The sequence below is a fragment of the Flavobacterium sp. WC2509 genome (genome assembly GCF_052683105.1).
This window is the reverse complement of the sequence record NZ_JBQZFG010000001.1, coordinates 1,845,486-1,903,156: the sequence shown is the minus strand read 5'-3', so window position 1 is coordinate 1,903,156 and position 57,671 is coordinate 1,845,486. Positions and strand designations below refer to the sequence as shown.

The window sequence follows — 57,671 nt, the reverse complement described above, 5'->3', positions numbered from 1 at the left end:
GATGCTTTAAAAACAAGACTCGAAAAACTTTGGAACTACGAAAAAATAAGTGCACCATTCAAGGAAGGAAATTTCATTTATTATTACAAAAATAACGGACTGCAAAATCAGGCAGTTTTGTACCGAAAAGACGCTAAAGGAAAAGAAGAAGTTTTTTTAGACCCCAATACTTTTTCAAAATTAGGAACCACATCATTGGGAGGTGTTCATTTTTCCGAAGACGGTTCTAAAGTAGCGTATTCCATTTCCGAAGGAGGTAGTGACTGGCGAAAAGTAATTTTGATGGACGTCAATAATTTTAAAATTCTCGAAGATACATTGGTCGATATTAAGTTTAGTGGTGTGTCTTGGAAAGCAAACGAAGGATTCTATTACTCCAGTTATGACAAGCCAAAAGGAAGCGAACTATCAGCCAAAACCGATCAGCATAAATTGTATTACCATAAATTAGGAACAGCCCAAAAAGACGATCAGGTTATTTTTGGCGCAGATACAAAACGCCGTTACGTTGGCGGACATGTAACCGAAGACAACCGTTATCTAGTGATTACTGCGGCCAATTCTACTTACGGAAACGAATTGTACATTCAGGATTTGACCAAGCCGAACAGTCCCATTGTAACGATCGTTGATAATTTTAACAGCGACAATAACATCATAGACAACGAAGGCGAAAAATTATTTATAGAAACCGACTTAAATGCGCCCAACAAACGCATTGTAAGTGTTGATTTCAGCAACCCAAAACCTCACCCGAGCGATAGCGAACAGGCGGAGCAAAATTGGAAAGACCTCATTCCCGAAACCGAAAATGTTTTAACACCAACAACAGGAGCCGGATACATCTTCGCCAATTATATGAAAGATGCCGTGTCTATTGTAAAACAATACGATTACTCAGGTAAATTAGTACGTGAAATTAAATTACCTGGCTTGGGAACAGCCACCGGATTTGGAAGCAAGAGAGACGAAAAAACGCTTTATTATTCGTTTACCAATTACATCACACCTGGAACTATTTATTCTTTCGAGCCAAAATCGGGACAATCGGCGGTGTATGACAAGCCAAAAGTTGATTTCAAAAGCGAGGATTACGTTTCTTCCCAAGTGTTTTATACTTCCAAAGACGGAACCAAAATCCCAATGATTATCACCCACAAAAAAGGATTGAAACTCGACGGAAACAACCCGACCATTCTTTATGGATACGGCGGATTCAACATTAGCCTTACGCCAAATTTCAGCATATCCAACGCAGTTTGGATGGAAAATGGCGGAATCTACGCAGTGGCCAACCTTCGCGGAGGAGGAGAATATGGCAAAAAATGGCACGATGCAGGAACCAAAATGCAAAAACAAAACGTCTTTGATGATTTCATCGCCGCAGCCGAATATCTAATAGCCAAAAAATATACATCCTCCCGTTTCCTTGCCATTCGCGGGGGGTCTAATGGAGGATTGTTGGTAGGAGCAGTTATGACGCAACGTCCCGATTTAATGAAAGTCGCTTTGCCCGCTGTGGGCGTGATGGACATGTTGAGGTACCACACTTTTACCTCGGGTGCAGGTTGGGCTTTCGACTACGGAACCTCGGCAGACAGCAAAGAAATGTTCGAATACCTCAAAGGCTATTCACCCGTTGCTAATGTGAAATCAGCAGTTAAATATCCCGCCACGCTAGTAACCACAGGCGATCACGACGACAGAGTAGTTCCGGCGCATAGTTTTAAATTCGCAGCTGAGTTGCAGGAAAAACAAACAGGCAGCAATCCCGTTTTAATCCGAATCGATATCAATGCAGGTCACGGAGCAGGAAAATCAGTCGCAGCAACCATACAGGAAAGTTGCGACATACAAGCCTTTACGCTCTATAACATGGGATTTTCAGCATTGCCAAAACAATAATAAGGAGCTTAATCCTGCTGTACGCTACAAGTTTTTTCATAAAATTGTTTTTTTCTAAGGACAAAAAGGAGCTTCCGCTGGTCGCTCTTTTTGTCCAAGAAAAATAACATTTTATTTCAAAAGGCTTTTCGCTTCCATCAGGGCTAGGGTATCCGTTTTCATAAGAAGTATTTTCAGTTGTAAAGTATTCGATTAATTTGACCCGAAGATTTCTCTCAGAATCTCTCCAAAATCTTTTCCTTCAGACTGAAAAGGATATGAACAATACCGAATTGGCGGAGCAATCTCCAAAAGCAGTTCGACAATCTTGCGAAATCTTTATTCTATATCATAGGATTATACTTTAAATAGTAGCAGTACGTTTACTAAATGTACCATTTGTTCAAGCTCAAATGAAAGCCACTACAGGAGTCAAAAAAAGCTTCCTAAAACCATTAATTGTTAGTTTTATATTGATAATGAATTCATGCATTATTCATACACTATCCATACCTTTGACTAGGCTTTGATTAGGCTCTGTCCCGGCCTAAAATATTTCATGCTTTTTAAATGAACTTATCTGACAAATTTGTATTTTTGTTCGGATCATGGAAAGTTTTGGGATGCCCAAACATTTAAACCAATTACGATTGTATCTGACCATGGGCATTGGTATTTTACCAATTAAAATTTCACACCGACTTAATATCTTTGAAACATGAATACAACTGCTAAACCAAAACACATAGGAAGAAACATTAGCCGAATTAGAGAATTACGCGAAATGAAACAGGAAGCATTGGCGATAGCTTTAGGTGTGAGCCAACAAACTGTTTCTAATATGGAAAATAGTGAAAGTATTGAAGATGAAAAATTAGCTGAAGTTGCAAAAGCATTGGGAGTAAATGAAGCGGTTCTAAAAAACTTTTCGGAAGAAGCTGTTTTTAATATTATTGGCAATACAGTTAATAATCATGATAATGGTGCTTTATTTAATTATCAACCAAACTTTAATCCTATCGAAAAGTTAGTTGAAGTTTTTGAAGAAAATAAAAAACTTTACGAGCGTTTAGTTCAGGCTGAAAAAGAGAAAAACAGCTATTTGGAAAAATTACTCAATATGAAATAATAAAAAATTTGTTTTTATAACGCAAAGCCTCGCAATTATTGTGAGGCTTTTACGTATTTATAAGTCAAAAAAAAACTAAAAAGCAGCAACAAAAACTGCAAAAACGATCCATTTTTAGAAAAGCAATACGAAAATTTAGAAGAAGAAATTGAAATAAACCTTTTGTAAACTCAAAGCGCCAGTCGAAAGATTGGCGTTTTTTTTGTTTTAAATAAGTTGAAAACTAATCTCGAATGAGGACAATTGTCAACCGGACAATTGTCCTCATAGGATTATATTTATCGGTTATGAATCTGAAAGAAAAATTTGGACATAAAATAAAACTAATTAGAGAGCAAAAAGGATACTCCATTGAGTATCTCGCGAATATTGCTAACATCGACAGAACCTACATTTCTGACATTGAGAAAGGAAAAAGAAATGTTTCACTACTTATTATCGAGAAACTCTCAAAAGCACTCGAAGTAAAAATCCAAGAATTATTTAATTATGGCGAATGAATTAACGCACATTGAACTTTTTGCAGGATGTGGCGGAATGAGTTTAGGTATGGAATCGGCTGGTTTTGATTTGTATTTTGCTAATGAATTATCTCCTATGGCAGGAGAAACTTTTGCATATAATATTTTAAATGAAGATTTGGAATCTCTTTCACAGAAGAAAGCAAGCGCAACTAAATCACTTTGGATTAAAAGCAATTTTCCACAAAATGACTTAGAAAATAGATTACGTGAAAATCCCTTTTCTACATCAATTGGAAAATTTTCTGATTTAAGTAATGACGTTAGCCTAAAAGAAAAACTATTAATTGGGAATATCGATCATTTACTAGATTTTCTTAATAAAAATCCTAAGATAGTTAGAAAACTAAAATTAGAAAATATTGATTTAATTTCTGGAGGACCACCTTGCCAAAGTTTTAGTTTAGCAGGAAAAAGAGAAAAAAATAATGATAAAAACCAATTACCGCTTTCTTTTGCACGATTTGCAGGATTAGTAAAACCTAAAACTGTTTTGTTAGAAAATGTTAAAGGAATAACAGCTCCTTTTACAGAAGGAGATGGGGAAGACAAACGAAAACATTACGCTTGGCTAGAAGTTTCAAAAGCATTTGTTTTAGAAGGTTTTGTTCCTGTTTGTATGATGTTAAACTCAAAATATTTTGGTGTCCCTCAAAATAGACCGCGTTTCATTTTACAAGCATATAGAAAAGACGTATTTAACAAATTGAAAAGATTACAAGTAAATAATAATATTCTTTTAACGTCTGAAAGATTTTATAACTTAGTGATTGCTAACAAGGATAATTTAGAGAATATTTCAGAAAGGGATTTTATATATTATGATATTGAAAGTAACCCTGAAATATTTGATGGAATAATTCTGCCAAAAGTATCTCATTTATATAATGACTTTATTACCACGAATGATGCTATTGAAGACATAAAGAATGCATCAATTAAATATAAATTAAATAAAACTAAAGGTCAATATCCAAATTTCCTTAATAGCGTATTTGCTAATAACGTAAACCATCCAATCCAAATTAAAAATCATGAAGTCAGGAATCACAACTTTGTGGTTAAATCTAGATTTAGATTTTATCAAGTGATAGAACAATTTAAAAATGGATTAAAAAAAGGAGCTACGGATTTATTTACAGGTAAAGAGATTTCTAAAGAGTTACTTGATAAATTAAAAATTGAATTTTCAAAACACGAGCTGTTATTTCTTGATAATAATGGAGAAGAAGTTTCTAAAGTTGCTACAAATATTGAAATTGAAACTCTAATAAAATCTATACCAACTCGTAAACATTCGCAAAGAGCTTTAAGAAAACTTGAACCAGCTCCTGCTCAATTAACAATTCCTGATGATTTATGTCATTATGATCCAAATGAACCTCGCACCTTAACTGTTCGAGAAATGGCAAGATTTCAATCATTTCCAGATTGGTATGAGTTTCGATCTAAAGTTACAACTGGAGGTGATATGAGAAAATTTGAAGTACCTCAATATACACAAGTGGGTAATGCAGTTCCTCCTCTTTTAGCACTTGCTTTAGGTGTATTGATTAAGAGTCAATTACAGTCTTTAAACGTGAATAATTAATAATATTTCAATAAATGCTCGGATTTAAATAGTATAATTAATGATAGTAGATGATTTTAAAAACCATTGTATAAATAATAATTCTGATATTGTTGTTCAAAAATGTCTGATCGAGGATACATCATATTTTTTTAATGAAATTAAGGTGGGAGAAGAATTTGATTTCAAAAAAGATATTGCTAATATACTGAATGTTCATATTCGTGATATTGTAATTGTTGGATCAGGAAAGTTAGGATTCAGCATAAAACCTGATAATTCTGATACCGGACTGTATTTGTTTAAAGAATTTGATCATAACTTTAAAAAATCACCAAATGAAAAAAAATCAGATTTAGATATTGCAATTATTTCTTCTTATTTATTCGATACAGAAATCAAAAATCTATATAATCATACGAATTATTATAATAGGGATAATATTTGGGCTCAAAGAAATGATTTTGCAAAATATGTATTAAAAGGAAAATTAGCTATTAGATTTTTACCGAATGAGTTTCCATTAACCAAAGGGGTATTACAAGTTCAAGAAAAATATAAAATGAGCTATGGACGAGAAATAAATTTAGAAATCTATAAATCATGGCACTTTTTCGAAACATATCATCAGGAAAATATAAAAAAAATACAAGTTAATTTAATAAGCTAAATAATAGCAATATGAAACTAAAAACAAGTATAACATCAAATAGTATGAAATTAATTGATGTTTATAATAAAATAACTTCAGGTGCTTTAAGAACAAGTCCTGATTTTCAAAGGAAATTAGTTTGGAAGAAGCAACATAAATATGCATTTATCAAAACTATTTTACTAAATTTTCCATTTCCAGAAGTTTATATTGCAAGCTCTGAAGTTGATGTTGAAAATTTACAAGCTCGTGAAATTGTGGTAGACGGTCAGCAGAGATTAACAACTATTGTCGATTATATTAAAGGTTCGGGTGATTTTATAAATCAAAAACACGTACCTTCTTTTGAAAGCTTAAGTGTAGAAGACAAAAGAGAATTTTTAAATTATTCTGTAACCGTAAAAGATTTGAAAGATATTGGTATAGATAATATTAAGGAAGTTTTTAAAAGGATAAACAGCACTGACTATTCACTTAATTCAAATGAAGTGATAAATGCTCAATATGGTGATGGTGAATTTTCAATATTTTGCAAACAAATAGTTTATAAGGATTTTGAGCCGTCTGAAGAGATCACGGATGTAGTGTTAAATAAAGATGCAAAGGAAATACTTACTACTTTCTTTGAAAACAAAAAAATATTTAGTGATAATGATGTAAAAAGGATGTTTGATATTCAATATATCATGTTAATAACATCAACAATTTTAGAAGGTAAATATTTTGGAAGAAGTACAAAAATAAATTATTATCTCGAAAGGTACAATGGTAATTTCGACGTTCATGACTCTATTGTTGCGGATCTAATTAATTCGATCTCTATAATTGAAAGTTTTAAATTTTCAACAAATAGCTATTGGTTTAATAAAGCTAATTTGTTTACTCTAATAATAGAATTTAATAAATTGAACATAAGTCTTATTGATTTAGAAACTTTAGAATCTAAACTATTGGAATTAGAAAAGAAGGTTGATGTCTATTTTACTGATGAAGATATAAGCATGATCTCTGACGACGAAAGAAAGTACTTTGAATTCGCAAGACAAGGAAGCCATGAATTAGCCGCAAGAGAACATCGAGCAAAAGTGATAAGAGAATTGATAAAAGAAGCTGAATTTGAAGTTGAAATTGAAGCTGAAGCCGAAATTGAAAATAAAAATCTGAAAATGTTAGTCAATCAAGATATTGACTTTTCTATTCTTATTCCAACAGAAACAGGCTTAAAAAAAAGCATAATGGATGCTGTATCTGGAGTTAGAGAATTTTTAAAAAATAATGACCTTCATGATTATGAAATTCAAGAATACGGACCTGATCACAAAAAAAAAATAGAGGGTTATTTTATTACTGATACAGATAAAATTAAAACCGAAATTTCATTATATCGCTCAAATGGAAGAGGTGATTTTAGAATATGGTTTAGTGATTTAAAATCTTTTGTAAGCGAAAATGAGGAATTAGCTTTATTAAACATTGAAAAAACTATCTATATATTAAATGTATCGAGGTATAATTATGAAGGTAATAATTTAATTACGAAAGCAAAATAATCATAAATTCAACTTTAAATTTAAATGAAAATATTGAAGTTTAAAATTGATAACTTATAAAATTATAATGTCTATAATTTGTAAATTAATTTTTTAATTACGAATTATGGACTTTCTTACTCCTGAACAACGTTCCAAACGCATGAGTGCTATTCGTAGTACTAACACCAAAGATGAAGTCCGTTTGGCAAAAGCATTATGGGCATTAGGCTATCGTTATCGCAAAAATAACAAAACTGTTTTTGGAACTCCAGATATCACTTTTAAAAAACTCAAAATAGCCATATTTGTGGATGGTGAATTCTTTCACGGTAAAGATTGGCATATAGACAGAAATCGTATTAAAACAAATAGCGAATTCTGGATTAAAAAAATAGAAAGAAACATTCAAAGAGATATTGAAGTCAATACTTATCTGGAATCACAAAACTGGAAAGTAATTCGTTTCTGGAGTAATGATATTAAAAAAAATCTGGAGAATTGTACTGCTGTTATTGACCAGGAAATCGCTTTGGCGAAAAAACAATGATAATTGTAAAGATGGTAATTCTATTGCTTCATTAAATATTTTCCTTTAAAAAATCACTTTAAAACGGCTATATTTTTAGTTTCCAGATATTTATATCTTCAAACTGAAAAATAGAAGTTTTCTTTCATAATGTTTTACTAAAACGGCACAGTTTTAGGGATTAATTTTTAACTTTGAGAATAAGCATTAAAAATCAATAAAAAAAATACCTATGAAAGTACAGATCAACACAGACAAGAATATCGAAGGAAGTGAAAGATTAGAATCTTATTTTTCTAGTGAAATCACAAGAGTATTATCACGCTTTGATGATAAAGTGACTCGTATCGAAGTGCATTTTGGAGATGAGAACAGTGCTAAATCTGGTTTTGGCGATAAGCGTTGTCTTATCGAAGCGCGTCCAGCTAATATGCAGCCGATAGCCGTTACAGAACACGCTGATTCGATCGAAAAAGCTTTCAATGGAGCTTTGGACAAAATCAAAAAAGTACTCAACACTACATTCGATAAACAAAAGGTACACTAAGTAATAATTTAAATAGCATAGCAAAAAAAGAGGCTGTTCAAAATTTTTTGAACAGCCTCTTTTTCATTATTATAGTTTTGTTTTCTTAGAATTGAAAAGCAGCACCTATTTGAAAAACTTGATTTTTCCCTGAAAGTTTATCAAAAGTGTCATCTAAACCAGAAATATATCTAGCGTTTATTGATAGGCCAAGAGGTAAGTTCAATGATGTTCCAAAAGCCCATGAAGGTACAAAGCTGTTTACATCTGTATAGTCAACATTGTCGCTAACTTTAAATCCAAATTGAGGTCCTGTTTCAAAACTCAATAGTTTAACTACATAAATTTTTGCTAAAATAGGCACAGTAAGGTAATCTATTTTTGTGTCCTCTAAATTATCAACAGCAAATCCTTCCTGAGAGTATTGTAGCTCAGGTTGTATAAATAACAAGCTTTTGATCAATGGGATTTCTCTGTAAGCACCCACAAAAAGTCCAGTTTTGCTAGATGTGTCAAAGCCATTTCCATTGACATCTGAGATATTTACACCCGCTCTAACTCCCCATTTCTGTGCTGAAACAGAATTTGAAGCTAACATTATAAAAGCGCCTACTAATAAGATTTTTAATGATTTCATATTTTTTAGTTTTAGATTAAAATCCCGTTAGGATTGTTTTGTTCAAAAGTACTATTAATTTTTAATTCTTAAAATAGTTATACTGCAAAAAACAAGAAACAACTATTTTGATTTAGATGAAAAAGACTATTTATTGTTTACTTGCAATTCCAATAAAACTGTTAAATATTTTAAAGTATAACGTCAGTTTTTGTAAATATATTATGTTAACTTTGAGAAGAAAGGAAGCTTTTGTTAATTAACAATTCTTTTTTAAGTAGATTGTGCAATAGTTATTGTGCTGAAAATAATAATATTAAATCATTTAAGTATGAGTGAATTTCTTCAAAAAGCGAAAGTGTTTTTTAAAACTAAAATATTTAGAATAATTAAAATTTCCCTTCTTTCCTTATTGGGATTATTGCTGGCTCTTTTTATTGGTTTTCGAATTTATTTTGAACAGAATAAAGACAGCATAATGGTTGATATTAATAAAAAAATCAATGAAAACATTTCGGGTCATGCCAGCATCGGGAATGTTGGTTATAAATTTTTGATAGGTTTTCCCAATTTTACTTTGGTTTTAAATAAAGTCGAACTACAGGATAGTTTATATGCTATTCATAAACGAAGTGTCTTGACAGCTGGCGAAATTGAGGTTCGATTAAATGTACTGAGTTTATTGAAGAAAAAAATAAATATTGAGAAAGTAGTATTAATCGATACTAAAATTGATTTGTATATAGACAAAAACGGCGTTTCGAATTCCAATATTTTTAAACCTAAGCCCAAAACCAATAAACCGAAAAGCAATACAGAAACCGAGATTGGTGAAGTGGATTTTAAGAACGTAGTTTTTATTTCTCAAAATGTGCAGAGAAATAAGTCATTCCATTTTGAGGTAGCTTCTTTAAAGAGCAAGATTGACTATACCGATGACGGTTTTCAAACGGATTTATTTCTTGATGTTTTTGCCAAAAGTATGGCGTTTAATACCAAACATGGTAGTTTTATAAAAGACAAAAGAGTAAAAGGAAAACTCGCCGTACAATTCTCTAAAGTAAAAAATAGAATTGATGTTGTTACCGAAGACCTTGGAATTGGCGAAGATGATTTTGATATCAAAGCGAGTTTTGGTTTAGAAAAGGAACACCCAATAATGAATATCAACATAAAAACAACTATTTTATGGTTGAATGCTGCTCATTTGTTGGATCCGCATTTGTTTAAAATCCTGAATCATTTCAACATCACAAAACCACTTGATGCGCAATGTAGCATCATAGGGGATATGAATGCCGAAGGAGATCCAGAAATCATAGTCGATGCCCAAATAAAAGACAACTTATTAGTTACTCCAGATGGCACAGTTACCGATTGTAATTTTTCGGGAAGATATATCAATAATTTTAAAAATGGTTTAGGAAACAACGATGCCAACTCTGCGGTAATCGTTAAAAACTTTACAGGAAACTACAATGGAATTCCAATATCTATTCCAGCTGCAGCAATCAATAATTTAGAGAAGCCTATAGCAACAGGAAATCTTCATTCTAAATTTGAAGTGGAGAAATTAGGAAATGTATTAGGAGATGATGTTTTTAAATTTAATAGCGGAACAGCCACTGTCGATTTTAAATTTAATGTCAATATCGTTGCATTGCGTATTTCCAAACCACATTTTACGGGGAAAGTGGATATAAGAAATGCGAATATGCTTTACAAATCCAAAAACCTGACTTTTCAAACCAATATCCTCCTTGATTTTACGGACGAAGCCTTATTTATTAGAAATATAAAATACCAAAGGGACAAAAATATTGTTTTCCTGGATGGTAAAATAGGTAATTTTCTAAATCTGTATTATGATGATCCAGAAAACATGGTGGCTGTACTCAATCTTAAAAGCCCATTTATGGATGTCAAAAAAATGTTGGCTACATTGGCTTATAAAGAAAAAGGTGCAGCAGTAAAAGAACCTAAAAAAGTGACAACTAAGGCAGATGCTAAAAAAAGAATAGCTCTCGTTCAGAAATGTCAAGTGGTTTTAAATTTGAATTTGGATAAGATGGTATATTCTAATTTGGCTGCAAAAAATGCTAAAATTGTTATTGTGGCCAAGAATAGACATTTTTTTATCAAACAAGGAGCAATTGAGAGTTGTGGGGGTAAAATTACTTTTGCATCTCAGTTAATTCCTCAAGGTAATTTGTTTGATGTGAAAACAAATGTAAATATTACAACGGTTAATATTCCTCAATTTTTGACCTCTTTTAAAAATTTTGGGATCAAATCATTTGAACCTAAAAATATAAATGGAAATCTTTCGGCAAAAGCTAATCTATCGATAAAAATGACTCCAAATGGTGATTTGGTAGATGATTCTGCTAAAGGGAATCTAAATTATGATATTAAAAATGGATCATTAAATAATTTTAAACCAATAATGAAAGTAGGTAAGTTTGCTTTCCCTAATCGAGATGTGAAGCATATTGTATTCAATGATTTGTCAGGCCGATTGAATATGAATGGCAGTTTGGTAAATATTGATTATTTTAAAGTGAGTTCGAATGTATTGAATTTTGATGTAGAAGGTATTTACTCGTTTAAGAAAGGGACAAAATTGGGATTGATAATTCCGCTTAGAAATCCTGAAGAAGATTTAAAAATTAAAAATTTAAAAGAGAGAGAAGCCAAACGTTACAAAGGAATTGTAGTGCGTTTACTGATAGTAGACGGTAAAGACGGCGAAATGAAAATAAAATTGGGAAGCCTTGCAAATGATAATAAGAAAAGTAAAACATGAGAGCCTTATTTTTAAGTTTAATGGTATTGACATTAGTACCTTTTGATTCGTTGCATTATAAAGAATTAGATGAAAAAGAGCAGGTAAGCAGAACGCTGAACGCTTGGCACAAAGCAGCGGCTGACGCTAATTTTAATAGTTATTTTGGAATGATGACCGAAGATGCTGTTTTTATAGGAACAGATCCAACCGAAAACTGGAATAAAAAGGCTTTCCAAGCGTATGCGAAACCACATTTTGACAGAGGAAAGGCTTGGGATTTTAAAGCAATTGAGCGTCATATTTATTTTGATAGTTCAGGAAAGTTGGCTTGGTTTGATGAACTTCTGAATACTCAAATAAAAATCTGCAGAGGCTCTGGTGTTCTTGTAAAAATAGGAAAGGAATGGAAAATAAAACAGTATGTTTTGTCTATGACTATTCCAAATGAAAACACCAATGAAGTGATTAAGATCATTGCACCTATAGAAGATGTTTTGATTAAAAAGTTGCAATCTAAATGATAATTGTTGATTTTTTAGCTACTTATCCTTTCGGTCTTATATAATTCCTTAATTTTGCCGAAATAGTAATTATCATCGTGGGAAGTAAAAATAAATTAAAAAGGTTCAAAGAAAACGAAACATTCAATAATGTTTTTCAACCAACAAGAGAAGAAGTAGTCGGAGATTTATTTCCGTTAAGAGGAAAATGGAATTCAGATTTCTTTAAAAATGAAAATCCGTTAGTACTCGAATTGGGTTGTGGTAAAGGAGAATATTCTGTTGGTTTGGCCGAGAGATATCCTAATAAAAACTTCGTTGGAATCGATATCAAAGGAGCTCGTTTTTGGCGTGGTGCAAAAACTGCTGTGGAAACGGGATTGCATAACGTAGCATTCATTCGAACTCAGATTGAATTAATCAATCATATTTTTGCCGAAAATGAAGTAGATGAAATTTGGATTACTTTTCCAGATCCTCAAATAAAATACAAAAGAACCAAACACAGAATGACTAATTCGGAATTTCTGCAGTTGTATAAAAAAATACTCAAAAAAGACGGTGTAGTAAACCTGAAAACCGATAGCGAATTTATGCACGGTTACACTCTTGGATTGTTACATGGTGAAGGACACGAAGTTTTATATGCCAATCATAATGTGTATGTAAACGAAGGAAGTCCAGAGGAAGTTACTGCTTTTCAGACTTTTTATGAAAAACAATATTTGGAAATTAATAAAGCAATTACGTATATTCGTTTTAAAATAAAATAGTATTTAGATTACATATTTTTATTTTTCAAATAGTAATCAATTGAAAGTTGAAACTAATTCTTGTGGTTTTAACAGAAATGACAAAAGTTTAAAATGGCATTAATAGCACCTTTTTTTCTCGGATTTATTGCTGCCGGTATTGGTATTACGCCTCCTGGTTTAATCAATATGACGGCTGCAAAAGTTAGCTTGAAAGACGGTAGAATTGAAGCTGTTTTTTTTGCTATTGGCGCCACGATTATAGTTTTTTTTCAAACTTTTTTGGCCTTATTATTTGCTAATTTTATTAGTAGTCACCCTGATATTATTAGCAGGCTGCAAGAAGTAGGTTTGTTTATTTTTATAGCCTTGACCATTTATTTTTTTTGGAAAGCTAAAAGACCCAAAATACCTAAGGGAGAAATAAAAGTACGAAGCAGAGCTAATCGATTCTTTTTAGGAATGTTGCTGTCGGCTTTGAACTTATTTCCAATTCCATATTATGTTTTTGTATCCATTACACTTTCTACTTATGGCTATTTTTATTTTATAGAATCTTTTATCTACGCATTTGTTGTTGGAGTTGTGGCAGGTTCTTTCTTAGTTTTTTACCTTTATATTCTATTTTTTAAAAAAAGAGATGCTAAGTCTTCTTTTTTAATGAATAATGGAAATTATATCATAGGAACTATTACAGGTGTTGTTTCTATAATTACATTATTTAAGCTCATTAAGGGATATTTTGGATAAAAATAATGGAAGCAAAAAATGATAATTTTTTTGAAAGAGTTTATGCTGTCGTAAGACAAATTCCCTTTGGAAGAGTTACTTCTTATGGGGCTATTGCTAAGGTTTTAGGAGCTGCACGTTCTGCAAGAATGGTGGGTTGGGCTATGAACGCCGCACATAACTTAGAAGATGTTCCAGCACATAGGGTGGTCAATAGAAAAGGATTACTCACAGGGAAACATCATTTTGACGGAACCAATCTCATGCAACAATTATTGGAGAATGAAGGGATTGTTATAAAAGACAATCAAATTATAGATTTTGAGACTGTTTTTTGGGAACCAGAAATGATAGTTTAATTTTTTAGTTTTTAAGGCTGTTAAAATTTAGTTTGAATTATAGGAGTTGTTTGTTTCACTATCGATAAATACAATCCAAATCCTTTAGAATAAGAACTTAATCTGTTATCTTTGTAATCTAAAATTAGTTTAAATAAAAACACGTTTTTTAGAAAAGCGTAAATATATAGGAGATTAAAAATGAAATTAGATAAAAAAGACATTCTTAAAGCATTAGAAACGATTACTATTGCTGGTGAAGGTAAAAATATGGTAGAGAGTGGTGCAGTTACAAATGTAGTTACTTTTGGTGATGAGGTAGTAGTAGATCTTTTGTTGCACACGCCAGCGATGCATATTAAGAAAAGAGCCGAAGATGATATTAAAAAAACGATACACGATTTGGTTTCGGCAGATGCTAAAATTAAAGTAAATATAAAAGTGGAAGCAGCTGCGGCTGAAAATCCAAATCAAATTAAAGGAAAAGCAATTCCAGGTATAAAAAATATTGTTGCAGTTGCTTCTGGAAAAGGTGGTGTTGGAAAATCTACTGTTACGGCAAATTTGGCAGTAACATTAGCAAAAATGGGATTCGCAGTTGGTGTACTTGATGCCGATATCTATGGACCATCTATGCCAATTATGTTTGATGTAGAAAGTGAAAAGCCAATTTCGATAGAAGTTAATGGGAAATCAAAAATGAAACCTGTAGAGAGTTACGGAATTAAAATGCTTTCTATTGGATTTTTTACTTCTCCTAGCCAAGCCGTTATTTGGAGAGGACCAATGGCTTCCAAAGCTTTGAACCAAATGATTTTTGATGCTGATTGGGGAGAACTAGATTTTCTTTTAATTGATTTGCCTCCAGGAACTGGGGATATTCACTTGTCAATTATGCAATCGTTACCAGTAACAGGAGCTGTTGTAGTTAGTACGCCTCAAGCGGTTGCATTGGCCGATGCTAAGAAAGGTGTTTCTATGTTTTTATCGGAAGCGATAAATGTACCAGTTTTGGGAATTATAGAAAACATGGCTTATTTTACACCAGAAGAATTGCCAAACAACAAGTATTATATTTTTGGTAAAGAAGGAGCTAAGGATATGGCAGAAGATTTGGGTGTGACTTTCTTAGGAGAGGTTCCAATTGTTCAGTCTATTAGAGAAGCTGGAGATTATGGTCGTCCTGCTGCATTACAAACAGGTTCAGTTATTGAAAATGTTTTTGATGAAATTACTCGTAATGTAGTAGCTGAAGTGGTGAACAGAAACGAAAGTTTAGAACCAACAGAAGCAATCAAAATTACAACAATGGCTGGATGTTCGGCTGTTAAAAAATAATTATAATTTTTGAATATTAATTCAAATACCATCGTAGTATTATATATAAGGTATAATTTGAAATCAAATTAGTGGTTTCTAAAATTTACGGATGGAATACACATAAAATTTATGGAAACAGAAGAGTTAACAAATGTTGTTTTAAAAGCGCTAGATGAAATTAGACCTTTTTTGAATTCAGATGGAGGAGATATCAAACTTATTTCAATTGAAGATGGAAAGCATGTAAAAGTTCGTCTTGAGGGGGCTTGTACAAGTTGTAGTGTTAATCAAATGACATTGAGGGCTGGTGTCGAAACTACCATTAAGAAGTATGCGCCTCAAATTGAAACAGTTGTCAATGTTGCGTAAAATAACATTTTAAGTAGATCTTGGATTCAAAATCTCTCTATGTTAAGGTGGGAAAATAGTATTTATACTTGTTAAAATTCAATAAAAACTGTTTTTTGCAAGATTATCATTAATGAATTATCGAATAAGTAGTGTTTTATTCCATTTTGTTCAAAAAACTTGATGGATAATTCAAGGTTTTTTCATTTAATTTTTCAAATAAAAATTTACATTTGTTGCACTAACCTACAAATTTAAATTATGAAAAAATTTTACTTATTGATTGTTTTATTGTTATGTCTTTGTAAAACATATGGGCAATATGGGCAAGAGCCAATTCAAGAAGCATACGTTTCTAAAACGTATGTAAATGTTGATGATGAGTGGAGTGTGGTAAATTTTAGCAAGATGGTTGATGTCTTTTCTAATAGAAATGGACAGCTAAAGATATCGAATGCTGAATTTTTGAAAGAGCTTAGTGGAGGTAAAGCAAATATGTTAGATAACAGTGCATACGTTACAGCTGAATTTACCTCTCAAGTACAAACCAAAAACAAAACCGATAAAAATGGTTTAGTAAACTTAACTTATGAAGGGAAGTTGGTGTTTAAAACTCATGACGGAACTTATGCGCCAAATGCAGTAATTGTTTTTATTATTCATCAAGCTGATATTATTGGTTTAAAAATATTAAATAAGGAAAATAGAAAAGAAATGGCTGTTGATCTTGAAATAAAAAGTTAAAGAGTTACAGCAAGCTATTTCTTAAAAAAATAAAAAATAGTAAATAAATAGATGGACGTTTTAATTAAGATTAAAGATAGAGAAGGAGTAATTCATGATTTGCAAGCTCCTACCGATATGGCAATGAATATAATGGAGCTTTGTAAAGCTTATGAGCTTCCTGTTGAAGGAACTTGTGGCGGAATGGCAATGTGTGCTTCATGTCAATGTTATGTTCTTAATGATGTTGCCTTGCCAGAAATGGGTGATGATGAAGAAGCTATGTTGTCTGAAGCATTTTATGTAAAAGATAATAGCCGATTAGGTTGTCAAATTCCCATTACTGAAAGTCTTGACGGATTGGAATTAGAACTAGCTCCGGAATATTAATTTAAACAGATTTTTTAATCGCTTTTATTTATATTATTTTAAAAGTGAATAGTTTTTATATAATAGGGTTTAACTTTTTTAAAAGTTAAACCCTATTTGTTTTTAGTGATTCAGTTATGTACATTATAATAATCTTTGAATTTTATCTAACTCTTTTTTTAATCTGTTAAATCAACGAGAAAAAGCAGTTCGTAATTCTCTTTACCAAAGGTTAAAAAACTTCTTTTGAATTTGTGGTTAATTTTCATTTTGTAGAATGGTTTGTTTGTTTTGATTCATGGGTTGTTTTGTATATTTTGTTTTGATCTATTTATTCATACCTATATATAATAGTATGTTTTACTATTTGAATTGATACAGTTGTCAAAAACAATATATCGATTGTCTTTTTTATCATATTAATGAGTTGATATAGTTCTTTTTGTATTTAGTGTTTCTTACGATGAGCATTTAATTATAGCGACTATTTTGAAGATTGTTTTTCTAGAATTCAAAATACGTTACTATAAACTGTTTTAAATAGAGCTTTTATTAATAACGTAAGAGATAACTTCTTTTCTAAGTATTGGAATTATGTTGATGTACTATTAAGTTTACGAGATTTGACTTGGAATTAGAAAATTAACAAAGTGCTTTATTAAGTGTTTTTTAAAAAGTATAATAAAGCCACTTTTTCAGAAAACGTTTTCGTTAACATAAAAAAATGTTAATTTTTTATGAAGACTTTAAAATTCAATATTGAATTAACCGATTCGCTATTGAATTCGAATGTTTTTATTTCTAGTTTTATTGTGGATTAATTATCTTAATCAAAATTTATTCCCAATATTTTTCACATATTCAATAAAAATTGACACTTTGCAGGATAGGACAGGATAGTGGTGGGGATCTTAATATATATTTTTGAGCGTTAATAAATGATTAATAATAGTTAAAATAAGTATAAAAATTTATCAGCAATTTTATCAAAATGAAAAAAACGTTACACTACTATTTACTTGTTCTACCATTACTGGCATTATTGTTCGGTTGTAGTTCAGATGTATATGATGAATACTATGGTCGACCAGAGAATCTCGAGGATCCAATTTTTCAACGATTGGAAGCCAAGGGGAATTTCAAGAACTTCACAGCTTTAATCGAGAAAGCAGGTTATAAGGATATCTTGGGTAAATCAGGATATTGGACAGTATTTGCTCCAAATGATGATGCTTTCGCTAAATATTTCCAAGAGCATGGTATTTCTGATGTAACTAAGATAGATGATGCTACAGCAGCTAAAATTGTTAAATATGCAATTGTTTATAATGCTTTCAAAGAAGATAGACTTTCTGATTACCAATCGGCAAAAGGTTGGGTAGAAGGTTCTGCTTTTAGAAGAAGAACTGCGTATTATGATGGTTTTGTAATTAAAACTATTAAGGGTGAGCAAAAAGTTGTTATAGGGATTAATCGTAATTTTGGTGCTGCTAGTTATGTACCAGGAGACAATAATAATAAGTATGTTACTTATTTTATGAAAGAATATTTTCAGGCTAATAGTTTGAGTTCTTATGATTTTAATTTTTTCTATCCAAATAAGGAGTATACAGGGTTTAATTTTTTTGATTCTAAAGTACTTGTAGCTGATGGTATAGCGGAAAATGGTGTTTTTCATGAAGTAGATCAAGTAAATCTACCATTGATGAATATAGATCAGTACTTGGAGCAAGATAGTAATTTGGGAGCAAATAGTAAATTCAGTTTGTTTCGTAAAATACTAGAAAATAATCTAGTGACTTATGTTTTAAATCAAAGCGCAACTACTGCCTATTATAATTATACAGGTAAAACAGATAATGTTTACATTAAAACGTATGACCCTATTTTGACATTTGCACCAAATAATGAAAATTTCATTAAAGCAGAGGATAATGATGGTCAGTCTAGTGGGTATACTTTGATTGTTCCTGAGAATGCACCTTTACAAACTTTTGTAGATAATATTCTTCTTAAACACTATGCTTCTATAGACCTATTACCAAAATATGTTTTTCAAGATGTTATAAATGCACACATGGTGCAAGGTTCTGTGTGGCCTTCTAAGAATGCTTTATTAAATGGGTTGAAAGAGGGTTTGACATTTAATTTTAATACTGATATTACTGATAGGAAAGTTTTAAGTAATGGATTTTTCTATGGTTCTAATAAAGTTCAGAAATCGAATATATTTTATACTGTTTATACTTCTGCTTATTTGGATCCTAGTTATGGTTTTGCTACTAGACTGTTTAATGAGGGTTCAGGTTACAAAGAATTGATTAGTAATATAAATACTAGATTTACTCTTTTGTTGCCGTCTGATGCGACATTAATTAACCTCGGTTTTAATTATGATACTAGGAATCAATATTGGACTTATAATGCTACAGGAGTTTCTGAAACAGGTTCTGCAGCTAGAAGTAGGTTGTTAAGACTTTTTTATAATTGTATCATTCTTTCGCCTAAAGGAGAGTTGGATAATATTGCAACTAGTTCGGGAATTATTCGAACAGGAGATAGTGAGATACCTGGAGAGTATATAAGATGGTCTAACAATAAAGTGTATGCAGCTGGTGATGATGCATTAGGGACTTCGGTTAATATTATAGGAAAAGAAATTCAAGAAAATGGAATTACCTATTATGTTGATAAGTTTCCGCAGTTTTCTACTGAATTACAGGGCCTAGTTATTAAGCGTTTGGCAACAAGTAATGCACAATTCAATAGTTTTTATCAATATTTGCTAAATTCTACTGTTTACTTTCCTGCTTCAGGAAAAATTGATGGGGTAGAGTTGGGGACTTCTTATACTTTTATAGTGCCAAATAATGCTGCTATTGCAAAAGCAGTTGCAGATGGAGTTCTTCCTGCTTCAAATAATCCTACAATACAAGGAGAAAAAGATTTAGTTGCCGATTTTATCCGTTACCACATTATTGTTAATAGAACGGCTTCAAATGACGGACTATCTACTGGATTGTTTGAAACTTTAAGAAAAGATTCGAAAGGGGAAAAAACCTATCTTCAAGTAAGTAGCGTTGCTGGGACATCATCTGTTCCTGGGACATTATCATTTAAAGATAATTCAGACACTTCTACTTCCACAAATCCTAATCCAGTGCCAAATCCGGCGGCTAATTTAATTATTTCTGGAGGAAACAACTTGGCAGACAGATCTTTAATCCATTTAGTAGACAACTATCTTAAATTTACGGAATAAAATGAGACAACAAATTACAAATATATTTTACAGTTTTACAATTGCTTTTGTCTTTCTTGCTGCTTTGCCAGCTTTGGCACAAGGAAAAAAAACATTTTTAGTTCGAGGTCAGGTTGTTGACTCAAGTGATAAGCTAGGTATACCTGGAGCAACTATTGCAGAACAAGATGCTGATAATCGTACTATTTCTGGGGCAATATCTGATATTGATGGAAATTTTGCTATACGTGTAAATGATCCAAATAATAAATTATTTATTTCTACAATAGGATATAAATCTCAACGTATTGATCTAAAGGGTAGAGAATCAATTAAGATTCTACTTGTTTCAACTATTGAATCACTGGATGCAGTTGTTGTTAATAGTTCGAAAAAAGCAGATAATGGTTTGTTGAAAGTTGACGAACGTAATAGAACTACCAGTTCGGTTTCTATAAACGCTGCAGATTTAGCTTATACGCAAGCACCAAGTATCGATGAGGCTTTACAAGGGCGTTTGGCTGGGGTGGATATTACTGCAGATAGTGGTGATCCTGGAGCAGGTATGCAAATCAGAATTAGAGGAACCTCTTCAATTTCTGGATCTTCAGATCCTTTAATCGTAGTAGATGGAATGCCTTATGAAACAGTTATACCGCCAGATTTTAACTTTGGTACTGCTGATGAACAAAGCTATTCTGCTTTACTAAATATCGCTCCTTCTGATATTGAAACTATAACGGTTTTAAAAGATGCTGCAGCTACTGCAATGTGGGGTTCACGTGCTGCTAGTGGAGTTTTGTTAATTACTACCAAGCGTGGAGGAGTGAGTGCGCCAAAAATTTCGTATACTTATAAAGCTACTTATGCTAAACCACCTGCTACAGTTCCTATGTTAAATGGAGATCAGTATTCTCAGTTGATTCCAGAAGAATTTATGAACAAAAGTGGTGTGCCGTTGAATACTTTGAGTGTTAAAGAGTTTCAATATGATCCTCAGGATGTTTACTATTTTAAGAATTACGGACAAAACACAGATTGGATAGATGCGATTACGCAGACTGGTAAAACTGGTGAGCATACACTTTCTTTACAAGGAGGTGGTGAAAAAGCAAGATATTATAGTTCAGTTGGGTATTATAATTCTAAAGGGGTGACTAAAGGAACTGGTTTAGATAGATTAAGTACCAGATTGAATTTGGATTATGTGGTTTCTGATCGTATTAAATTTAGAACAGATATCTCTTATACCCATACTAATACGCAACGTAATTATGTAAATTCTTTTTCAGGCGATGATAAAGACCTTTTGCGTGGTGTTGCCTATGTTAAAATGCCTAATATGAGTATTTATGAATATGACGCACAGGGTAATATTACACCAAATTATTTTACACCAGCTTCAAATATTCAAGGTCTTTATCCAGGAACTTATAATCCAGTTGCAATGGTAGAATTTGCGACAAATGAGCAAGAGGTAAATCGTATAACTCCCCATTTTAATGTGAATTTTGACATTTTCCCTAAAGAGTTATATGCTTCATTTGATTTGCAATTTGATTATAGTAGTACAAAAAATAAATCTTTTTTACCACAGAATGCAACAGGACGACCTTTTACCGAAACGGTTGTAAATAGAGCTTCTGATGCTGATATTGATGGGTCTAGTATTATAACTAAAACCAACTTTGTTTATACGCCAAATATTGGAAAAAGTCAAACTTTACAAGCTTTACTATCGTTGCAAACCAATGATTCTAAAAGTAACTCTTATGAGGCATTAACATCAAATACCGCTTCGTCTTTATTAACAGATCCATCAGTTCCATCAAGAACTCAAAATTCTGAATTAAAGCTAAATAGTGGTAGTAGTCAGTCTAGAAGTGTTGGTGCAGTAGCAAGTGTAAACTATGGTTTACTAGATCGTTATCTTATTAGCGCAGGTTTACGTGTGGATGGAAGCTCTAAATTTGGACCCGAAAATAGATATGGTTATTTTCCTTCTATATCTGGTCGTTGGAGAGTTTCTGGGGAGTCTTTCATGAAAGATGTTACAGTAATTAATGATTTGAGTGTTAGAGCGAGTTACGGACAAGCTGGTAGAGCTCCTAGGTATGATTATCGCTATTTTAATACTTATAAAAACTTTTCTACTCAGTATACAGATCTTAATGGAGTTATTCCTTCTAATGTAGAATTGACTAATTTACGCTGGGAAACGGTAACAGGTACTAACTTAGGTTTTACCCTGCAAATGTTTAAAAACCGTGTTTCATTAGATGTAGATTTGTATAAAAACGTGACTTCAGATTTGTTTTTTGAAAATATGGCGATAACTAGTGTTTCTGGTTATAATTCTTTTGATCAAAACGGAGGTACAATGGATAATAAAGGATATGAAGTAAATCTTACTACGACGCCTTTTAAATCTAAAGATTGGAAAATTGATTTTAATTTCAATATTTCTAGTAATCAAAATACTATTAAAGAAATTTCAGAATACTACCAAAATCAAAGTGGTAATACTGATAGAAATGGTGAATATAAAAGTTTCCTTTTAATTGATAATCCATTCGGTTCAGTTTATGGCTATCGTTTTAAAGGAGTGTATTCAGATTTGGAAGCAACCAAAGCTACAGATGCAAATGGGAATAAAATTGTGGGACCTAATGGGCAGGAAGTATTGATGCGTTTCAATTATCCTCTTACAAATTATGTGTTTCAGCCTGGTGATGCTAAATATGAAGATGTTAACCATGATGGAAACATAGATAGTCGTGACGTAGTTTATTTAGGGAATGGTAATCCTAAATTTACAGGAGGTTTTGGACCGAACTTTGCTTATAAAAATCAATTCTTTCTGTTGCTTTATTTTACTTATAGATTGGGATATGATGTTATCAATCGTGCCGATATGATGGCTACTAATATGTATGGATATAATAATCAAAGTACAGCTGTTTTATCTAGATGGCGTAATCCTGGTGATGTTACAGAAATGCCAAGAGCGGTTTATCAAGATGGGTATAACTGGTTAGGTTCTGATCGTTATGTTGAGGATGCTTCTTTTGCTCGTCTTCGTTCTGTTACATTCCGTTATGCTTTTGCAAAAAACTTTATAAATAAGCTAAAACTGACTGATTTGAGTTTTTATGCAACTGCAGATAACTTATTCACATTTACTAACTATAAAGGGCAAGACCCTGAAAAGAGCTTGAGTAATGGGGCGTTTGGTATGGCAATTGATAATTCTAGCACTCCGCCAACAAAACGTGTTACACTTGGACTGTCAGTTCGTTTCTAATAATAAAATTTGAATTATGCAAACTAAAATAAAAACAATTCTATCAATCTTCATCCTGTTTGTTTCCGCAACTTCGTGTGATGATTATTTAGATTTAAAACCACAAGACGGAATCATTCGTGCTGAATTTTGGCAAACTAAAGAAGACATTCAAGCCGCTGTTGCTGGAATTTATTCTTCGTTGTTAAATTCACCTCCAGGAGTTGGTGATATTTCAATGAGTAAATATCTATTTATGTATGGAGATTTAAGAGGTGATATGGTAGCGCCAGGGGTTAATGTTACCCCAGATGAAAAGTCTATCATGAACTCAAATATTACAGCTTCTAATGAACTAACAAATTGGGATGCATTTTACAGAACTATTAATTACTGTAATACTGTAATCGATTTGGCACCAGCTGTTTTACAAAAGGATCCAACTTTAACTCAAGTTCAATTGAATAATTTTCTTTCTGAAGCTTTGGCAATAAGAGCCTATATGTATTTTACATTGGCTCGTACTTTTAAAGATGTTCCTTTAAAAATTACTGCTACCTTGACTGATCAAGATAATTTTCAAATACCTGTTTCACCTCAAGCAGATATATTTGCTCAGGTAATTAAAGATCTTAAACTAGCAGAACAATACGCAGTGAGCGATTACGGTAAAAAAGAGTACAATAAAGGGCGTATCACCGTGTATGCTATCAATGCAATGCAAGCAGATGTTTATTTATGGACAGATAATTTTCAAGAGGCACTGGTTGCCACTAATAAAATAATTGATTCTAAACAATTCAGTTTGTATCAATCTAACAATTACGGGACTTGGTATAATACAGTATTTGCTGATGGAAATTCTGTTGAAAGTATTTTTGAATTTCAATATACTACAGCTAATTTAAGTCCTTTTTATGCTATATTTTGGCAAAGACCAGAGTTTCAGACTGCTGGTAATGTAGCAGAAGAGGTTTTTGGAATCGATCCCGATAATCCGACGACTAATAGGGATCTTCGTGGTGAATTTGCCTCTATAGTTGGTGCAACTAATACAATTTATAAATATATCGGAGATAGTGAAGGGGTAAAAGCATTACAGGATTCAGATACGCATTGGTTTGTCTATCGTTATGGTGATGCGTTATTAATGAAAGCAGAAGCACTTGGTGAATTAGGGCGAGGTGCAGAAGCACTTGCTATTATTGATGATATGCGATTAAAGAGACGTGCAATTAGTCAAACAGCTATGGCTGTTGGGGCAGGAGATAAAAGAGGTGTTATTGACTATGTATTAGCGGAACGTTCTCGTGAATTGGCATTTGAAGGTAAACGTTGGTTTGATATGCTTAGAGTGGCTAGAAGAAATAACTACGAACGAAAAGATATTTTAATTAATGCTGCTATTTTGAATGCTCCACCTGATCAACAACAATCGATTATAACAAAATTAGAAGATCCAAATAGTCATTATTTGCCGATTAATACGCAAGAGCTTTTTACTAATAAAGCACTTGTACAAAATCCATTTTATAAATAAAAAATAATAAAACATGAAAAGATTATTAAAATTACCAAGCCTCTTGCGATTTACTTTAGTGTTTTTGATTGTTCTGGTGTTTCAGAGCTGTTCAGAGCAACAGATAAAAGAAGGTACAGATAAAACTCCTAATATTACTGAATATTTAAGAGCAAATCCAGAATATTCTTTGTTTTTAGAAATTCTTGATATTACGGATTACGCTTCGTTTATGAATACCTACGGGACATATACTTTATTTCTTCCAACTAATGATGCTGTTAAACAGTATTTAGCTGATTTAGGTGTTAGTTCAGTAAAAGAAGTGCCATTAGAAGATTTGAAAGATATCGTTAAAATACATATTATAGATAAGACAATATCTACAACAGCTTTTACTGATGGTAAAATTACTACGCCTACTCTTTATGGTCAATATTTAATAACTGGAGCAGCGAACATCAATGGTGTTTCAAGTATAACAGTTAATAAAACATCAAATATTGTAGTTTCTAACATTTTAGCTGGAAATGGTATCATTCATGCTATTGATAAAGTGTTGCGAGTTGCTAATAAAACACTAGCAAAGACCATTGAAGCAGATAAAAATCTTTCTTTATTTACCGAAGTTTTAAAAGCTACTGGATGGTATGATAAGTTAGACCTTCCTATTACTTATGATGCTAATAAGGTTGGTAGTTTTTTAACTGTTTTAGCACAAAGTAATGATGTTTTCACTAAAGCAGGTTTTAGTTCTTTACAGGATTTAAAAAACAGATATAGTAAAGGAACTGATCCAATGAATCCAGCGGATAGTTTGAATCTATTTGTTCAATATCATGTGTTGCCTAATTTAAATTATTTAAGTGATATGGCAACAACTCCTACCTTTTTGACTAAGGCACCACTTGAAGTGATTAGTTCTCAGTTAGATAAGCAGTCTATTTTGTTGAATCATGATATTTTTAATGGGGTACAAGAACAAGGTGTTGCAATAATACGAGATCTAAGCAATGTAACTTGTTCTAATGGAGTATTGCATTATGTGGATGGACATTTCACTATTAAAAAACGTGTTGCAGCACCAGTTTATTTTGATATATGTGATCAACCTGAATTCGCTGCGAATGTTGCTAATTACAGAAAAACAGCTGGAGTGACTTTTGGTTTCGGAAATAATGGAGCACTTAGTGGTATAACCTGGGTAGGACAAGGATCAATTAATTGGCAACCATGGCCTGCAGCAGTTAATGGGGATCTTTTTAATATTTTTCGTTTTCGTCTTCAAAATGCTAGTGGTAGTAGTAATGGTAATAATGATATTGAATTAAAGACACCTGTAATTATTAAAGGTCGTTACAAAGTATGGGTTTCTTATCGTCAAAACTCTAAAGCTTCTACAAATACAAAGGTGTTTTTTGATGGTATACAAACCTCTAGAATTATGAATGGGCAGGAATTTCCAAATAATCCAGCTACTGCAGGATCAGGCGTGAATGATAAAGTATTAGAGTCGCAAGGTTACAAACGTTATATTTTTCCACATGTTCAAAGTGACAATCTTAATTCTAGACTTGTAGGTATTGTAGAAGTAACAACAACTGGAAGGCATTTAATTAAGTTCACAACAGACGCTTGTACTGGTTGTGGTGCAGGAGATGGGGACAGATGGGATTTGGTAGAATTTCGTCCTGTAGATATGGATCAAATATGGCCAAAATTTCTAAAAGGTATTAAAACTGGTCTTCCAAGTGGTAATGATCTTAATGGTGATGGTTTAATTCAAAGATCAGAGGCTACTAAAGGGGATAACGGTAATAGTGGCTATTAATATTATTATATAAGTATACAAATACACACTTAATCAAGTAAAAATGATCATATTAAATTTAAATTATAAAAGACTATTGGTTAGTTTGTTAACCATAGCATTAGTCTCCTGTTCTAGTCCTTGGGATGATAGAGAAGATAATGGGGATGCCAATTTAGACGTTACGCTTAATGAGGCAATTACAAATACAGCTGAAGTATCACAGTTTGGACAATTATTGGTCCAAACTGGTTACGATAAAATTTTGGCTGCCTCAAAAACGTATACCGTTTTTGCACCTACTAATGAATCTTTGGCTCAAGTAGATCCTGCGATACTTAATGATCCAGAGGCACTTAAAAAATTTGTAGCTAATCATATTGCATTAGGTTCTTTTTCATCCTTAAGAAAGGCAGATCAAGAAAAAATTCAAATGTTAAGCGATAAATATTTAACATTCAAAGGAAGTACTATTATTGATGATGCTACTATCGTAACTGCGGATCATTATGCGGCGAATGGAGTTTTTCATATTGTTAATAAACCACTTGTCGTAAAATTGAATATTTGGCAATATGTAAATGCTCATACAAGTAGTTCGGCAATGAGTGCTTACTTAGTAAGTCTAAAACAATTTAGTATTTACAAAGAGGATGCTGATGCTAAGAAAAATTCACCAGCGGGATATCTTGCGGACTCTTTATCGAATTCGTATTTAAGAAATGTTTATAATCTTAACAATGAGAAAAATTCATATACCCTTTTCTTGATGGAAGATGATGGTTATAATGCTGAAGTGACTAAAATGACACCGTATTTGACTAAAACATCAAATAATCCTACTATTGATTCAACAGCAATATATAGTAAATATTTCACGGTAAGAGATTTAGCTTTTCCAAAAGCGTATATAAAAGGTACATTGCCAGCTACACTGACTTCAAGATTTGGAGTTCAATTTAATGTAGATAAAACGCAAATTGTAGGGGAGCCAATACAGTTAAGTAACGGAATTATCTACATCATGAAAAAAGTAGATATTACTCTTGAAAAACGTTTAGTTACAACAAGAATTGAAGGAGAAAAGAATACGGGTTATGCTAATGGGAATCGTAGTCAGATATGGTATCGTGATAAAAAAGATCCACTTGGTATGCTATTCAATGATGTAACGGTACAAAGCCCTGGTGCAGCTTCTTTTATGTTGTATTACGATGCGAAAGATTTATATAGCACCAAGTACAAGGTCTATTGGCGTGCAATAAACGATTTTGGGACTACCGCGACTATTCTTGTTCCTCCCGTTTTTACACAAAATCTTGGTATAGGTAAAAAAATAACGACAGTTGGTTCAACAAATGTAATTTCTTTTCTGACGACTCTTAGCGGTACTATACAGCCGTATTTTTATGATGAAGTATACATAGGTGAAGTTACAATACCTAATGCAGGTTATATGGATTTGACTCTTATTGCTAACAATACTACTACAAGTCCCCTTAGTCTTGATTATATGAGATTTGTTCCAGTCATTAAATAATATATTATAAAAAATTAGATATGTTAAAAATTATTAAAATAACTTGCCTAGTAAGTCTATTTTTAGGTGGTGGAATTGAAGCGCAATTATACGCTCAGACTGCTAAGGATTCAATTGCTACAGTTCCTCAGAAAAAAGTGAATGGAATTTTCATAAAAGGCATTGTTAAAAGTGCAAAAACTAATGCTCCTTTATCAGGAATTAATGTTACTGTTGAAGGATTTTCGGCAGCCATTTCGAATAATGATGGTAGTTTTGAAATTCGAGTTCCCAATTTGCAAGCCCTGCTTACTATTAGTGGACAAGATTTTCAAACCAAGGTATATCCTGTTAAAAATAGAAAAACTGGTTTAAGTATATTCTTAAATGAATCCTATTATTCGGCTGCTTTCCAAAAAGCAAGTTTGCCATCAGGAGATCGTATGCAATATAATAATACCGATGCAACAACTGTGGTGACGTTCAAGAAAGATCAATGGTCTACTCCTGTAACCGAATCTGCAGCTGGATTTCTTCAAGGTAGAACTACAGGATTAACGAGTATTAAAAATTCAGGAGCACCAAATGCAGGTAGTTACTTGGCATTACGAGGTTTTAATTCGTTATATGCAAGTAATAGGCCTTTAATTGTGGTAGATGGAATGATTTATGATGATCAAGATTATGGTTCTGGGATCATACAAAATAGTGAAACGTCCCCTTTAACTAATATTGATGTTAAAGATATTGAAGATATAACCATTATGAAAGATGGTACTTCATTATATGGTACCAAAGGTGCTAATGGAGTTATAAATATTACAACAACCCGTGCATCGGAATTGTCAACTAAAATTGATTTCACGATGTATGGAGGAGTTAATCAAACTCCAAATGAGCTACCGTTGTTAGATGCAGGTGAGTATCGCACACACCTTTCTCAGTTGGAGGCTACACGTGGTTTATCTCAAGGAGATATTGCCAATTTGCCTTATATGAATGATAATGTTGGTTCGGTAGGATACTACAAATATCATAATGCAACAAACTGGCAAGATCAAGTTTTTAAATCAAGCATTAATCAAAATTATTTCCTTAAAGTTCGTGGAGGTGATGAAATTGCAAAGTTTGGTTTGTCTGTAGGTTATCTTGATAGTAAAGGTATTATTGACGGAACTGATTCACAACGTTACAGCGTTCGTTTAAATGCTGCTTTGCGATTAACAGAAAAATTGAGTGTAGATGCTAATCTTTCGTTTATTAATAATCAGCAAAACCAGTGGAATCAAGGTTTTTCAACCACTAGCCCACTATATTTATCATTAACGAAATCTCCTTTTTTAACGAGTCATGTTGTTAGTGATGCGGGTGAGGTTTCTCCTAATTTGGCTGATGTAGATTATTTTAATGTAAGTAACCCCAATGCTATTTTAGCTAATGGATTTGGCACCAATAATAATTATCGCTTTTTTGGTAACTTAAAATTTAATTATGCCTTAAATAAGGCTTGGAATATTACTTCAATAGTTGGTTTGAGTTTCAATAAGGAAAGAGAGTCATTTTTTATTCCAGATTTGGGTGTTACTGATATTGTTTTGCCTACTGCTATTGGAAAAAATAGTTCTGGAAGTGAAGTTCAAAGTTATAATGGACTTTTTACAGATACTTTTGCCAGCTACATGAAGACTTTTTATAATGACCATAATTTAGATGTTCGTTTTGGATTTAGAGCTCAAAGTAATAAAACAGAAACAGATTTAGGTTTAGGATACAATTCTTCAACTGATGATTTTACTAGTGTATCGGCAGGTTCTAGTTTGTTGCGTCAAGTAGGAGGAGAATTAGGAGAATGGAATTGGTTTAATATCTATGCTAGTGGAAATTATAATTTCCGTAATAAATATTTCCTAACAGCAAATTATGCTGTAGATGGTTCAAGCCGTTTTGGTGATAATCCGTCAACGGGCGCTAGTAAATATGTATTGATGACTTCTATTTCAGGAGCTTGGTTAATTTCTTCTGAAGATTTTATGAAAGGTATAAACGATATTGATTATCTTAAACTGAGAGTAGGTATTGGTACAAGTGGTAATGATGATATCGGTAATTACTCTGCTCAAACGTATTACGTTTCTCAAAATTTTCTAGGAATGCAAGGTTTGGTTCGTGGTAATATTGGAAATAGTAATTTGAAATGGGAAACAGTTACAAAAACGAATGTAGGAGTAGATTTTGGATTGTTTAAAGAACGTATTAGCGGTACTCTTGATTTGTTTTCAAACAAAACATCCGATATGATTGTTTATGAAACAACTGGTAGCGAAAATGGATTTAGTTCTGTAGAGTCTAATAGTGGTGCGATGAAAACAATTGGAGCTGAATTAGGTTTGAATGCTCGTATTGTTAATACTCCAAATTTTACTTTCGATTTTGGCTATAGAGTAAGTCACTATAATAATACTGTTCAAACTTTGCCAAACGGTGATATTTTATCAGAATTTGGTGGTGCTACTTATTTAACATCTGAAGGCAAAGATGCTAACTTATTTTATGGTTTAAAGAGTAATGGTGTTTATAGTACTACAGCAGAAGCTACAGCAGATGGATTGTCAAAACGTTTAGTTAATGGAACCTTAGTTCCTTTTAGCGGTGGAGATATCCACTTTACAGATGTTAATGGTGACAAAGTTATTGATGGTAAGGATCGCGTGGTTATTGGTAATCCAAATGCAACAGTTACAGGAAGTTTTAATACTGATTTTACTTACAAAAGATTTAGCTTAAAAGCATTGTTTAACTTTTCAGTAGGTAATGATCTTTATAACGGAGTGCGTTACAATCTTGAAAAAATGAGCGGTTATGAAAACCAAAGTTCTGCCGTTGCTAACCGTTGGAGAGCCGAAGGACAGCAAACGGATATACCGAAAGCAACTTGGGGAGATCCAATGGGTAATGCTGAGTTTTCTGACAGATGGATTGAAGATGGTTCTTACTTAAGATTGAAAAACTTGGTTATAGGTTATGATGTGCCTTTAAATGGTAACAAAGGTATTAAGTATATCCAACTGTATGCTACTGCCAATAACTTGTTAACTTTTACAAAATATCTTGGATTTGACCCTGAATTTAGTGCTACTTCATCCATTTTTGGTCAAGGCGCAGATATAGGTTTGACTCCTCAGTTTACAAGTTACCAACTTGGATTACGTTTAGGACTTTAATTTTTTTTACAACATAGAGAACAGACCGATGATGACAACAATAAGAACAAAAATAAGAAAATCTACAAAACCCTTGTTATGGGTGGCGATGGTATCGCTTAGCCTTAGCTCTTGTGAGGAATTTGTAGATGTACAACCTCAAGATAAGCTTAGTGGGGATCAAGTGTACCGTAATGTATATGATGCTGATGCTGCTGTTACAGGTATATATGGTAAATTTATGGGACTTGCAAGTAAATACGTTATGCTTAACGAAATGCGTGCCGACCTGATGACAACAACAGGTAATTCAGACCCTTATTTAAAAGAGCTTTCGGAGCAAAATATTTCTGCGGAGAATCCTTATGCAAATCCAAAAGATTTCTATGAGGTTATTCAAAACTGTAATGATGCCCTTAAAAACTTCGATATTATGGTTGCTGAAAAGAAATTTACACAATCACAATATGATCAACGCTATGCAGATATTGCCTGTATTCGTTCTTGGATTTATTTGCAATTAGGAATTCAATATGGTACTGTACCTTACATTACACAACCTATAGTAAGCTTAGAAGATGTCAAGGATGCCAGTAAATATCCTAGACTTTCTTTTGATCAACTTCTTGAGGAACTGGTAAAATTTACGGAAGGATTGACTTATAAAAAAGACTATGATGCAACTAGTAGTTTACTAGTAACGGTGGATGGTTATTATACTGCAAAATTCTTTATTAATAAGGAATGTTTGTTAGGTGATTTACAACTTTGGAAAGGTAATTATCAACAAGCTGCTATGCATTATAAAACGATAATGGAAACATCTTCATCTCAACCAAGTGGTACGGCGCTTTATGAGGTATATCGTTTGAGTAATTTTGCTGGTAGTGGAAATAATGATTTTATTGTTAATTATACAAATTCCCAAAATGTAAACACATTATTTAATACTGATACTCAAGGATGGAGATCTATGTTTGCTAGAACTAAAGATGCAGTATGGAATACGGAATGGATTTGGTCTTTACCTTTTGATAGCAAATTTGCACCTAAAAATCCATTTATTAATATTTTTTCAAAAACAGGAGGGCAATATTTAGCAAAACCATCTCAAAGAGCAATTGATCTTTGGAATAGTAATACACAAAGTAATGGTTTTCCTTATGATGCACGTGGTCCAAAATTTACCTATAAAATGGTGGGTAATGATCCTGTTATCATGAAATACCTTTACAGATATGAAGCAGCTGCCGATGTGTTTAAAACAGATGGAGATTGGTTTTTATACCGCGCTGAAAAATTGCACTTGCGTTATGCAGAAGCTGCTAATAGAGATAATAAGCATAGAATTGCTAATGCGATTTTAAATAAAGGTATAAAAGGAGATTATAATCGTGGTGGACTTGATAAAGCTAAAGATGATATGACTTATACTTGGATAACTAAAGAAGGTTTTCCTTATGATTTTGATGCTCGTGAAGGTGAACATCCTTATTTTAGAGGAAATTGGTATCGTGGTGGAGGTGTTAGAGGTCGTGCTAATTTAGTGAATGCCCCAGTTGTAGGAGATAGTTTAACTTCAATTGAAAACAATATTATTCGTGAAGCTGGATTGTCACTTGCTTATGAAGGTAACCGTTGGGAAGATTTAGTGCGTATTGCAAGACGTAGAAATGATCCTGCTTTCTTGGCTGATAAAATCTATGATAAATTGAATAAAGAAGGAAATGCTCATGCAGCAGAAGCACGTGCTAAATTAATGAATGTTAATAATTGGTACTTGCCATTTACTTGGAAATAAAATTTCCTAGTAAAAAAAATAATTAGTTGATTTAACTTTTGAAGAAGGCTGTCTATTTAGACAGCCTTCTTTTGTTTTGGGGGAGTTATAGATCAAAGTATTGCATCTTATGATCAATAATAAATTTGTGATTATTATACTTGATGTATTAAAATGTAATTTGAAATTATTTTAACAAACAAAAGGCTGCCCTTTTAGGAACAGCCTTTTTATGAATGTAAATAGTGACATACCTCAGTACATCCTATTATTGATTTTATTTTTTACAAATTTGCAACTAACCAATCGCCAACTTCGCTAGTTTTGTATGCTTTTGCACCTTTTCCAGCTAAATCTTCAGTTACAATTCCTTGCTCTAATGATTTGTTTACAACAGCTCTAATTGCTTCTGCTTCGTCTTTCAATCCAAAAGCATCTTCAAACATCATAGCAGCAGATAAAACAGTTGCTAATGGATTTGCAATATTTAACCCAGTAGCTTGTGGGTAAGATCCGTGAATTGGCTCATAAAGTGAAGTGTGTTCTCCAACAGATGCAGACGGCATTAATCCCATTGATCCTGAAATTACAGAAGCTTCATCTGTTAAAATATCACCGAATAAATTTTCTGTAATCAATACATCGTAAGAATTTGGCCATTGAACCAAACGCATAGCAACAGCATCAACGAATTCATAAGAAACTGTAACTTCTGGATAATCTTTTTCCATAGCTTGAACTGTTTCTCTCCATAAACGTGAAGTTTCCAAAACGTTTGCTTTGTCTACACAACACAATTTTTTTGAACGTGTCATTGCTAATTCAAAACCTTTTTTTGCTAAACGCTGTACTTCAGCTCTAGTGTATACGCAATTATCAAAAGCAGTGTCTCCGTTGTCTTTTCTTCCTTTTTCACCAAAATAGATTCCTCCAGTCAATTCTCTTAAGAATACTAAATCTGTACCTTCAATTCTTTCTCTTTTTAATGGAGAATTATCAATTAAAGAAGGAAAAGTAAAGGTTGGACGAACGTTAGCAAACAATCCTAATTTTTTACGCATCAACAATAATCCTTGTTCTGGTCTTACTGGAGCACTTGGATCATTATCATATTTTGGATGCCCAATAGCGCCAAAAAGAACAGCATCGGCAGCCATACAAACTTCATGAGTTTCATCTGGGTAAGGTACTCCAACAGCATCAATCGCACACGCTCCAGTAAGTGCAGGAGTCCAAGTGATTTCGTGATTAAATTTTTTAGCAATGGCATCCGAAACTTTAACTGCTTCGTTAACTACTTCTGGTCCGATTCCGTCTCCGGCTAAAAGGGCAATATTGAATTTCATTGTTTTTATTTTTTTAAGTTTCTGAGTTTCTAAGAATCTAAGATTTTGACTTAGCTTCTTTTTAAATTATTTTTATATTCCTGAGTTTTTAAGATTCATTGCTATTAAAAAAACTTAGTTTCTTAGCAACTTAGAATCTTAGCAACCCATTAGTGAATTACATTCAGCATTTTTTGTGTCGCTATAATTGCAGCTACAGTCTGATCGGAATCTAATCCTCTTGTTTTAAATTCTTTTCCGTTATTTGTCCAGGTGATAATAGTCTCACACAAAGCATCTGAGCTACTGCCAGGAGGAATTCTCACTGCGTAATCGATCAATTTTGGCAATGTCATTTTTTTAGTTTTATAAATTTTAGAAAGAGCATTCATAAAAGCGTCAAATTGACCATCACCTTGTGCGCTTTCTTCAAAAATTTCACCATCTATTTTTAAGCAAAGAGTTGTCGAAGGACGTAATCCTTTAGCATGAGATAATAAATACGACTCAACCGTAATTTTTTCTTCATAAGAATGGCTGTCCAAAACATCCGAAATGATGTATGGTAAATCTTCTTTGGTAACCGTTTCTTTTTTGTCACCCAATTCAATAATTCTTTGAGTAACTAATTTTAAATCTTCAGGGTTTAGTTTTAATCCCAGTTCTTGAAGATTTTTTTCGATATTGGCTTTACCAGAAGTTTTTCCTAAAGCATATTTACGTTTTCTTCCAAAACGCTCTGGAAGTAAATCATTAAAATACAAATTGTTTTTGTTATCACCGTCAGCATGAATTCCTGCAGTTTGCGTAAAAACGTTGTCGCCTACTATTGGTTTATTAGCTGGAATTCTATAACCAGTGAAAGTCTCCACCAATTTACTTACCGAATACAACGAAGACTCTTTAATATTGATTTTTACCTCTGGCATAAAGTCGTTAATTACTGCGACAGTACTCTCAAGCGGAGCATTTCCAGCCCGTTCTCCCATTCCGTTTACAGTAACATGCAATCCGTTGATACCCGCTTTTATGGCTTCCATTACATTGGCAATGCTCAAATCATAGTCATTATGAGCATGAAAATCAAAATGTATAGTCGGATATTTAGCTGTAATTTTAGAAATAAATTCAAAAGTATCCGATGGAATCAACACGCCTAAAGTATCTGGTAATAATATTCTTTTAACGGGTTGTGTTACTAAGAAATCTAAATATTGAAAAACATATTCAGGAGAATTACGCATGCCATTACTCCAATCTTCTAGGTACACATTGGTGGCAATTCCGTTTTCATTTGCCAAAGCAATAGATTGTGCAATTTCTGCAAAATGCTGTTCAGGTGTTTTTTTTAACTGGTGAGTCAAATGATTTAAAGAACCTTTGGTCAATAAATTTTGAACTTTGGCTCCCGCTTTTTTCATCCATTCGATAGAAACGCCTCCATCTACAAATGATAATACTTCAATACGATTGGTATAGCCTTTTGCTGATGCCCAGGACATAATTCCTTTTACCCCTTGAAATTCTCCCTCACTTACACGTGCCGATGCAATTTCAATACGGTCAATATTTAATTCTTCAAGCAATAATTGCGCAATGGTTAATTTTTCTGCTGCCGAAAAGGATACTCCCGAGGTTTGTTCACCATCTCGAAGTGTCGTATCCATTATTTCAATTTTTCTTTTTTCCATTATTGCTGTTCTATAAAATCCTTTTTGAAAAAGGGGTATTGTATGTTTTATATTCTTCGTCGTACTTCACTTAATTTCATTGGTATAAAAATCGTTTCAATTTCTATGCAATGGTTCTATTTTTCAATTGCTTTCAACTATTTTTTATTCTCAACGACCATTTCATAATGTTCTACAATTGGAAACGGATTATAATAATGATGTAATAATTTTTTCCATTCTAGATATGATTCAGATTCTCTAAATCTAATGGTATGGTCTTCTAATTTTTCCCATTCAACCAATAACAGATATTTATTTTCTTCCTCAATACATTTCCTCAAACTATGACTTATATAACCAGAAATAGACTGTATAAATAGACTGGCAATAGCAAAATCATTTTCAAAATGAAGTTCTTCACCTTTCAATACGTGCAGAATAGCCATTTCTAATACCATACGTATTTTTATTTATAAACCCGACAGATTTTTAAAACCTGTCGGGTGTTATTAAAATTAACCTTTATTTTTTCAATAATTCTAATTGAAATATTGCATGCTCTTTAGTAAGGAAGTTTGTCAGCAAAAGCGACAATATCTTCTTTAATGTTTTGTAAATAATCAATATCGTCAAAACCATTGATCATGTTGTTCTTTTTGTATCCGTTGATGTCAAAAGATTCTTTTTGACCAGTAGCCAATAAAGTAATAGTTTGTGCAGGCAAGTTAATTTCTAATTGTGTATTTGGATCTGCTTCGATAGCTTTAAAAATAGTATCCGCAAATTCTGGGCTAACTTGTACTGGCAAAACACCAATGTTTAAGCAGTTTCCTTTGAAGATATCTGCAAAGAAAGAAGAAACTACGGCACGGAATCCGTAATCATAAACTGCCCAAGCAGCATGCTCACGAGACGAACCTGAACCAAAGTTTTTTCCTCCAACAAGGATTTTTCCAGAGTAAGTAGAATCGTTTAAAACGAAATCTGCTTTTGGAGTATCATCTCCATTGTATCTCCAGTCTCTAAAAAGATTGTCTCCAAAACCTTCACGTTTTGTAGCTTTCAAGAAACGAGCAGGGATGATTTGATCTGTATCTACGTTTTCTATCGGTAGTGGCACTGCACTACTAGTAAGGATATTAAATTTATCGTATGCCATTGTAATTTTAGATTTTTAGATTTTAGAACTCAGATTTTAGATTTTCCTTGAAGGGAAATAAATCAGCAGTTTTTAAAATCTTTTTATTTTTAATTCTTTTTTGAAATTGTTATTGTCATTGAAATTGACATTCAACTAGAACAACTCTCTTGGATCTGTCAATTTCCCAGTAACAGCAGCAGCAGCAGCCATAATTGGGGAAGCTAACAAAGTTCTTGAACCTGGACCTTGACGACCTTCAAAGTTTCTGTTTGAAGTACTCACAGCATATTTTCCAGCAGGAACTTTATCATCGTTCATTGCCAAACAAGCTGAACAGCCCGGCTGACGCAATACGAAACCAGCTTCAGTAAGAATGTCTAAAATACCTTCTTCTTTAATTTGTGCTTCTACAACGTGAGAACCTGGAACTAACCAAGCAGTAACGTTGTCTGCTTTTTTACGGCCTTTTACAATTTCTGCGAAAGCTCTAAAATCTTCGATACGTCCGTTTGTACAGCTTCCCAAGAAAACGTAGTCGATTGTTTTTCCAATCATCACATCATCTTCGTTGAAGCCCATATAAGCTAACGATTTTTTATAAGTTTCCTCACCGCCTTCAACTTGGTTAGCGTTCGGAATATGTTTAGTGATACCAATTCCCATTCCAGGATTTGTACCATAAGTAATCATTGGTTCGATATCTTCAGCTTTGATGTTTAATTCAGTATCAAAAACAGCATCAGCATCGGTTTTTAAAGTTTTCCAGTATTCAACTGCTTTAGTCCAAGCTTCACCTTTAGGAGCATATAATCTTCCTTCAAGGAAATCAAAAGTAGTTTGGTCTGGAGCAATCATACCTCCACGAGCACCCATTTCGATACTTAAGTTACAAACAGTCATACGGCCTTCCATAGTCATTTCTTCGAAAACATTTCCTGCGTATTCAGCAAAATATCCTGTACCACCAGAAGTAGTTAATTGAGCAATAATATAAAGTGCAACGTCTTTTGGCCCCACACCTTTGCTTAATTTACCATTTACGTTGATACGCATTTTCTTTGGTTTTGGCTGCATGATACATTGAGTAGCCATAACCATTTCCACTTCAGAAGTACCAATACCAAAAGCAATCGCTCCAAAAGCACCGTGAGTAGAAGTATGCGAATCTCCACAAACAATAGTCGCACCCGGCAAAGTAATTCCGTTTTCAGGACCTACTACGTGTACAATTCCATTTTTTTGGTGACCTAATCCCCAGTGAGAAATTCCGTATTCTGCAGAGTTGTCTTCTAATGCTTGTAATTGATTAGCAGAAAGGGCATCAGCAACAGGCAAATGCTGGTTTATAGTTGGTGTATTGTGATCGGCAGTGGCAAAAGTACGCTCAGGGTATAAAACCTTTACGTTTCTAGCTTTTAATCCTAAAAAAGCAACAGGACTTGTAACTTCATGAATGAAATGGCGGTCAATAAAAAACACATCTGGTCCATCTTCAATTTTACGCACTACATGTGAATCCCATACTTTGTCAAATAATGTCTTACTCATTTTCTTTTTTTTTAATTGTAATTGGTATAACCACAGAAACTTGGTGTAATTATAATAGAAGTTCAAAAGTAAAAAAAAGTTGTATTGCCGTCAATTGCAATATTTCGTTTTATACGATACCCAAACATTTGTGTTTTTTGGATAGTAAACTATTGCTACTTTATTTTAGAAACAGTGCCATTTACAAAAGGCAATACTTTTTTTTAAATCGAACAACTAACACTGGCTTTGCTGTTGTTTTTAATAATTGGCAAATTTATCGCTATTGTGTTATAAAATAGCGGTTTTTGGTTTAAAATATATAACATTTTAAAATAAAATAGTAACAAATAGTTAGATTCTGATTTGGAATTTTATTTCATTTTTGATTTGGAATTTTGTTTTTTTTAAAGGAAATAATGTTCTCAAAAAGTAATTTTTTTTCAAAAAATACTACGACATCCAAAAAAAGAGAAGTGATAAATATTTAGTTAGAAAGTAGGTTTTTTAGAAAGAAACCAAAGGGATAAATTAAAAATCATTTGGGCGTGCCACCATAAAGGAAAGAGGCCAAATCATAGAAACCGCTTATTCGGCCTCTTTCCTTTATGCTGTCAGGCTGTCCGCGTTACTTCGGTAACTTGCTTCCATCCTTCACGCGGACGCAACAATATTTAAGGTAGTCAGGAAGTGTTTCTTTTCCGAATGAAATTTAGAATCAATGGCTTAATCAAATCTTTTTTGTTAACAACTTCACGAATTATTTTCCCTAAAAAAAGACTAAATTTGAACTTCTTCCATTTTGAAATAAAACACTTTTTACTATTCTTGATATCAGTATTTTAGAATATAAAAACTTGAAATTTGGACTTTTAATTTTTTGTTATTTAAACGTATGTACTTAATATTCGATACCGAAACTACTGGATTACCTAAGCGCTGGGATGCGCCCATTACCGATTCTGATAACTGGCCTCGCTGTATACAGATCGCTTGGCAGCTGCATGATGAGATGGGGACACTTATCGAGCATCAGGATTATTTGGTAAAGCCCGAAGGTTTTAATATTCCTTATGACGCTGAGCGTATTCACGGTATTTCGACTGAATTGGCTGAAGCCGATGGTATTTCTTTGGCTGAAGTTTTGGAGAAATTCAATATAGCATTAAGCAAAACGAAGTTTATTGTGGGTCAGAATTTAGGTTTTGATGTCAATATTATGGGAGCCGAATTTCATCGTGCTGGAGTGGATTCGCCAATGAGTTCGATGCCAGTTTTGGATACCTGTACCGAAGTGACGGCTTCATTATTGAAACTGCCAGGAGGCCGTGGAGGAAAATTCAAACTGCCTACTTTGACCGAATTACATAGTTATCTTTTCAATGTTCCTTTTTCGGAAGCGCACAATGCAACTGCCGACGTTGAGGCAACTACACGCTGTTTCCTAGAGTTAATTCGCCGTGAAGTTTTTACTAAAGAAGAACTTGATGTTCCAAAGGATTATTTCGAGACATTTCAAAATAAAAACCCGAAGGAAATACCATTAATCGGCCTTAAACACATTAACCTAAAAGCAGCTTCTGACAAAATCAGGGAGCAGTTGAAATCGTTGGTTTCGGATGAGCCAGTTCTTACTGTTTCTGAATCAGCTAAAGCCGATTTTAAAGCAGCAAAATACGCGCATTTACACAATCATACACAGTTTTCGGTACTACAATCGACAATTGGAATTGGGAATATTGTTTCGGCTACAGCCAAAAATAAATTTCCTGCCGTGGCAATGACGGATACTGGAAACATGATGGGTGCTTTTCACTTTGTGAGCGCCGTTATGAATCATAATAAAGCGGCATCCGGAAAAAATAAAGCTTTGGTAGAAGCTGGAGAAGAACCTACGGAAACAGAAATGAAACCAATTGTTGGGTGCGAATTTAATGTTTGCGAAAACCATTTGGATAAAAGTAAAAAAGACAATGGAAATCAAGTTGTCTTATTGGCTAAAAATAAAAATGGCTATCACAATCTGGCTAAAATGTCATCGATTGCCTTTACTGACGGATTTTATTATGTTCCCAGAATTGACCGAAATATTATCGAAAAATATAAGGGAGATATCATGGTTTTGTCTGGGAATTTATACGGAGAGATTCAAAGTAAAATTCTGAATGTCGGTGAAAATCAAGCCGAAGAAGCTTTGATTTGGTGGAAAGAACAATTTGGCGATGATTTTTATTTAGAAGTGATGCGTCACAATCAGGAAGATGAAAATCGTGTAAATAAAACGCTGATTGAATTTTCGAAAAAACACAATGTAAAATTAATTGCAACCAACAATACCTATTATTTAAATAAAGAAGATGCCAATGCGCACGATATTTTACTGTGTGTAAAAGACGGTGAAAAACAAGCAACACCAATTGGCCGTGGCCGTGGTTACCGTTACGGACTGCCAAATCAGGAGTACTATTACAAGTCGGAAGAAGAGATGAAAAAACTCTTTGCCGATTTGCCGGAAGCGATTATTAATATTCAGGAAATTGTAGATAAGGTTGAAGGTTACTCGCTTTACCGTGATGTATTGCTTCCAAAATTTGATATTCCTCAAGAATTTGTTGACCCTGAAGATGAAAAAGACAATGGTGTTCGTGGAGAAAATGCTTATTTGAGGGGTTTGACTATGATTGGTGCCAAAAAAAGATATGGCGAAATTACAGAATCGATTCAGGAACGTTTAGATTTTGAGCTATTAACGATTTCAAATTCCGGATATCCGGGTTATTTTTTGATCGTACAGGATTTCATCGCCGAAGCCCGAAATATGGATGTTTCGGTAGGGCCCGGACGTGGATCTGCAGCGGGATCTGCGGTAGCGTACTGTCTAGGGATTACCAATATTGACCCGATTAAGTACGATTTGCTTTTTGAGCGTTTCCTAAATCCGGATCGTGTGTCCATGCCCGATATTGATATCGATTTTGATGACGAAGGCCGTGGGCGTGTTATGGATTATGTAATCAATAAATACGGAAAAAATCAGGTGGCGCAAATTATCACTTATGGTAAAATGGCAACCAAATCGGCGATTCGTGATACGGCGCGTGTATTGGATTTACCGTTGTTTGAAGCCGATAGAATAGCCAAGTTGATTCCAGCAATGATGCCGGGTAAATGGAATCTGGCGCGTTTCCTTTCTGAATCAGAAGATGAGGTTAAAAAAGCATTAAAAGGTGCTGATGAATTTGAACTTGTAAAAGAATTAATCGCCATTGCCAATGAAGATGATTTGGCTGGAGAAACTATTCAGCAGGCAAAAATTCTGGAAGGGTCGATGCGAAATACAGGTATTCATGCCTGTGGGGTGATTATCACGCCATCGGATATTACCAATTATGTACCAGTTACTACCGCCAAAGACTCCGATTTATATGTAACACAGTTTGATAACTCGGTTGCCGAAAGTGCAGGGTTGCTAAAAATGGATTTCTTGGGTCTGAAGACTCTTACTTTGATAAAGGACACAGTTAAGTTAGTGAAATACCGCAACAACATTGACCTCGATCCAGATACTTTTCCAATTGATGATGTCAAGACGTATGAACTGTTTCAACGTGGAGAAACCGTCGGGATTTTTCAATATGAGTCCGCGGGAATGCAGAAATACATGAAGGAATTGAAACCCACCGTTTTTGGAGATTTAATTGCGATGAATGCCTTGTATCGTCCAGGCCCTTTGGAATATATACCTTCTTTTGTTCGAAGAAAAAACGGGGAGGAAGAAATCAAATACGATTTAGATGCCTGCGAGGAATATTTAGGGGAAACGTATGGAATTACCGTTTACCAAGAGCAGGTAATGCTTTTGTCGCAGTCGTTGGCCGGATTTACTAAAGGTGAGGCCGACGTTTTGCGTAAAGCGATGGGTAAAAAACAGAAGGACGTTCTGGATAAAATGAAGCCTAAATTTGTTGAGCAAGCGGCTTTAAAAGGTCATGATGCCAAAGTTTTGGAAAAAATCTGGAAAGACTGGGAAGCTTTTGCGAGTTATGCGTTTAATAAATCGCACTCTACTTGCTATGCTTGGATCGCTTACCAAACGGCTTACCTAAAAGCCCACTATCCTGCCGAATATATGGCGGCGGTACTTTCTAATAATATGAATGACATCAAGCAGGTTTCATTTTTCATGGAAGAATGTAAGCGTATGGGGCTGCAGGTTCTAGGGCCTTGTGTGAATGAGTCGTATTATAAATTTACAGTAAATGATGATTATGCGGTTCGTTTTGGAATGGGCGCTATAAAAGGTGTGGGTTCAGGAGCGGTTGCTACAATTGTCGAAAGCAGAAAAGATGGAAAATACAAGTCAATTTTTGATTTGGCGAAACGTATCGATTTGCGTGCCGCTAATAAAAAAGCGATTGAAAATTTAGCTTTGGCTGGAGGTTTTGACTCTTTTGAAGGAACGACAAGAGCACAATATTTTCACAATGACGGCGACGGAATTACCTTTTATGAGAAAGCCATCCGCTATGGTTCGAAGTTTCAGGAAAACGAAAACTCCTCGCAGGTAAGTTTGTTTGGCGAAAGTAGTGATGTACAAATCGCTGAGCCTGTAGTGCCTCCTTGTGAAGATTGGAGTACCATGGAAAAACTGGCTAAAGAGAAGGAAGTTGTTGGAATTTATATTTCGGGACATCCTTTGGACGATTATAAATTCGAGATGAAATATTTTTGTAATGCCAGACTCGAAGCGTTGAAGAATATGGAACAGTATGTAGGTAAGAATTTAACCTTTGGAGGAATTATTACCAATGTGCAGCACCGAGTAGCCAAGAACGGAAAAGGATGGGGAACCTTTATTTTAGAAGGATACGATGAGAGTTATGAATTTAAAATTTTTGGAGAAGAGTATTTAAAGTTCAGGCACTTCTTTATTCAAAACAATTTTACCTTCATGAAAGTGATGATTAAAGAAGGCTGGGTAAATCAAGAAACTGGTAAAAAGACAGACCCTAGAATGCAGTTTGTTTTAGTGCAATATTTGCAGGATGTGTTAAGTACGTTTGCCAAAAAATTGATTTTATTATTGGACATAAAAAATATAGAAACGGAGTTTATTCATAATCTAAGTCGTCTTTTCCAGAACTATAAAGGAGATAATACGGTTTCTTTTGAAATTATGGAACTCGAAAAAATAAAGCGGATTGTAGAAACAACTCCTGATTTTACTGAAGGTGATGAAGAAGCATTTTTAGAGAGTGACGAGGAAACTGTTGAGGCAGTAGAATCGAAGCAAGTTACTGAAGTGGAAGAAATAAAAGTAGTCACCAAATTAGCCATGCCAAGCCGAAAGCTGAAAATTCAAATATCTAATGAATTATTATTTGAATTGGAAAAAATGCAGATTAATTTTAAGCTGAATTAATTTTTTTAGGAGCAGAAGTTTTAAGGATTTCAAGAAATTTCCCTCCTGCTCTACGCTGTATCTTTGCTTTTTTTAAAGAAAAAATGCAAAGGTAATTGCGAGAGCAATTTAGACGATCAGGGCTAAAGGACAAGATTTTGTTTTTATAATACCATTTCAAAAAAAAACATTTCCAATACTTTTATTTTATTGCGAAGCGAAAACTATTAAAAATTGGAAATGCTCGATTTATAAACTTAAGCTACAGCATAACAATAAACTTAAAACTCAATGAATCTTAAAGAGCATTACAGCTTACTGTATAAAGAGTCTATTAATAAAATCGCCTCCGATACTTATAAAATCGACCATTTAATAGATTCTGAGACAGATAAAAGATTTGGAATAACAGTTGTGATTAGACCTTCTGCTGCTGTTAAAGAGAACATTCAGAAATTCCTAGATGAGCTAAAAAAGATAGAGCCAGATCAATATTATTACCCAAGTTCGGATATTCATATCACAGTTATGTCTATAATATCCTGTTATGAAGGATTTGATATTGACAAAATTGATTTGTCAAAATATATTGATCTGATTCAAAAAAGTTTGATTACTAATACTACTATAGACATTCAGTTTAAAGGGCTAACAGCGTCTGATTCATGTATTATGGTACAGGGATTTATGAATAATAATTGTATAAACGAAATAAGAGATAATCTAAGAACTGCATTTAAAAAATCTAACTTAGAACAGAGTTTAGACAAAAGATATTCGATACAAACTGCGCATTCGACTGTTGTTCGTTTTAGGGACAAATTCAAAGAAAAAGATGCCTTTTTAGAAATAATTGATAAATATAAGGACTTTGATTTTGGTAGTTTCAGCGTAAACAATTTTGAGCTTGTTTACAACGATTGGTATCAAAGAGATAGATTTGTCAAAAAACTACATAATTTTGAAGTTTAAAAGAATGAATTAAGGATTATTCTTTGATGGCTAAAAGTTTATCAACAGTAAGTAAAGTATATAAAATTCAGTACTTAAACGAATATAAATCTGCACTAAAAGTGAGGCTTATCATAAGCTTTCGTTTCCTAAATTAATCACGACTGAATCACAGTAAATACATGTTAATTTTAATATGAATTAAATTTTTGAGTTAAAGTTTTATTAATTGTATAATTTTTAAGTTAAAAATTATCCTATGCATGCATAGTTTTAACAAAAACCTCCTTTTTAGTAAATATTGTTACGAAAACGATTTCTTAACCAAAAAAACATTATTTAAATTTATATATTTTTGTAGAACTAAATCAAATTTTAAGAAATTATGAAAAAAAACCTACTAGTGTTAGGAATGTTAGTTTGCTCATTTAGTATGATGGCGCAAACTAAAGATACGGATAAAAAAGAAACTTGGTATTTTAAATTAGGAGGTTCTTATTTTATACAAACTGCTGCTACAGAATTTCCAATTGTCTCAGGTGCTTTGCCGAATACTGAGGTATATGCTGCAAATGGAACTACTTTGGTTTCTAGAGAAACAAATCATGGTTCTTTTGGGGAAGGATTTCGTACAGGTTTAAATGTTGGATACCGTTTTACAACACGTTTAGGTGTTGAGATGGGGGTTAACTATTTTACAGGAAAAGAAAAAACTATGGTTGAAACAGTAAATAGATTAGTAGCTGCTGGGCCAATTTTTGTAACAGGTACAGCTGAAGGTAGGATCAATGCTCTTGATTTAGCACCAGCTGTCGTCTTGTTTTTAGGAGAAACACATGGTTTTGAGCCTTACACAAAAGTAGGGGTTATTGTTCCTGTATATGGGGACTTAACTATTAAAACAAATAGGACTTATACAACTCCTGCAGGAAATGTTAACACTTATGCAAAAGATGTAGTGTTGCCAAATCCAACTGTTGGTTTTATGGCAGTTTTAGGAACATCTTATAAATTAGGTAAAAATATTTCTCTTTTTGGAGAGGTAGAATACCGTAATTTCACTGTTCACGGTAAATCAAAAGAAACTAAGGAATACACTGAAAATGGTGTAGATAAATTAAATACACCAACTACTTTCCGTGGAGACGCTTCTTATTCTGCGAGTCATGTGGATTATGTTGAGCAATTAAATAGCGGTTCAAATAATGTTTTGTTTAATCCTAACACAGCTACGACAAACATTACTACTGATACAACTAGACCGAATGAGGCAATGAATGATATTAGTTCTTATGTTGGGATTTCTGGTTTAGGATTTACTTTAGGATTAAAATATAGTCTCTAATTAAGTACGATTATAATAGAATGAAGACCTTCTGAAAAGAGGGTCTTTTTTTTGTGCTAAATGTCTTGAAAATTCTAATGTCCTAGCCCAGATGGAAACGGCATCCTGTTGTCCCGGGGTTCGGGACAACAGATATAGTGTACAGCTGGAAGTAGCTTCTAATTACTGGAATAACAATTAGCAATACATTTATAATGAAAACTAATTTAGGAATGACGTTTGGTTGGGTTTTAATTTCTAAATTTGTACTCAAGTTTTAAGAATAAGCATTTAAACATTAAATAAAAATAGTATGGCATTAGCAATAACAGATGCTACTTTTGATGAAGTAGTTTTGAAATCAGATAAACCGGTAATGGTAGATTTTTGGGCAGCATGGTGTGGACCTTGTAGAATGGTTGGGCCAATCATTGACGAACTTAGCAGCGAGTACGAAGGGAAAGTTGTTGTGGGGAAAGTTGATGTAGATGCAAATCAAGAATTTGCTGCAAAATACGGAGTTAGAAACATTCCAACAGTATTAGTTTTCCATAACGGAGAAGTAGTTGGAAAACAAGTTGGAGTAGCTCCAAAACAAACGTATGCGGATAGTTTAGATGCTTTATTGTAATCTAAATTGAAATAAGTTAAAAAGGTCTGGCGAAAGTCAGACCTTTTTTGTTTTGAGTCTGTGGAGCTAATGAACATTAAATTAATTCACCATTAAGATATTAAGTCAATTAAGCTTAATTGACTTAATATCTTAATGATAAAAAGAAAACAAACCTTTTAATGGTCTACTTTTAAATTGTCAGTAGCACGATGTAGTGTGTTCAAACTTTTTTATACATTTGGAATATGAAGATCGAATCGCAAATAGAGAAAATATCCAGTTTTCAGCACTTGGAGTTGTTAGCCAATCAAGTGGTAGAAGGTTTTATTTCGGGAATGCACAAGAGTCCGTTTCATGGATTTTCGGCTGAATTTGCCGAGCATAAAGTGTATAATACTGGAGAAAGTACCAAGCATATTGATTGGAAATTATTTGCCAAAACGGATCGATTATATACAAAGTGTTTTGAGGAAGAAACGAACTTGAGATGTCATATTATTATTGATAATTCCTCATCGATGCATTATCCTAAATTGAAGGAGAATCAGCCCTTTTATGAAAGTAAAATAGGTTTTTCGGTATTGGCTTCGGCAGTTTTAATGAATTTATTGAAGAAACAGCGAGATGCGGTAGGTTTGAGTGTTTTCTCGGATAGTTATGAGTATTATGCGCCCGAAAAAGGGAGTGACCGCCATCATAGAATGATATTGAATACCCTTGAAGGGCTTTTAGAAGCGCCAAAAGAGAAAAAAAATACCGATACCATTACGTATTTGCATCAGATTGCAGAGAAGATTCATAGGCGTTCGATGATTATTTTGTTTACAGATATGTTTCAGTCAGAGAATGAAGAAGCTTTGTTTAATGCGTTACAACACTTGAAACACGACAAGCATAAAGTGGTTTTATTTCATGTTATAGACAATGAAACGGAGCGCAAATTTGATTTTGACAACGCACCGAGAAAGTTTATTGATGTAGAAACAGGAGATGAGGTAGTTATTTTTGCAGATAATGTGAAGCAAGAATACGAAAAACAGGTGGGTGATTACTTCAAAAAGCTGGCTTTGACCTGTGCTCAAAACAAAATAAAGTACATTCCGGTGGGTGTTGGCGAAAGTTTTGATAAAATTTTGACAGCATACTTAGTTGAAAAACAAAACTTTGGATAAGTGGGCTAAAATTTTTTTAAAATTCTCTTATAAAAGGCTTGCGTAAACGGAAATCTATTGTATCTTTGCCACCGCAATAAAGCAGAGGTTTGGTAGTTCAGTTGGTTAGAATACATGCCTGTCACGCATGGGGTCGCGGGTTCGAGTCCCGTCCAGACCGCAATATTGGGGAAAGCCTTTCGTAACAGAAAGGCTTTTTTGCCCAAATAAGGTATCTAAAGCTAGTTGTGTTGTTTTCTCGTCAAGGACGAGATCGGTTTGTAGTTAGACCAATGAAAAGCTTTCCAATGTTTCTGGATTTATCTGGAATCTACGGATGGCTTTTTTGATTTTTAAGAGATTAAATTTTTTTTAATACTTGTGTTATAAAATAGTTGCGTAAACAAAAATTTATTGTACATTTGCAACCGCAATAAAGCAGGGTTTGGTAGTTCAGTTGGTTAGAATACATGCCTGTCACGCATGGGGTCGCGGGTTCGAGTCCCGTCCAGACCGCAACATTGTTTAAAGCCTTTCCTTAACGGAGAGGCTTTTTTTATACCTAAAAATAAAAAAATCTGTGACAATCCGTTTTATCCGTCAAATCCGTGGCTAATTTTTTTCAAAGCAAATGCCTTGATAATCTAGAGCATATCTTCATCATAACCAGCGAACTTAACTTAACGGCCAAGAATATTTTTTAAAACAAAGCAGCACTATTCTGCCATACAATCCAAAGAAATAATCCCAAATACATCATACACACCACAAACTTCATAAAAGAGGAAGCCAGAAAGCCCAGCAAAGAGCCAGTAGCCGCTTTCAAAGCGCGTTGATGGTCCTTGTAATCATAAATAAGTTCACCAACAAAAGCGCCAACAAACGGGCCAATAATAAAACCCAACGGAATTGGTGCAAAAATCCCAACAATCAAACCGATATTCGTTCCCCAAATCCCATACGAACTGCCTCCAAATTTTTTGGTTCCCTTCGCAGGAATAATATAATCCATAATGGTAAGCACAATGGTTATCAATAATGAAATACTCAAAATCCAATAATTGGCAGGAACTGCAGTCGTAAAATAAAGTAATACTATACCAACCCAACTGATGCTCGGTCCAGGTAAAACTGGAAGAAAACTACCGAAAATCCCAACAATAACACAAACAAACCCCAATATCAAAAGCAGTATATCCATAAAAATATTTTTAGTAATTTTGAAAAATAAAGTGAACTCATTTCTGGACAATGAAAATACATTTTTTCTTATTGGTCTTTTTCTTTTTCGGTCATTCTTTTTATGCCCAAGAAAAAAAAGGAAATACTACTGATGATGCTTTAAAAGAAACCATTTATAACAGCAATAAAAAGGCGGTTCTAAATTATTCTATGAAAGATTTTGAACAGTTATTTTTTGAATTTAACAATAAAAAATCGAGCCCTAATGTAATTTTAACCAAGGAAGAATTCTATACTTATACTGTGAAAATCGCCATTTTTTCAGACCGATTAGCCATTTTATACCCGAAAGAAAAGGAAGTAGCCGAGGCAAATAAAAAGCGATGGATGTCCGAAAGCTACGAAGATTATCTGCATTCCAAACAAACCCAAAAAAAATAATTGTATTTTTATAAAATATTCGTTCCATTCAAAAAACAAACATTGAAGCAATATTCCCTTTTTTTAGTCTTTATATTTTTTAATTCCTGTCAATATTTTGACAAGCAGGTCCCTTCCGAAAAGGAATTACTGCAAAAGGAATTGAAGTCCATCAATTGGAAAGAGGTAGATGAATATCCTTCAGTTGTCGACTGCGATAAAATTGAAGATAAAAAGCAACGTCAACAATGTTTTTTTGAGGTTTTGACACAATTAATTCAGGAGAAATTGTGCAACGATACTTTGGCAATGCTTTATCCCGAGTTAGATACCATTGAAGTGAAAGTGACCGTTTTTCCTAATGCGACAATGAAATTTGAGCCACAATTCCCTAAAGATTCAGTCACTTATGATAGGGTAAAAATTGATAGTATCCTGAAAGCACGTTTGGTCGATTTCCCAAAAATCAATCCAGCTATCAAGCGAGGATTACCAGTAAAAACCCAGTTTATACTTCCTGTGATTTTAAAGGTAGAGTAGCTTTTTTAAGGAGCTATTTCCAGCTGTACACTATATCTGTTGTCCCGAACCCCGGGACAACAGGATGCCGTTTACTTCGTCAGTTCGCTTCGCTCGTGTCCATCTGGGCTAGGGCATTCGTTTTCATGAGGAATTTTTTGGAATAAATTTATGGCCATCATTTTAGAAAATAAAAACAAAACAATTACCTTTGATATACTTAAAAGAGAACAAAATGGGAGCTTTAGAGTTAAGAGATAGCGTTTTAAAATACATCAACGATGCCGATGACAGATTGTTGAAAGTAGTCAAAGCATTTATAGAAACCTATCAAGAAGAAGAAATAGTAGCTTTTGATATAGATAAAAAACCAATAAGTAGAGAAGCTTATAAAGCATCTTTGTTAGAAGCCGAAGCCGAAATCAAAAGAGGAGAATATACTAATCAAGATGATTTAGAGAAAGAATCTCAAAACTGGTAATGGCTCCATTAAAAATAATTTGGACACATACTGCCAAAGACCAACTCAAAGCTATTCTTGAATACTATAAAGTGAAATCATTTCAAGGAGCTCAAAATGTAAAAAATGATATTTTGAAAGCAACTAGAGAGCTTCATTTTGTAGAACAATACGAACGTGACGAAATAGAGCCCGAATACAGGAGAATTATTGTAAGAGATTATAAGTTGCTTTACAAAGAAGAAAAAGAAGGTGTTGTATTTATTGCTAGAATATTTAGTACAAAGCAAAATCCGGGCAAACAACTAGAATAAAATGATTGGTCTATTAAACCACAGTTGAAATCTAAAATTCTGCAATCTGCAATTTAAAACTTTCTCCCTTTCCATTCATATTTTCCAAATAAGGAATACAAAGCCACAGTAGTACTAAAAAAGGGGTACCACAAACTGCTTAAAAATAAATATTGGATTTTATTATGGGTTAAGAAACTATTAGTTTGTTTAATCAAAACACTATCAATTCCAAATTTGATTATGAAAATCAATCCAATAAAAAAGTAAGGAAAAATACCAAATAGCATTAGTACAAAAGCACAAACTAAACTCAAATTCATCATAAACACAAGTAATCCCAATCTTTTACCAAAAAGACTTTGGTAAGAACCCGTTTTGGAAGCCCAACGAACTCTTTGATAAAACAAAGATTTCCAATCATTAACTGGTTTTGTGGTTACAATAGAATTTTTGGATTTTAAATAAGCCAATTTTTCAGGGTATTTGGCTAACGCTTTTTGTAACAGAAAAACATCATCGCCACTGGCAATACTATTATTACCTTCGAATCCGTTGAGGTTTTTAAAAAATGATTGGGTATAGGCAAAATTAGCACCATTGCACATAAACCCTTTTTTGATTCCAAAACTGCCAATAGTAGCTCCTTGTAAACTGGCCAAATCCAATTGTTGAAAATGATGTAAAAAGGAATTATTACAATCGTAAGTAACAGCTCCGGCAATCATAGAAACGGGATGTAACTGAATGAAATTATCTAAAGTCGACAGCCAATTTTTGTGAACGACACAATCAGCATCAGTGGTAATGACCCAATCGGTTTTTACGATTTGCATTGCCGTCGTAATGGCATCTTTCTTAGGGGAATTTGAAACCCGAATGTTTTTTACAACCGAAACCTGAAACTTGAAACCTGAAACTTGAAACTCTTCACTAGAAAAATCATCAACCAAAATCACTTCAAACAAATGGGTCGGGTAATTCAGTTTTGAAAAACTCTCTAATAAAATGGGTAAATTTTCCGCTTCATTCCGAAAAGGAATGATAATAGTAAAGTTGGTTTTTGGCGAAGAGTTAATGTATTCAAATGTATTTATTTTGGTAAAACCATAAATGAGGCAACTTATTGTAAGCACATAAACAATGCTAATACCTAATAGCACAAGAATCATATCGGTTGAACAGTTTTAGGCTTAAAATTCAATACATAATAGCTTCCAATAATAACCGGTAAAACTACATTCAAAAACCACATTAGCGTAGTGATAAAAATAACAATCCATTCATTTACACCTAATATCCCAAAGAAATAAACAGCTACACTTCCTTTTACCGCAAAATCCAAAAATTGAAAAGTGGGCAATGAAGATGCTAAAAAATAAACACAGGATATAGTTGAAATTAAAATGAAATAGGGTAAATCGACATCAAAAGCTAAAAACAAAAAATAGCATTGATGGGAGAAAGCCAAGTACCGTAAAAAACCTAAAAGTGTATTTTTTTGATGAATCGATTTTGGTATTTCATTGATTTTATGAATCAGTTTTTCGATAGAATACCCTTTGATATTTACTTTTTTCGAAAAAAATAAAATTCCAAATAATAAGAGGCTAAGCGCAAAAAAGACGGCAATAGTTTTTGGAGTGATAATATTGTATTCCGCATTGAAATACAATAATCCAAAAACACCAAAAACTACTGTTAAAAGCATTTGAATTCCGTTACAAATCAGGTTCAAAAAAATAATTTTTTTAGCGTCTTTTTTATCAAAATACAATGCTTTTCCAGCATATTCTCCCACGCCATTTGGAGTAAATAATCCTGCGGTGAGTGCGGCCAAAACCTGTTTAGTTGCTTCTCCTAAAGAAATTGGTCTTAGAGTGGAAGCCAAATATTTCCATTTCAAGATTTCAAATAAACGATTCAAAACACTCAAAAGAAGAATAAATCCAATTCCTAAAACGGATTGATTTTTATGAAATAAGACCAAGAATTTTTGCCAATCGAGTTTGTTGTTGTTAGCCAGTTGATTGTAAATAAAATAAAAGGCAGCACCTACAATCATAATTTTGACTAGAAGTACAAGGAATTGCTTAATTTTGTTTGAAATTGTAATCATAGGGCAAAGTAACGGAAAAACTAGTTTACAAAGCGACACTAAACCTTATAGAGTTTTACAAAGAGAACAATTTTTAGAATTGCGTCATCTTTCGATAAAAAATAAAATCATAATAATATATAGCTACGAATGAATTTAAGTTTAAAGAATATGCGTATCACTAAAACTTGGCATGAAGCACATAAAGAGTCATTAGGTTTTGGCAGTCGTTTGGCTGATTCAGTAGCTAGCGGAATGGGCTCTTGGAAATTCATTATCATTCAAACTGTTTTTGTAATAATTTGGATGGGATTAAATCTGGTTGCTTTTCTAAAACATTGGGATGCCTATCCTTTTATCTTATTAAATCTCCTTTTTTCGACTCAGGCAGCCTATGCAGCACCAATTATTATGATGGCTCAAAACAGACAGAATGAAAGAGACAGAGTTCAGGCACAATCCGATTATCAAACTAATATAGAAGCAAAATTGGAAATTGAAGCTTTAGCAAAGAGATTGGATAATATCGAAGTAGAAAAATTAGACAAAATCATTGCGATGTTGCAAGAGATGAAATTGAATTCGAGTAAATAAATGGGAGTTGAAACTCATCCGAGATTACATTATAACTTAAAAACAAACTTTGAGTAAAGAACGCATCATATTAGGTATCGACCCTGGAACCACAATTATGGGTTTTGGATTGATAAAAATTGTCAATAAGAAAATGGAATTTTTGCAGCTCAACGAATTGCAATTGTCCAAATACGACAATCATTACCAGAAATTAAAAATCATTTTCGAACGAACCATTGAGTTAATAGAAACGCATCATCCAGATGAAATAGCGATTGAAGCTCCTTTTTTTGGAAAGAATGTACAATCGATGTTAAAATTGGGAAGAGCTCAAGGTGTTGCCATGGCAGCGGGACTTTCGAGAGATATTCCTATTACCGAATACGAACCCAAAAAAATCAAAATGGCGATTACAGGAAACGGAAACGCTACCAAGGAACAAGTCGCCAAGATGCTTCAGCAATTGTTAGGTTTAAAAGAACTGCCTAAGAATCTCGATTCAACTGATGGATTGGCGGCTGCGGTTTGTCATTTTTTTAATTCAGGAAAAGTTGTTGGTGCCAAAAGTTATTCTGGTTGGGATGCTTTTGTGAAGCAGAATGAGGCTCGGGTAAAAAAATGAGTCAATGAGATAATTTGAAAATTAGATAATTTATAGAGAACGAGAAAAATTTATCTAATTGACAAATTATCTCATTATCTAATTGTCAAATTCTCTAATTAAAAATGTCCGGAATCTACATACACATACCATTTTGCAAGCAGGCTTGTCATTATTGCGATTTTCATTTTTCGACTTCAATGAAGAAGAAAGAAGAAATGGTTTTGGCTATTGCCAAAGAAATTCAAATGCGAAAAAATGAATTTCAAGACGAAGTTGTAGAAACTATTTATTTTGGAGGGGGAACACCTTCAGTATTGCAGATTTCAGAGTTGAGATTTTTGATTGATGAGGTATACAAGAATTATAAGGTTACGGAAAATCCGGAAATTACTCTCGAAGCCAACCCTGATGATTTGTCGAGCGAACGAATTATCGAGTTATCTAAAACTCCAATTAACCGATTAAGTATTGGAATTCAGTCATTTTTCGAAGATGATTTGAAGATGATGAATCGTGCGCATAATTCGGCGGAAGCCAAAAATTGTTTAGAAGAAGCTACAAAATATTTCGATAATATTTCTCTCGATTTAATTTATGGAATTCCGGGAATGAGCAACGAGAAATGGAAACAAAATATTGAAACAGCTTTGAGTTTTGGAATCCCACATATTTCGAGTTATGCTTTGACAGTCGAACCTAAAACTGCTTTAAATAAACTCATCCAAACTGGAAAAATAGCGAAACCCAATGATGAATTAGCTCAAGAGCATTTTACCATTCTGGTCGAAACACTCGAAGCGAATGATTTTATTCATTATGAATTGTCCAATTTTGGAAAAGAAAACTATTTTTCCAAAAATAATTCAGCCTATTGGTTGGGCAAAAATTATATAGGAATTGGACCCTCAGCGCATAGTTATGATGGAATTTCCCGAAGCTGGAATGTGTCTAATAATTCTCTTTATTTAAAGTCTATTCAGGAAGATAAACTACCCAACGAAATTGAAATTCTTTCCCTCGCCGACCGTTACAACGAATATATTATGACGGGATTGAGAACCATTTGGGGCGTTTCTTTGAATAGAATTGAAGCTGAATTTGGAATTGAATATTTGGATTATCTGCAAAAGCAAGCTCAGAAATTTCTAAGCGATGATTTACTCTCCATTGATAACAATATTTTGAAACCAACGTCAAAAGGAAAATTCCTGACGGATGGAATTGCAAGTGATTTGTTTTATTTAAATTTAGAGGAGTAGTTTTACCGCAAAGAGCGCAAAGTTTTACGAACTTTGTGGTAAAAGGAAACAGAAACTTTGCGCCCTTTGCGGTTAAAAAACTATGGAAGCAATCATCAATAACCAATTTAAAGTAGACTTATCAAAACCCATTGATATTTCGATTCCATTAACCAATACTGACGAAAATCCGATTGCCTGGTATATTGATAAACCAGTAATTGAACCAGTTGTTTTTGGAGATTGGATAGGCAAAGTTTCCGAAGGGAAATCATCAACTAACTTCAATAACATTTTCTTTAACCCGCATGGACACGGAACACATACGGAATGTTTGGGGCATATTACCCGTGAGTTTTACAGTATCAATCAATCACTAAAGCAGTTTTTCTTTCTCGCAGAATTGGTTTCAGTTGTACCAGAAATGATAGGGGAAGATTTGGTGATAACCAGAAATCAGATTAAAAAAATACTAGGAGAAAGACCGTGCGATGCTTTAATTATCCGGACATTGCCTAATTTTAAAATAAAAAAACATCTAAAATATTCGAATACCAATCCGCCTTATCTGGCAGAAGACGCAGCACATTTCATTCGTGAAAGCGGAATTAAGCATTTACTAATTGATTTACCAAGTGTCGACAAAGAGTATGACGAAGGAAAATTATTGGCTCACAAAGCATTCTGGAATGTAAAAGATGTCAATAATTTGAATGCCAATGCGAGATTGGATTGTACAATAACCGAAATGATTTTTGTGGATGATAGCGTAGAAGATGGAAGTTATTTGCTGAATTTACAAATTGCTCCTTTTGAAAATGATGCAAGTCCGAGTAAACCAATTTTGTATACTATTTTGTAGGAGAATTGTAAATTGGTTTTAAAATGCGTAAATTGTCATTATTATTTTAAATGTTAAAAGTTGAAAACAATACGAATATTTTACGCCAAACAAAGTAATCAAAATCGAGTTAAATTTGCAGTTTTTTTTACTGTTTTGGTCTTATGTAATTGGACAGCTTTTAGCCAAAAAAAAGAAAGAGATAGTTCGAAATTTGTGTTTTACCCCGATAAAATACTGATTCGATCGAATTTAAGCTCACAAACGGATGCTCAAATTCTAGAAGACAAAGAGGGAAGCAACTTGGATTTAGAAACGAATAACAGTTACAAAGTATTTTTATCCGTAGATTATAAATTCATAGGTTTTAGTTACGGATTTTATCCTCAATTTATTGGTGGAAATAAAGATGAAGATCAAAAAGGGAAATCTAAATTTTCAGAATATAATTTTCGTTTTTTTCTGGGTAAATGGCTCCAAACAGTTGATTATAGTAGAGTAAAAGGATATTATATCGAAAACACACAGGATTTTTTACCTGATTGGAAACCTGATGTTGATCCCTATATTCAATTCCCTGATTTAAAAATAACAAAATACGGAATGTCAACTTCGTATATTTTCAATCCAAATTTTTCCCTAAAGAGCATTACATCTTTCACGGAGTGGCAAAAGGAAAGTGCAGGAAGTTTTATTCCAACGCTGATTTATGATTACAAAAGAACTTCTTTAGAAACAACCACTCTAAATGCTAAACAAAATGAATATGATGTAAGTGTAGGAGCGGGTTACTTTTATAACTTTATTATTCATAGAAGGTTTTATATCGCTCCAAATTTGACAACTGCTTTTGGTGTCAAAATAATAAATTCAAAAACAGATGAATCTGGGATTCAAGAAAACGAACAGGATAATTATTTTTTGACAACTATCAATGGCGGGCTAAAAATGGGCTACAATTCAGATCGAGTACTTTTTGGGTTAAGTATTAATTTTAATTCAAGTTTTTATAATGAAACCAAAAATCAAGTTGTTTCAAATGATGGTTCCTTTGGATTGTTGTATTTTGGATATCGATTTGATGCACCAAAATTTATTAGTAACCCTGTAAATAAAATCAGTGATAAATTAAAACATTAAAAAAATAAGGTATGAAACT

48 protein-coding genes and 2 tRNA genes (2 of these 50 cut by a window edge) are annotated in these 57,671 nt (G+C 33.3%); 41 read left to right on the top strand and 9 right to left on the bottom strand.

Annotated features, from left to right (window positions below):
• The 8 genes from ACUN3A_RS07945 to ACUN3A_RS07910 form a co-directional block, all read left to right on the top strand.
• Nucleotides 1-1,905, top strand: the 3' portion of a protein-coding gene (locus ACUN3A_RS07945) for a prolyl oligopeptidase family serine peptidase (protein ID WP_445550763.1). 222 nt of this gene lie to the left of the window's left edge; the window shows 1,905 of its 2,127 coding nt (coding positions 223-2,127); its start codon lies off the left edge, out of view; its stop codon occupies nt 1,903-1,905.
• A gap of 697 nt (nt 1,906-2,602) precedes the next feature.
• Complete coding sequence (locus tag ACUN3A_RS07940; protein WP_445550762.1) at nt 2,603-3,013, top strand: helix-turn-helix domain-containing protein; 411 nt, start codon at nt 2,603-2,605, stop codon at nt 3,011-3,013.
• A 287-nt stretch (nt 3,014-3,300) separates the two neighbouring features.
• A complete protein-coding gene (locus tag ACUN3A_RS07935; RefSeq protein ID WP_445550761.1) occupies nt 3,301-3,513 on the top strand; it encodes a helix-turn-helix domain-containing protein in 213 nt (70 codons plus the stop codon).
• On the top strand, nt 3,503-5,125 hold the full coding sequence (locus ACUN3A_RS07930) for a DNA cytosine methyltransferase (protein WP_445550760.1): 1,623 nt from the start codon (nt 3,503-3,505) through the stop codon (nt 5,123-5,125). Before ACUN3A_RS07935 ends, ACUN3A_RS07930 begins: the two co-directional genes overlap by 11 nt.
• Nucleotides 5,126-5,165: 40 nt before the next feature.
• Nucleotides 5,166-5,774, top strand: a complete 609-nt coding sequence (locus ACUN3A_RS07925; protein WP_445550759.1) for a hypothetical protein — start codon at nt 5,166-5,168, stop codon at nt 5,772-5,774.
• Nucleotides 5,775-5,785: 11 nt separating this feature from the next.
• Nucleotides 5,786-7,306 (top strand): DUF262 domain-containing protein, encoded by a 1,521-nt coding sequence (locus tag ACUN3A_RS07920; protein ID WP_445550758.1) that lies wholly within the window; start codon nt 5,786-5,788, stop codon nt 7,304-7,306.
• A 106-nt stretch (nt 7,307-7,412) separates the two neighbouring features.
• Complete coding sequence (locus ACUN3A_RS07915; RefSeq protein WP_445550757.1) at nt 7,413-7,835, top strand: very short patch repair endonuclease; 423 nt, start codon at nt 7,413-7,415, stop codon at nt 7,833-7,835.
• A gap of 211 nt (nt 7,836-8,046) precedes the next feature.
• Complete coding sequence (locus ACUN3A_RS07910; protein ID WP_100432945.1) at nt 8,047-8,361, top strand: HPF/RaiA family ribosome-associated protein; 315 nt, start codon at nt 8,047-8,049, stop codon at nt 8,359-8,361.
• Nucleotides 8,362-8,446: 85 nt separating this feature from the next.
• On the opposite strand, the gene ACUN3A_RS07905 is transcribed toward ACUN3A_RS07910, so the two are convergent.
• The gene (locus ACUN3A_RS07905; protein WP_445550756.1) at nt 8,447-8,977 is read right to left on the bottom strand and encodes a porin family protein; all 531 of its coding nucleotides are present in this window, start codon (nt 8,975-8,977) and stop codon (nt 8,447-8,449) included.
• Between the two features lie 310 nt (nt 8,978-9,287).
• Between ACUN3A_RS07905 and ACUN3A_RS07900 the strand changes: the two genes are divergently transcribed.
• The 16 genes from ACUN3A_RS07900 to ACUN3A_RS07825 all read left to right on the top strand — a co-directional run bounded on the left by ACUN3A_RS07900 (nt 9,288) and on the right by ACUN3A_RS07825 (nt 33,196).
• Nucleotides 9,288-11,762 (top strand): AsmA family protein, encoded by a 2,475-nt coding sequence (locus ACUN3A_RS07900; protein WP_445550755.1) that lies wholly within the window; start codon nt 9,288-9,290, stop codon nt 11,760-11,762.
• Nucleotides 11,759-12,265 carry a nuclear transport factor 2 family protein gene (locus ACUN3A_RS07895; RefSeq protein WP_445550754.1) on the top strand — a complete coding sequence of 169 codons (507 nt, stop codon included), beginning with the start codon at nt 11,759-11,761 and terminating at the stop codon, nt 12,263-12,265. The genes ACUN3A_RS07900 and ACUN3A_RS07895 overlap by 4 nt, the downstream gene beginning before the upstream one ends.
• A gap of 77 nt (nt 12,266-12,342) precedes the next feature.
• Entirely contained in the window at nt 12,343-13,017 is a 675-nt protein-coding gene (gene trmB, locus ACUN3A_RS07890; RefSeq protein WP_315151794.1) for a tRNA (guanosine(46)-N7)-methyltransferase TrmB, read from the top strand.
• A 93-nt stretch (nt 13,018-13,110) separates the two neighbouring features.
• Nucleotides 13,111-13,746 (top strand): LysE family transporter, encoded by a 636-nt coding sequence (locus ACUN3A_RS07885; protein WP_445550753.1) that lies wholly within the window; start codon nt 13,111-13,113, stop codon nt 13,744-13,746.
• Nucleotides 13,747-13,751: 5 nt separating this feature from the next.
• On the top strand, nt 13,752-14,084 hold the full coding sequence (locus ACUN3A_RS07880; protein ID WP_445550752.1) for an MGMT family protein: 333 nt from the start codon (nt 13,752-13,754) through the stop codon (nt 14,082-14,084).
• 180 nt (nt 14,085-14,264) lie between these two features.
• Nucleotides 14,265-15,401: an Mrp/NBP35 family ATP-binding protein gene (locus ACUN3A_RS07875; protein ID WP_445550751.1), complete on the top strand. Its 1,137-nt coding sequence runs from the start codon at nt 14,265-14,267 to the stop codon at nt 15,399-15,401.
• Nucleotides 15,402-15,512: 111 nt separating this feature from the next.
• Nucleotides 15,513-15,752 (top strand): NifU family protein, encoded by a 240-nt coding sequence (locus ACUN3A_RS07870; RefSeq protein ID WP_445550750.1) that lies wholly within the window; start codon nt 15,513-15,515, stop codon nt 15,750-15,752.
• A 240-nt stretch (nt 15,753-15,992) separates the two neighbouring features.
• Nucleotides 15,993-16,475 carry a hypothetical protein gene (locus ACUN3A_RS07865; RefSeq protein WP_445550749.1) on the top strand — a complete coding sequence of 161 codons (483 nt, stop codon included), beginning with the start codon at nt 15,993-15,995 and terminating at the stop codon, nt 16,473-16,475.
• 51 nt (nt 16,476-16,526) lie between these two features.
• Complete coding sequence (locus ACUN3A_RS07860) at nt 16,527-16,844, top strand: ferredoxin (RefSeq protein ID WP_445550748.1); 318 nt, start codon at nt 16,527-16,529, stop codon at nt 16,842-16,844.
• Nucleotides 16,845-17,814: 970 nt separating this feature from the next.
• Entirely contained in the window at nt 17,815-20,085 is a 2,271-nt protein-coding gene (locus tag ACUN3A_RS07855; RefSeq protein WP_445550747.1) for a fasciclin domain-containing protein, read from the top strand.
• Between the two features lies 1 nt (nt 20,086).
• Nucleotides 20,087-23,368, top strand: a complete 3,282-nt coding sequence (locus tag ACUN3A_RS07850; RefSeq protein WP_445550746.1) for a SusC/RagA family TonB-linked outer membrane protein — start codon at nt 20,087-20,089, stop codon at nt 23,366-23,368.
• 16 nt (nt 23,369-23,384) lie between these two features.
• On the top strand, nt 23,385-24,887 hold the full coding sequence (locus ACUN3A_RS07845; RefSeq protein WP_445550745.1) for a RagB/SusD family nutrient uptake outer membrane protein: 1,503 nt from the start codon (nt 23,385-23,387) through the stop codon (nt 24,885-24,887).
• Between the two features lie 13 nt (nt 24,888-24,900).
• Nucleotides 24,901-26,697: a fasciclin domain-containing protein gene (locus ACUN3A_RS07840; protein ID WP_445550744.1), complete on the top strand. Its 1,797-nt coding sequence runs from the start codon at nt 24,901-24,903 to the stop codon at nt 26,695-26,697.
• Between the two features lie 43 nt (nt 26,698-26,740).
• The gene (locus ACUN3A_RS07835; RefSeq protein ID WP_445550743.1) at nt 26,741-28,216 is read left to right on the top strand and encodes a fasciclin domain-containing protein; all 1,476 of its coding nucleotides are present in this window, start codon (nt 26,741-26,743) and stop codon (nt 28,214-28,216) included.
• 20 nt (nt 28,217-28,236) lie between these two features.
• A complete protein-coding gene (locus ACUN3A_RS07830) occupies nt 28,237-31,416 on the top strand; it encodes a SusC/RagA family TonB-linked outer membrane protein (RefSeq protein WP_445550742.1) in 3,180 nt (1,059 codons plus the stop codon).
• Between the two features lie 28 nt (nt 31,417-31,444).
• Nucleotides 31,445-33,196 (top strand): RagB/SusD family nutrient uptake outer membrane protein, encoded by a 1,752-nt coding sequence (locus ACUN3A_RS07825; protein WP_445550741.1) that lies wholly within the window; start codon nt 31,445-31,447, stop codon nt 33,194-33,196.
• Nucleotides 33,197-33,459: 263 nt separating this feature from the next.
• Here the strand turns inward: ACUN3A_RS07825 and leuB are convergent, their stop codons facing one another.
• The 5 genes from leuB to leuC form a co-directional block, all read right to left on the bottom strand.
• Nucleotides 33,460-34,521, bottom strand: a complete 1,062-nt coding sequence (gene leuB, locus ACUN3A_RS07820) for a 3-isopropylmalate dehydrogenase (RefSeq protein WP_445550740.1) — start codon at nt 34,519-34,521, stop codon at nt 33,460-33,462.
• 149 nt (nt 34,522-34,670) lie between these two features.
• Nucleotides 34,671-36,191: an alpha-isopropylmalate synthase regulatory domain-containing protein gene (locus ACUN3A_RS07815; RefSeq protein WP_445550739.1), complete on the bottom strand. Its 1,521-nt coding sequence runs from the start codon at nt 36,189-36,191 to the stop codon at nt 34,671-34,673.
• Between the two features lie 137 nt (nt 36,192-36,328).
• Nucleotides 36,329-36,631, bottom strand: coding sequence for an antibiotic biosynthesis monooxygenase family protein (locus tag ACUN3A_RS07810; protein WP_445550738.1), 303 nt, complete (start codon nt 36,629-36,631; stop codon nt 36,329-36,331).
• A 104-nt stretch (nt 36,632-36,735) separates the two neighbouring features.
• A complete protein-coding gene (gene leuD, locus ACUN3A_RS07805) occupies nt 36,736-37,332 on the bottom strand; it encodes a 3-isopropylmalate dehydratase small subunit (protein WP_445550737.1) in 597 nt (198 codons plus the stop codon).
• Between the two features lie 135 nt (nt 37,333-37,467).
• Nucleotides 37,468-38,862, bottom strand: coding sequence for a 3-isopropylmalate dehydratase large subunit (gene leuC, locus ACUN3A_RS07800; RefSeq protein ID WP_445550736.1), 1,395 nt, complete (start codon nt 38,860-38,862; stop codon nt 37,468-37,470).
• An 874-nt stretch (nt 38,863-39,736) separates the two neighbouring features.
• Between leuC and dnaE the strand changes: the two genes are divergently transcribed.
• From dnaE to ACUN3A_RS07765, 7 genes are all read left to right on the top strand, one after another.
• Nucleotides 39,737-44,263 carry a DNA polymerase III subunit alpha gene (gene dnaE / locus ACUN3A_RS07795; RefSeq protein ID WP_445550735.1) on the top strand — a complete coding sequence of 1,509 codons (4,527 nt, stop codon included), beginning with the start codon at nt 39,737-39,739 and terminating at the stop codon, nt 44,261-44,263.
• Between the two features lie 270 nt (nt 44,264-44,533).
• Nucleotides 44,534-45,214, top strand: coding sequence for a 2'-5' RNA ligase family protein (locus tag ACUN3A_RS07790; RefSeq protein WP_445550734.1), 681 nt, complete (start codon nt 44,534-44,536; stop codon nt 45,212-45,214).
• Between the two features lie 364 nt (nt 45,215-45,578).
• Nucleotides 45,579-46,538: an outer membrane beta-barrel protein gene (locus tag ACUN3A_RS07785; RefSeq protein WP_445550733.1), complete on the top strand. Its 960-nt coding sequence runs from the start codon at nt 45,579-45,581 to the stop codon at nt 46,536-46,538.
• Between the two features lie 292 nt (nt 46,539-46,830).
• Complete coding sequence (gene trxA / locus ACUN3A_RS07780; RefSeq protein WP_007805142.1) at nt 46,831-47,148, top strand: thioredoxin; 318 nt, start codon at nt 46,831-46,833, stop codon at nt 47,146-47,148.
• A gap of 227 nt (nt 47,149-47,375) precedes the next feature.
• Nucleotides 47,376-48,302 (top strand): DUF58 domain-containing protein, encoded by a 927-nt coding sequence (locus ACUN3A_RS07775; protein WP_445550732.1) that lies wholly within the window; start codon nt 47,376-47,378, stop codon nt 48,300-48,302.
• An 86-nt stretch (nt 48,303-48,388) separates the two neighbouring features.
• Nucleotides 48,389-48,462: transfer RNA gene (locus ACUN3A_RS07770), tRNA-Asp, on the top strand.
• Between the two features lie 261 nt (nt 48,463-48,723).
• Nucleotides 48,724-48,797, top strand: a tRNA-Asp gene (locus tag ACUN3A_RS07765).
• 184 nt (nt 48,798-48,981) lie between these two features.
• Here ACUN3A_RS07765 and ACUN3A_RS07760 read toward each other — a convergent pair.
• A complete protein-coding gene (locus ACUN3A_RS07760) occupies nt 48,982-49,482 on the bottom strand; it encodes a DUF456 domain-containing protein (RefSeq protein ID WP_445550731.1) in 501 nt (166 codons plus the stop codon).
• Between the two features lie 50 nt (nt 49,483-49,532).
• Here ACUN3A_RS07760 and ACUN3A_RS07755 point away from each other — a divergent pair, with 50 nt between their 5' ends.
• The 4 genes from ACUN3A_RS07755 (at nt 49,533) to ACUN3A_RS07740 (ending at nt 51,176) form a co-directional block, all read left to right on the top strand.
• On the top strand, nt 49,533-49,904 hold the full coding sequence (locus ACUN3A_RS07755) for a hypothetical protein (RefSeq protein WP_445550730.1): 372 nt from the start codon (nt 49,533-49,535) through the stop codon (nt 49,902-49,904).
• Nucleotides 49,905-49,946: 42 nt separating this feature from the next.
• Nucleotides 49,947-50,423, top strand: coding sequence for a hypothetical protein (locus tag ACUN3A_RS07750; RefSeq protein ID WP_445550729.1), 477 nt, complete (start codon nt 49,947-49,949; stop codon nt 50,421-50,423).
• Nucleotides 50,424-50,613: 190 nt separating this feature from the next.
• The gene (locus tag ACUN3A_RS07745) at nt 50,614-50,883 is read left to right on the top strand and encodes a hypothetical protein (protein ID WP_445550728.1); all 270 of its coding nucleotides are present in this window, start codon (nt 50,614-50,616) and stop codon (nt 50,881-50,883) included.
• Nucleotides 50,883-51,176, top strand: a complete 294-nt coding sequence (locus tag ACUN3A_RS07740; RefSeq protein ID WP_445550727.1) for a type II toxin-antitoxin system RelE/ParE family toxin — start codon at nt 50,883-50,885, stop codon at nt 51,174-51,176. Before ACUN3A_RS07745 ends, ACUN3A_RS07740 begins: the two co-directional genes overlap by 1 nt.
• A gap of 53 nt (nt 51,177-51,229) precedes the next feature.
• Here the strand turns inward: ACUN3A_RS07740 and ACUN3A_RS07735 are convergent, their stop codons facing one another.
• Nucleotides 51,230-52,327: a glycosyltransferase family 2 protein gene (locus ACUN3A_RS07735; RefSeq protein WP_445550726.1), complete on the bottom strand. Its 1,098-nt coding sequence runs from the start codon at nt 52,325-52,327 to the stop codon at nt 51,230-51,232.
• On the bottom strand, nt 52,324-53,274 hold the full coding sequence (locus ACUN3A_RS07730; RefSeq protein ID WP_445550725.1) for a hypothetical protein: 951 nt from the start codon (nt 53,272-53,274) through the stop codon (nt 52,324-52,326). Before ACUN3A_RS07730 ends, ACUN3A_RS07735 begins: the two co-directional genes overlap by 4 nt.
• Before the next feature lie 129 nt (nt 53,275-53,403).
• Between ACUN3A_RS07730 and ACUN3A_RS07725 the strand changes: the two genes are divergently transcribed.
• The 6 genes from ACUN3A_RS07725 to ACUN3A_RS07700 all read left to right on the top strand — a co-directional run.
• Nucleotides 53,404-53,847, top strand: a complete 444-nt coding sequence (locus ACUN3A_RS07725) for a DUF1003 domain-containing protein (protein WP_445550724.1) — start codon at nt 53,404-53,406, stop codon at nt 53,845-53,847.
• Between the two features lie 49 nt (nt 53,848-53,896).
• Complete coding sequence (ruvC, locus tag ACUN3A_RS07720; RefSeq protein WP_445550723.1) at nt 53,897-54,451, top strand: crossover junction endodeoxyribonuclease RuvC; 555 nt, start codon at nt 53,897-53,899, stop codon at nt 54,449-54,451.
• Nucleotides 54,452-54,555: 104 nt separating this feature from the next.
• On the top strand, nt 54,556-55,692 hold the full coding sequence (gene hemW, locus ACUN3A_RS07715) for a radical SAM family heme chaperone HemW (protein WP_445550722.1): 1,137 nt from the start codon (nt 54,556-54,558) through the stop codon (nt 55,690-55,692).
• 82 nt (nt 55,693-55,774) lie between these two features.
• On the top strand, nt 55,775-56,533 hold the full coding sequence (locus ACUN3A_RS07710; protein ID WP_445550721.1) for a cyclase family protein: 759 nt from the start codon (nt 55,775-55,777) through the stop codon (nt 56,531-56,533).
• Nucleotides 56,534-56,593: 60 nt separating this feature from the next.
• Complete coding sequence (locus tag ACUN3A_RS07705) at nt 56,594-57,652, top strand: DUF4421 family protein (protein WP_445550720.1); 1,059 nt, start codon at nt 56,594-56,596, stop codon at nt 57,650-57,652.
• 11 nt (nt 57,653-57,663) lie between these two features.
• Nucleotides 57,664-57,671, top strand: the 5' end (the start) of a protein-coding gene (locus ACUN3A_RS07700; protein WP_445550719.1) for a hypothetical protein. It continues 592 nt past the right edge of the window; 8 of the gene's 600 nt are visible here — the first part of the coding sequence; it begins with the start codon at nt 57,664-57,666; its stop codon lies off the right edge, out of view.

Excerpts from the sequence above, each read along its gene's own strand:
- ACUN3A_RS07935 (WP_445550761.1), top strand. The coding sequence starts at position 3,301 with ATGAATCTGAAAGAAAAATTTGGACATAAAATAAAACTAATTAGAGAG.
- ACUN3A_RS07740 (WP_445550727.1), top strand. The coding sequence starts at position 50,883 with ATGGCTCCATTAAAAATAATTTGGACACATACTGCCAAAGACCAACTC.
- ACUN3A_RS07910 (WP_100432945.1), top strand. The coding sequence starts at position 8,047 with ATGAAAGTACAGATCAACACAGACAAGAATATCGAAGGAAGTGAAAGA.
- leuB (WP_445550740.1), bottom strand. The coding sequence starts at position 34,521 with ATGAAATTCAATATTGCCCTTTTAGCCGGAGACGGAATCGGACCAGAA.
- ACUN3A_RS07880 (WP_445550752.1), top strand. The coding sequence starts at position 13,752 with ATGGAAGCAAAAAATGATAATTTTTTTGAAAGAGTTTATGCTGTCGTA.
- ACUN3A_RS07755 (WP_445550730.1), top strand. The coding sequence starts at position 49,533 with ATGAAAATACATTTTTTCTTATTGGTCTTTTTCTTTTTCGGTCATTCT.
- ACUN3A_RS07830 (WP_445550742.1), top strand. The coding sequence starts at position 28,237 with ATGTTAAAAATTATTAAAATAACTTGCCTAGTAAGTCTATTTTTAGGT.
- ACUN3A_RS07790 (WP_445550734.1), top strand. The coding sequence starts at position 44,534 with ATGAATCTTAAAGAGCATTACAGCTTACTGTATAAAGAGTCTATTAAT.
- ACUN3A_RS07725 (WP_445550724.1), top strand. The coding sequence starts at position 53,404 with ATGAATTTAAGTTTAAAGAATATGCGTATCACTAAAACTTGGCATGAA.
- ACUN3A_RS07850 (WP_445550746.1), top strand. The coding sequence starts at position 20,087 with ATGAGACAACAAATTACAAATATATTTTACAGTTTTACAATTGCTTTT.
- ACUN3A_RS07885 (WP_445550753.1), top strand. The coding sequence starts at position 13,111 with ATGGCATTAATAGCACCTTTTTTTCTCGGATTTATTGCTGCCGGTATT.
- ACUN3A_RS07845 (WP_445550745.1), top strand. The coding sequence starts at position 23,385 with ATGCAAACTAAAATAAAAACAATTCTATCAATCTTCATCCTGTTTGTT.
- ACUN3A_RS07875 (WP_445550751.1), top strand. The coding sequence starts at position 14,265 with ATGAAATTAGATAAAAAAGACATTCTTAAAGCATTAGAAACGATTACT.
- ACUN3A_RS07920 (WP_445550758.1), top strand. The coding sequence starts at position 5,786 with ATGAAACTAAAAACAAGTATAACATCAAATAGTATGAAATTAATTGAT.
- hemW (WP_445550722.1), top strand. The coding sequence starts at position 54,556 with ATGTCCGGAATCTACATACACATACCATTTTGCAAGCAGGCTTGTCAT.
- ACUN3A_RS07870 (WP_445550750.1), top strand. The coding sequence starts at position 15,513 with ATGGAAACAGAAGAGTTAACAAATGTTGTTTTAAAAGCGCTAGATGAA.
- ACUN3A_RS07865 (WP_445550749.1), top strand. The coding sequence starts at position 15,993 with ATGAAAAAATTTTACTTATTGATTGTTTTATTGTTATGTCTTTGTAAA.
- ACUN3A_RS07930 (WP_445550760.1), top strand. The coding sequence starts at position 3,503 with ATGGCGAATGAATTAACGCACATTGAACTTTTTGCAGGATGTGGCGGA.
- ACUN3A_RS07925 (WP_445550759.1), top strand. The coding sequence starts at position 5,166 with ATGATAGTAGATGATTTTAAAAACCATTGTATAAATAATAATTCTGAT.
- ACUN3A_RS07840 (WP_445550744.1), top strand. The coding sequence starts at position 24,901 with ATGAAAAGATTATTAAAATTACCAAGCCTCTTGCGATTTACTTTAGTG.
- ACUN3A_RS07895 (WP_445550754.1), top strand. The coding sequence starts at position 11,759 with ATGAGAGCCTTATTTTTAAGTTTAATGGTATTGACATTAGTACCTTTT.
- ACUN3A_RS07775 (WP_445550732.1), top strand. The coding sequence starts at position 47,376 with ATGAAGATCGAATCGCAAATAGAGAAAATATCCAGTTTTCAGCACTTG.
- ACUN3A_RS07855 (WP_445550747.1), top strand. The coding sequence starts at position 17,815 with ATGAAAAAAACGTTACACTACTATTTACTTGTTCTACCATTACTGGCA.
- ACUN3A_RS07940 (WP_445550762.1), top strand. The coding sequence starts at position 2,603 with ATGAATACAACTGCTAAACCAAAACACATAGGAAGAAACATTAGCCGA.
- leuD (WP_445550737.1), bottom strand. The coding sequence starts at position 37,332 with ATGGCATACGATAAATTTAATATCCTTACTAGTAGTGCAGTGCCACTA.
- ACUN3A_RS07785 (WP_445550733.1), top strand. The coding sequence starts at position 45,579 with ATGAAAAAAAACCTACTAGTGTTAGGAATGTTAGTTTGCTCATTTAGT.
- ACUN3A_RS07905 (WP_445550756.1), bottom strand. The coding sequence starts at position 8,977 with ATGAAATCATTAAAAATCTTATTAGTAGGCGCTTTTATAATGTTAGCT.
- ACUN3A_RS07810 (WP_445550738.1), bottom strand. The coding sequence starts at position 36,631 with ATGGTATTAGAAATGGCTATTCTGCACGTATTGAAAGGTGAAGAACTT.
- ACUN3A_RS07710 (WP_445550721.1), top strand. The coding sequence starts at position 55,775 with ATGGAAGCAATCATCAATAACCAATTTAAAGTAGACTTATCAAAACCC.
- trxA (WP_007805142.1), top strand. The coding sequence starts at position 46,831 with ATGGCATTAGCAATAACAGATGCTACTTTTGATGAAGTAGTTTTGAAA.
- ACUN3A_RS07730 (WP_445550725.1), bottom strand. The coding sequence starts at position 53,274 with ATGATTACAATTTCAAACAAAATTAAGCAATTCCTTGTACTTCTAGTC.
- ACUN3A_RS07825 (WP_445550741.1), top strand. The coding sequence starts at position 31,445 with ATGATGACAACAATAAGAACAAAAATAAGAAAATCTACAAAACCCTTG.
- ACUN3A_RS07735 (WP_445550726.1), bottom strand. The coding sequence starts at position 52,327 with ATGATTCTTGTGCTATTAGGTATTAGCATTGTTTATGTGCTTACAATA.
- ACUN3A_RS07860 (WP_445550748.1), top strand. The coding sequence starts at position 16,527 with ATGGACGTTTTAATTAAGATTAAAGATAGAGAAGGAGTAATTCATGAT.
- ACUN3A_RS07835 (WP_445550743.1), top strand. The coding sequence starts at position 26,741 with ATGATCATATTAAATTTAAATTATAAAAGACTATTGGTTAGTTTGTTA.
- ACUN3A_RS07900 (WP_445550755.1), top strand. The coding sequence starts at position 9,288 with ATGAGTGAATTTCTTCAAAAAGCGAAAGTGTTTTTTAAAACTAAAATA.
- ACUN3A_RS07815 (WP_445550739.1), bottom strand. The coding sequence starts at position 36,191 with ATGGAAAAAAGAAAAATTGAAATAATGGATACGACACTTCGAGATGGT.
- ACUN3A_RS07915 (WP_445550757.1), top strand. The coding sequence starts at position 7,413 with ATGGACTTTCTTACTCCTGAACAACGTTCCAAACGCATGAGTGCTATT.
- ACUN3A_RS07760 (WP_445550731.1), bottom strand. The coding sequence starts at position 49,482 with ATGGATATACTGCTTTTGATATTGGGGTTTGTTTGTGTTATTGTTGGG.
- dnaE (WP_445550735.1), top strand. The coding sequence starts at position 39,737 with ATGTACTTAATATTCGATACCGAAACTACTGGATTACCTAAGCGCTGG.
- leuC (WP_445550736.1), bottom strand. The coding sequence starts at position 38,862 with ATGAGTAAGACATTATTTGACAAAGTATGGGATTCACATGTAGTGCGT.